The 56,799-nt window shown below is 24.9% G+C and carries 74 protein-coding genes (1 of these 74 only partly in view); 70 read left to right on the forward strand and 4 right to left on the reverse strand.

What is annotated here, in order from left to right; genetic code table 11:
- The 69 genes from AMYT_RS13880 (at position 1) to AMYT_RS15005 (ending at position 54,444) form a co-directional block, all read left to right on the forward strand.
- Positions 1-1,251, forward strand: coding sequence for a PD-(D/E)XK nuclease family protein (locus AMYT_RS13880; RefSeq protein WP_114843210.1), 1,251 nt, complete (start codon positions 1-3; stop codon positions 1,249-1,251).
- Positions 1,252-1,328: 77 nt separating this feature from the next.
- Positions 1,329-2,453, forward strand: a complete 1,125-nt coding sequence (locus AMYT_RS13885) for a recombinase RecT (RefSeq protein ID WP_114843211.1) — start codon at positions 1,329-1,331, stop codon at positions 2,451-2,453.
- A gap of 9 nt (positions 2,454-2,462) precedes the next feature.
- Positions 2,463-2,807: a hypothetical protein gene (locus tag AMYT_RS13890; protein WP_114843212.1), complete on the forward strand. Its 345-nt coding sequence runs from the start codon at positions 2,463-2,465 to the stop codon at positions 2,805-2,807.
- Positions 2,800-3,078, forward strand: a complete 279-nt coding sequence (locus AMYT_RS13895; protein ID WP_114843213.1) for a hypothetical protein — start codon at positions 2,800-2,802, stop codon at positions 3,076-3,078. Before AMYT_RS13890 ends, AMYT_RS13895 begins: the two co-directional genes overlap by 8 nt.
- Before the next feature lie 293 nt (positions 3,079-3,371).
- The gene (locus AMYT_RS13900) at positions 3,372-3,635 is read left to right on the forward strand and encodes a hypothetical protein (protein ID WP_114843214.1); all 264 of its coding nucleotides are present in this window, start codon (positions 3,372-3,374) and stop codon (positions 3,633-3,635) included.
- Between the two features lie 12 nt (positions 3,636-3,647).
- A complete protein-coding gene (locus tag AMYT_RS13905) occupies positions 3,648-3,899 on the forward strand; it encodes a hypothetical protein (protein ID WP_114843215.1) in 252 nt (83 codons plus the stop codon).
- Between the two features lie 14 nt (positions 3,900-3,913).
- Complete coding sequence (locus AMYT_RS13910) at positions 3,914-4,423, forward strand: single-stranded DNA-binding protein (RefSeq protein ID WP_114843216.1); 510 nt, start codon at positions 3,914-3,916, stop codon at positions 4,421-4,423.
- Positions 4,424-4,481: 58 nt separating this feature from the next.
- On the forward strand, positions 4,482-6,191 hold the full coding sequence (locus tag AMYT_RS13915; RefSeq protein WP_114843217.1) for a hypothetical protein: 1,710 nt from the start codon (positions 4,482-4,484) through the stop codon (positions 6,189-6,191).
- A gap of 18 nt (positions 6,192-6,209) precedes the next feature.
- A complete protein-coding gene (locus tag AMYT_RS13920) occupies positions 6,210-6,485 on the forward strand; it encodes a hypothetical protein (RefSeq protein ID WP_114843218.1) in 276 nt (91 codons plus the stop codon).
- 132 nt (positions 6,486-6,617) lie between these two features.
- Positions 6,618-7,670 carry a DNA polymerase III subunit beta gene (locus tag AMYT_RS13925; RefSeq protein ID WP_162919520.1) on the forward strand — a complete coding sequence of 351 codons (1,053 nt, stop codon included), beginning with the start codon at positions 6,618-6,620 and terminating at the stop codon, positions 7,668-7,670.
- Positions 7,671-7,703: 33 nt separating this feature from the next.
- The gene (locus AMYT_RS13930) at positions 7,704-8,147 is read left to right on the forward strand and encodes a hypothetical protein (RefSeq protein ID WP_114843220.1); all 444 of its coding nucleotides are present in this window, start codon (positions 7,704-7,706) and stop codon (positions 8,145-8,147) included.
- A gap of 9 nt (positions 8,148-8,156) precedes the next feature.
- Positions 8,157-8,405, forward strand: a complete 249-nt coding sequence (locus AMYT_RS13935; RefSeq protein WP_114843221.1) for a hypothetical protein — start codon at positions 8,157-8,159, stop codon at positions 8,403-8,405.
- A gap of 106 nt (positions 8,406-8,511) precedes the next feature.
- Positions 8,512-10,878, forward strand: a complete 2,367-nt coding sequence (locus AMYT_RS13940; protein WP_114843222.1) for a DEAD/DEAH box helicase family protein — start codon at positions 8,512-8,514, stop codon at positions 10,876-10,878.
- A gap of 12 nt (positions 10,879-10,890) precedes the next feature.
- Positions 10,891-12,054, forward strand: coding sequence for a hypothetical protein (locus tag AMYT_RS13945; RefSeq protein WP_114843223.1), 1,164 nt, complete (start codon positions 10,891-10,893; stop codon positions 12,052-12,054).
- A gap of 93 nt (positions 12,055-12,147) precedes the next feature.
- Positions 12,148-12,300, forward strand: a complete 153-nt coding sequence (locus AMYT_RS13950) for a hypothetical protein (protein ID WP_162919521.1) — start codon at positions 12,148-12,150, stop codon at positions 12,298-12,300.
- The gene (locus AMYT_RS13955; RefSeq protein ID WP_114843225.1) at positions 12,281-12,931 is read left to right on the forward strand and encodes a hypothetical protein; all 651 of its coding nucleotides are present in this window, start codon (positions 12,281-12,283) and stop codon (positions 12,929-12,931) included. Before AMYT_RS13950 ends, AMYT_RS13955 begins: the two co-directional genes overlap by 20 nt.
- Before the next feature lie 24 nt (positions 12,932-12,955).
- Entirely contained in the window at positions 12,956-13,306 is a 351-nt protein-coding gene (locus tag AMYT_RS13960; protein ID WP_114843226.1) for a hypothetical protein, read from the forward strand.
- A gap of 1 nt (position 13,307) precedes the next feature.
- Positions 13,308-14,339 carry a DUF6094 domain-containing protein gene (locus tag AMYT_RS13965; protein ID WP_114843227.1) on the forward strand — a complete coding sequence of 344 codons (1,032 nt, stop codon included), beginning with the start codon at positions 13,308-13,310 and terminating at the stop codon, positions 14,337-14,339.
- 9 nt (positions 14,340-14,348) lie between these two features.
- Complete coding sequence (locus AMYT_RS13970; protein ID WP_114843228.1) at positions 14,349-14,825, forward strand: hypothetical protein; 477 nt, start codon at positions 14,349-14,351, stop codon at positions 14,823-14,825.
- A gap of 525 nt (positions 14,826-15,350) precedes the next feature.
- Entirely contained in the window at positions 15,351-16,760 is a 1,410-nt protein-coding gene (locus tag AMYT_RS13975; protein ID WP_114843229.1) for a DNA cytosine methyltransferase, read from the forward strand.
- Between the two features lie 103 nt (positions 16,761-16,863).
- The gene (locus AMYT_RS13980; RefSeq protein ID WP_114843230.1) at positions 16,864-17,304 is read left to right on the forward strand and encodes a hypothetical protein; all 441 of its coding nucleotides are present in this window, start codon (positions 16,864-16,866) and stop codon (positions 17,302-17,304) included.
- 149 nt (positions 17,305-17,453) lie between these two features.
- Positions 17,454-19,271: a hypothetical protein gene (locus AMYT_RS13985; RefSeq protein ID WP_114843231.1), complete on the forward strand. Its 1,818-nt coding sequence runs from the start codon at positions 17,454-17,456 to the stop codon at positions 19,269-19,271.
- 107 nt (positions 19,272-19,378) lie between these two features.
- Positions 19,379-19,672: a hypothetical protein gene (locus tag AMYT_RS13990; protein WP_114843232.1), complete on the forward strand. Its 294-nt coding sequence runs from the start codon at positions 19,379-19,381 to the stop codon at positions 19,670-19,672.
- A gap of 135 nt (positions 19,673-19,807) precedes the next feature.
- The gene (locus tag AMYT_RS13995; RefSeq protein WP_114843233.1) at positions 19,808-20,107 is read left to right on the forward strand and encodes a hypothetical protein; all 300 of its coding nucleotides are present in this window, start codon (positions 19,808-19,810) and stop codon (positions 20,105-20,107) included.
- A complete protein-coding gene (locus AMYT_RS14000; protein WP_114843234.1) occupies positions 20,108-20,497 on the forward strand; it encodes a hypothetical protein in 390 nt (129 codons plus the stop codon). It begins immediately after the preceding gene.
- Positions 20,498-20,745: 248 nt separating this feature from the next.
- Entirely contained in the window at positions 20,746-21,354 is a 609-nt protein-coding gene (locus tag AMYT_RS14005) for a hypothetical protein (RefSeq protein ID WP_114843235.1), read from the forward strand.
- Positions 21,355-21,376: 22 nt separating this feature from the next.
- Positions 21,377-21,745 carry a hypothetical protein gene (locus AMYT_RS14010; RefSeq protein WP_114843236.1) on the forward strand — a complete coding sequence of 123 codons (369 nt, stop codon included), beginning with the start codon at positions 21,377-21,379 and terminating at the stop codon, positions 21,743-21,745.
- 504 nt (positions 21,746-22,249) lie between these two features.
- Positions 22,250-22,864, forward strand: a complete 615-nt coding sequence (locus AMYT_RS14015) for a hypothetical protein (RefSeq protein ID WP_114843237.1) — start codon at positions 22,250-22,252, stop codon at positions 22,862-22,864.
- On the forward strand, positions 22,857-24,257 hold the full coding sequence (locus tag AMYT_RS14020) for a DNA cytosine methyltransferase (RefSeq protein WP_114843238.1): 1,401 nt from the start codon (positions 22,857-22,859) through the stop codon (positions 24,255-24,257). Before AMYT_RS14015 ends, AMYT_RS14020 begins: the two co-directional genes overlap by 8 nt.
- Before the next feature lie 12 nt (positions 24,258-24,269).
- Positions 24,270-24,827: a hypothetical protein gene (locus AMYT_RS14025; RefSeq protein ID WP_114843239.1), complete on the forward strand. Its 558-nt coding sequence runs from the start codon at positions 24,270-24,272 to the stop codon at positions 24,825-24,827.
- A 137-nt stretch (positions 24,828-24,964) separates the two neighbouring features.
- Complete coding sequence (locus AMYT_RS14030) at positions 24,965-26,413, forward strand: hypothetical protein (protein WP_114843240.1); 1,449 nt, start codon at positions 24,965-24,967, stop codon at positions 26,411-26,413.
- Between the two features lie 9 nt (positions 26,414-26,422).
- On the forward strand, positions 26,423-27,850 hold the full coding sequence (locus tag AMYT_RS14035; protein ID WP_114843241.1) for a hypothetical protein: 1,428 nt from the start codon (positions 26,423-26,425) through the stop codon (positions 27,848-27,850).
- Between the two features lie 119 nt (positions 27,851-27,969).
- The gene (locus AMYT_RS14040; protein ID WP_114843242.1) at positions 27,970-29,559 is read left to right on the forward strand and encodes a class I SAM-dependent methyltransferase; all 1,590 of its coding nucleotides are present in this window, start codon (positions 27,970-27,972) and stop codon (positions 29,557-29,559) included.
- Between the two features lie 17 nt (positions 29,560-29,576).
- Entirely contained in the window at positions 29,577-30,011 is a 435-nt protein-coding gene (locus tag AMYT_RS14045) for a hypothetical protein (protein ID WP_114843243.1), read from the forward strand.
- The gene (locus tag AMYT_RS14050; protein ID WP_114843244.1) at positions 30,001-30,822 is read left to right on the forward strand and encodes a hypothetical protein; all 822 of its coding nucleotides are present in this window, start codon (positions 30,001-30,003) and stop codon (positions 30,820-30,822) included. The genes AMYT_RS14045 and AMYT_RS14050 overlap by 11 nt, the downstream gene beginning before the upstream one ends.
- Positions 30,823-30,941: 119 nt before the next feature.
- On the forward strand, positions 30,942-31,940 hold the full coding sequence (locus AMYT_RS14055; RefSeq protein ID WP_114843245.1) for a hypothetical protein: 999 nt from the start codon (positions 30,942-30,944) through the stop codon (positions 31,938-31,940).
- A 14-nt stretch (positions 31,941-31,954) separates the two neighbouring features.
- On the forward strand, positions 31,955-32,836 hold the full coding sequence (locus AMYT_RS14060; protein ID WP_114843246.1) for a hypothetical protein: 882 nt from the start codon (positions 31,955-31,957) through the stop codon (positions 32,834-32,836).
- Positions 32,826-33,074, forward strand: a complete 249-nt coding sequence (locus AMYT_RS14065; RefSeq protein ID WP_114843247.1) for a hypothetical protein — start codon at positions 32,826-32,828, stop codon at positions 33,072-33,074. Before AMYT_RS14060 ends, AMYT_RS14065 begins: the two co-directional genes overlap by 11 nt.
- A 95-nt stretch (positions 33,075-33,169) precedes the next feature.
- A complete protein-coding gene (locus tag AMYT_RS14070; RefSeq protein WP_114843248.1) occupies positions 33,170-34,684 on the forward strand; it encodes a hypothetical protein in 1,515 nt (504 codons plus the stop codon).
- Between the two features lie 10 nt (positions 34,685-34,694).
- On the forward strand, positions 34,695-35,069 hold the full coding sequence (locus AMYT_RS14075) for a hypothetical protein (protein ID WP_114843249.1): 375 nt from the start codon (positions 34,695-34,697) through the stop codon (positions 35,067-35,069).
- Entirely contained in the window at positions 35,062-35,442 is a 381-nt protein-coding gene (locus tag AMYT_RS14080; protein WP_114843250.1) for a YopX family protein, read from the forward strand. Before AMYT_RS14075 ends, AMYT_RS14080 begins: the two co-directional genes overlap by 8 nt.
- A gap of 504 nt (positions 35,443-35,946) precedes the next feature.
- Positions 35,947-37,776 carry a phosphoadenosine phosphosulfate reductase domain-containing protein gene (locus tag AMYT_RS14085; RefSeq protein ID WP_114843251.1) on the forward strand — a complete coding sequence of 610 codons (1,830 nt, stop codon included), beginning with the start codon at positions 35,947-35,949 and terminating at the stop codon, positions 37,774-37,776.
- 104 nt (positions 37,777-37,880) lie between these two features.
- The gene (locus AMYT_RS14090; protein ID WP_114843252.1) at positions 37,881-38,441 is read left to right on the forward strand and encodes a hypothetical protein; all 561 of its coding nucleotides are present in this window, start codon (positions 37,881-37,883) and stop codon (positions 38,439-38,441) included.
- 53 nt (positions 38,442-38,494) lie between these two features.
- Positions 38,495-39,157, forward strand: coding sequence for a hypothetical protein (locus tag AMYT_RS14095; RefSeq protein WP_114843253.1), 663 nt, complete (start codon positions 38,495-38,497; stop codon positions 39,155-39,157).
- A 9-nt stretch (positions 39,158-39,166) separates the two neighbouring features.
- Positions 39,167-39,406: a hypothetical protein gene (locus AMYT_RS14100; RefSeq protein ID WP_114843254.1), complete on the forward strand. Its 240-nt coding sequence runs from the start codon at positions 39,167-39,169 to the stop codon at positions 39,404-39,406.
- Position 39,407: 1 nt separating this feature from the next.
- Positions 39,408-39,623: a hypothetical protein gene (locus tag AMYT_RS14105; RefSeq protein ID WP_114843255.1), complete on the forward strand. Its 216-nt coding sequence runs from the start codon at positions 39,408-39,410 to the stop codon at positions 39,621-39,623.
- A gap of 96 nt (positions 39,624-39,719) precedes the next feature.
- The gene (locus AMYT_RS14110) at positions 39,720-39,986 is read left to right on the forward strand and encodes a hypothetical protein (protein ID WP_114843256.1); all 267 of its coding nucleotides are present in this window, start codon (positions 39,720-39,722) and stop codon (positions 39,984-39,986) included.
- A gap of 319 nt (positions 39,987-40,305) precedes the next feature.
- Positions 40,306-41,028, forward strand: a complete 723-nt coding sequence (locus AMYT_RS14115; RefSeq protein ID WP_114843257.1) for a hypothetical protein — start codon at positions 40,306-40,308, stop codon at positions 41,026-41,028.
- Between the two features lie 102 nt (positions 41,029-41,130).
- Positions 41,131-42,477 carry a DNA cytosine methyltransferase gene (locus AMYT_RS14120; RefSeq protein ID WP_114843258.1) on the forward strand — a complete coding sequence of 449 codons (1,347 nt, stop codon included), beginning with the start codon at positions 41,131-41,133 and terminating at the stop codon, positions 42,475-42,477.
- 1 nt (position 42,478) lies between these two features.
- Positions 42,479-43,198 (forward strand): hypothetical protein, encoded by a 720-nt coding sequence (locus tag AMYT_RS14125; RefSeq protein WP_114843259.1) that lies wholly within the window; start codon positions 42,479-42,481, stop codon positions 43,196-43,198.
- 33 nt (positions 43,199-43,231) lie between these two features.
- Positions 43,232-43,960: a hypothetical protein gene (locus tag AMYT_RS14130; RefSeq protein ID WP_114843260.1), complete on the forward strand. Its 729-nt coding sequence runs from the start codon at positions 43,232-43,234 to the stop codon at positions 43,958-43,960.
- 65 nt (positions 43,961-44,025) lie between these two features.
- Positions 44,026-44,313 carry a hypothetical protein gene (locus tag AMYT_RS14135; RefSeq protein WP_114843261.1) on the forward strand — a complete coding sequence of 96 codons (288 nt, stop codon included), beginning with the start codon at positions 44,026-44,028 and terminating at the stop codon, positions 44,311-44,313.
- A gap of 55 nt (positions 44,314-44,368) precedes the next feature.
- Positions 44,369-44,590, forward strand: coding sequence for a hypothetical protein (locus tag AMYT_RS14140; protein ID WP_129085782.1), 222 nt, complete (start codon positions 44,369-44,371; stop codon positions 44,588-44,590).
- A 65-nt stretch (positions 44,591-44,655) separates the two neighbouring features.
- Complete coding sequence (locus AMYT_RS14145; protein WP_114843263.1) at positions 44,656-45,225, forward strand: hypothetical protein; 570 nt, start codon at positions 44,656-44,658, stop codon at positions 45,223-45,225.
- On the forward strand, positions 45,216-45,557 hold the full coding sequence (locus AMYT_RS14150; RefSeq protein ID WP_114843264.1) for a hypothetical protein: 342 nt from the start codon (positions 45,216-45,218) through the stop codon (positions 45,555-45,557). Before AMYT_RS14145 ends, AMYT_RS14150 begins: the two co-directional genes overlap by 10 nt.
- A 742-nt stretch (positions 45,558-46,299) precedes the next feature.
- Positions 46,300-46,476 carry a hypothetical protein gene (locus tag AMYT_RS14995; protein ID WP_162919522.1) on the forward strand — a complete coding sequence of 59 codons (177 nt, stop codon included), beginning with the start codon at positions 46,300-46,302 and terminating at the stop codon, positions 46,474-46,476.
- Positions 46,473-47,795: a hypothetical protein gene (locus AMYT_RS14155; RefSeq protein WP_114843265.1), complete on the forward strand. Its 1,323-nt coding sequence runs from the start codon at positions 46,473-46,475 to the stop codon at positions 47,793-47,795. The genes AMYT_RS14995 and AMYT_RS14155 overlap by 4 nt, the downstream gene beginning before the upstream one ends.
- 2 nt (positions 47,796-47,797) lie before the next feature.
- On the forward strand, positions 47,798-48,094 hold the full coding sequence (locus AMYT_RS14160) for a GNAT family N-acetyltransferase (RefSeq protein ID WP_162919523.1): 297 nt from the start codon (positions 47,798-47,800) through the stop codon (positions 48,092-48,094).
- 77 nt (positions 48,095-48,171) lie between these two features.
- Complete coding sequence (locus tag AMYT_RS14165) at positions 48,172-48,645, forward strand: hypothetical protein (protein WP_114843267.1); 474 nt, start codon at positions 48,172-48,174, stop codon at positions 48,643-48,645.
- A gap of 11 nt (positions 48,646-48,656) precedes the next feature.
- Positions 48,657-49,592: a site-specific DNA-methyltransferase gene (locus tag AMYT_RS15105; RefSeq protein WP_196779633.1), complete on the forward strand. Its 936-nt coding sequence runs from the start codon at positions 48,657-48,659 to the stop codon at positions 49,590-49,592.
- Between the two features lie 273 nt (positions 49,593-49,865).
- Positions 49,866-50,156 (forward strand): hypothetical protein, encoded by a 291-nt coding sequence (locus AMYT_RS14175; protein ID WP_114843268.1) that lies wholly within the window; start codon positions 49,866-49,868, stop codon positions 50,154-50,156.
- Between the two features lie 124 nt (positions 50,157-50,280).
- A complete protein-coding gene (locus AMYT_RS14180) occupies positions 50,281-51,066 on the forward strand; it encodes a hypothetical protein (protein WP_114843269.1) in 786 nt (261 codons plus the stop codon).
- A gap of 184 nt (positions 51,067-51,250) precedes the next feature.
- Positions 51,251-51,400, forward strand: a complete 150-nt coding sequence (locus AMYT_RS15000) for a hypothetical protein (RefSeq protein ID WP_162919524.1) — start codon at positions 51,251-51,253, stop codon at positions 51,398-51,400.
- Between the two features lie 130 nt (positions 51,401-51,530).
- Complete coding sequence (locus AMYT_RS14185) at positions 51,531-52,427, forward strand: hypothetical protein (protein ID WP_114843270.1); 897 nt, start codon at positions 51,531-51,533, stop codon at positions 52,425-52,427.
- Positions 52,428-52,534: 107 nt separating this feature from the next.
- Positions 52,535-52,795 (forward strand): hypothetical protein, encoded by a 261-nt coding sequence (locus AMYT_RS14190; RefSeq protein ID WP_114843271.1) that lies wholly within the window; start codon positions 52,535-52,537, stop codon positions 52,793-52,795.
- Between the two features lie 5 nt (positions 52,796-52,800).
- Positions 52,801-53,322, forward strand: a complete 522-nt coding sequence (locus AMYT_RS14195) for a hypothetical protein (protein WP_191287701.1) — start codon at positions 52,801-52,803, stop codon at positions 53,320-53,322.
- A 64-nt stretch (positions 53,323-53,386) separates the two neighbouring features.
- A complete protein-coding gene (locus tag AMYT_RS14200) occupies positions 53,387-53,818 on the forward strand; it encodes a hypothetical protein (protein ID WP_129085755.1) in 432 nt (143 codons plus the stop codon).
- A 26-nt stretch (positions 53,819-53,844) separates the two neighbouring features.
- Positions 53,845-54,108, forward strand: coding sequence for a hypothetical protein (locus AMYT_RS14205; RefSeq protein ID WP_114843273.1), 264 nt, complete (start codon positions 53,845-53,847; stop codon positions 54,106-54,108).
- 168 nt (positions 54,109-54,276) lie between these two features.
- A complete protein-coding gene (locus tag AMYT_RS15005) occupies positions 54,277-54,444 on the forward strand; it encodes a hypothetical protein (RefSeq protein ID WP_162919525.1) in 168 nt (55 codons plus the stop codon).
- A gap of 37 nt (positions 54,445-54,481) precedes the next feature.
- On the opposite strand, the gene AMYT_RS14210 is transcribed toward AMYT_RS15005, so the two are convergent.
- On the reverse strand, positions 54,482-54,706 hold the full coding sequence (locus tag AMYT_RS14210) for a helix-turn-helix domain-containing protein (RefSeq protein ID WP_114843274.1): 225 nt from the start codon (positions 54,704-54,706) through the stop codon (positions 54,482-54,484).
- A gap of 123 nt (positions 54,707-54,829) precedes the next feature.
- On the opposite strand from AMYT_RS14210, the gene AMYT_RS14215 reads away from it, so the two are divergent.
- Positions 54,830-55,219 (forward strand): hypothetical protein, encoded by a 390-nt coding sequence (locus AMYT_RS14215; RefSeq protein ID WP_114843275.1) that lies wholly within the window; start codon positions 54,830-54,832, stop codon positions 55,217-55,219.
- Between the two features lie 27 nt (positions 55,220-55,246).
- Here the strand turns inward: AMYT_RS14215 and AMYT_RS14220 are convergent, their stop codons facing one another.
- The 3 genes in view from AMYT_RS14220 to AMYT_RS14230 are tightly spaced (each overlapping or abutting the next) and all read right to left on the reverse strand, a layout consistent with a single transcriptional unit that may run on beyond the window.
- Positions 55,247-55,903: a hypothetical protein gene (locus tag AMYT_RS14220; RefSeq protein ID WP_114843276.1), complete on the reverse strand. Its 657-nt coding sequence runs from the start codon at positions 55,901-55,903 to the stop codon at positions 55,247-55,249.
- Positions 55,903-56,421 carry a hypothetical protein gene (locus AMYT_RS14225; protein WP_114843277.1) on the reverse strand — a complete coding sequence of 173 codons (519 nt, stop codon included), beginning with the start codon at positions 56,419-56,421 and terminating at the stop codon, positions 55,903-55,905. Before AMYT_RS14225 ends, AMYT_RS14220 begins: the two co-directional genes overlap by 1 nt.
- Positions 56,414-56,799, reverse strand: partial view of a hypothetical protein gene (locus AMYT_RS14230; RefSeq protein ID WP_114843278.1) — the 3' portion only. It continues 367 nt past the right edge of the window; the window shows 386 of its 753 coding nt (coding positions 368-753); its start codon lies beyond the right edge, outside the window; the stop codon is at positions 56,414-56,416. The genes AMYT_RS14225 and AMYT_RS14230 overlap by 8 nt, the downstream gene beginning before the upstream one ends.

Raw genomic sequence — 56,799 nt, forward strand, 5'->3', positions numbered from 1 at the left:
ATGAGTGCAAATCCTAAATTATTAGAGTTCAAATCAAAAATAACTTCAATAGAAGATATTTATGAATTTCTAAATAATTTAAAAAACATAAAAGTTTGGGAGCATAGAGCTTCCAGTACTGCTACTTTTTTAGCAAATCCACTTGCATATGCATTAAGTCAATTAGGTATTTCTTTTACTTTTAACGAAGATATATTATTTGGTACATTAGTACATGAAGCAGTAGATTTTGCTTATAAAAATCCTAATTTACCAATTAGAAAAGCAATTAAAGCTTTAATCTTAAAAGCAGGAGAAGAATACAAATATTTATCAGATGAAAGTAAATTAGAATTTGATAATTTAATTGTTGAAGCTATAAAAGCTTTTAAATTATATTACAGAAATGTAATGCCTTTTAATAAGCTAGTTTGTAGTGAAGAATATCTTGAATTAGAAATTCCTGCTGAATATTTTAGTAATTCTAGAAATATAGGAAGAATAAAATTCAAAGGAACTCTTGATAGAATCTATCAAAAAGATGGTGTTCTAATCTTGTCTGATTTAAAAACAACTAGAAAAAAACTATCAACTGGTTTAAAATGGTCTGATGAATTAACAAATTTATATAATGAAAAAAAAGAAGCAATGAATGAAGTTTCAAAAATTGATGCTCTTATAAAAAAGCATATCAATAGTGAAAGTGAACTTGTAGAACTTGAAAATGAACATCATAAATTGGTTGAAGAATATAATTTGGCAATTCAAAATAAGAAAGCATTTAAATTGATCTCAAAAAAGATTGAGAAAATTGAAAAGCAAATTACAACTTGTAAAGAAAACATAGCAAATATAGAAATCTGGCAAGAAACATTAAAAAATCTTAATCTCAAAATAAGTGATTTAACTAAAAAAATAAATCCATTACTACGAATATATAATGAAGAATTATATAATGCAGAAATTAAAGAGTGCAAAAATAGATATATGTTGCAATTAGCATTATATTCTATGATGTATTCATTTAATTATGGAAAATTAATTAATAAATTTAGAATAGAATTACTTATAAGAGGTAAAGATGGTCCAGAGATTAAAATTTATGAATGGGATTTAATACAAGAAGATTTAATAAAAGCTGAGTCAGTATTAATTCAATTAATAGAGACGATAGAAGCTGTGTTTGATGGAGTTAATCCAAAAATACTTTTTAGACAGAATCCGTATACTTATTATGGTTCTGAATTAAATGATTATTTAAAAAGTTTATAATAACCCCAAAAGGGAGTAGTTGACTCCCTTGGGAGAAATAACTATTCCCTTTAATTAAATATAAAAAGGAAAAAGTTATGGGAAGTTTATCACAATATGCAACAAAAGTTGTTGCTGATAGAAAAGAAAACAGTATTAGTACAATAAGAAAATTATTGGAAATAAAAAAAGAAGAAATAGTTTCATTTGGAGTTGAATTTGAAAGATTTAAATCAACACTAATTAGATTATTTGCAAATAGTGACCTAAATGAGTGTTCTCCAATGTCTGTTGTTGATGCAGCTATGAAAGTTGCTAGTTTAAATCTAGATTTAGATCCTACTCTTGCACAAGCTTATGTAATTGCTAGATACAACAATAAAGAAAAATGTAAAATTGCAACATTTATGATTGGTTATCAAGGTTTATTAGAACTTGCACGTAGAAGTGGAGATGTAAAGAAAATTGAAACTCATATTGTTTGGGAAAATGAAAGATATCAATATTATGTTGGAGAAAATGGTACTGTTATAGAGCACTATCCTTTACGTCCATCAAAACGTGGAAAAGAAAGAATTGCAGTTTATGTTTTAGCATATTTAGTCAATGGTGAAATTTACAAAGAATGGGTATGGGATGAAGAAGTAATTGAAATAAAAAACATGTCTTTAAGTTCAATTAAACCTGACAAACAAAGATATTCACCTTGGGCTGCAAATGTCATATCAGAAGATGGAATGTGGAAGAAAACAGCCATTAGAAGATGTATGAAATATTTGCCAAAATCAAAAGAATTAATTAAATTTTTAGAAGAAGAAGACAATTACAATAGTGATAACTCTACTCTTATTGATGTAAATATAGAAAATAATGAAAACAAGCCAAATGTGCAAAACACAGTTGTAAAACCTCAAACAGTTGAAAGACAACAAGTGCAAAACACAGTTGTAAAACCTCAAACAGTTGAAAGACAACAAGTGCAAAACACAGTTGTAAAACCTCAAACAGTTGAAAGACAACAAGTGCAAAACACAGTTGTAAAACCTCAAACAGTTGAAAGACAACAAGTGCAAAACACAGTTGTAAAACCTCAAACAGTTGAAAGACAACAAGTGCAAAACACAGTTGTAAAACCTCAAACAGTTGAAAGACAACAAGTGCAAAACATTGATCCATTTGCAAATGTTATCGAAGAAAATTTTGATGAACTTTCAATTTTTTAGGAGTAAATGATGTTAAATATATTAGGAACTGTATTATTAGGAATAGTTATTTTTAGTTTATTACTTTATTATTTAATTAAAAAAGCTAGAAATGATAGAGCAGTAAGAAACGACTTACTTGCATTTTCTTACTTAATTATTAATTTAGGACCAAATATTTCAGCTTTTGGAATAATTGAATTAATAACTGCAAATGAACTAAAAGAGAAGTTATTTTTATGTATGTTTATCATACTTGGAATTTTAATTATGCTACTTGGTAGAAAAATTAGAAATATTCTTTATGAGATAACAAAAAATAAAAAGAAAAGAAATCTAATGACAAATGTTGCACTAGGAGTAAAAGATGATTAAAGCACCAAAAACAAAAAGTCAGGTGTTTAAACTTATTTTAAACTTATTGCTACCAACAAATACTGATATTAAAAAAATCAGTAATGGGTATTCGACAATCCGTCATTTGAAAGAGTGTGGAAGTGAAGCCATATATGATGTCAAATCAGATATTGTTAGAATTACAAAACTTAGTAAAGAATATGTAGGTAGTACCTATGAAGACACTACTGAATCAAAGCGGTATAAAGTCATTAGTACAAAAGAAAAAATGATTTTAAAACCACTTTAATAAAAAATATCTTATTTTCGGATCATCCTTATACTTATTAATAATTAGTAAAAAAAATGCTAAACCAAAACCAATTATAGATATGTAGTATAAACTACTGTCTTTTGTTGAGATTATATAAGAAGAAGGGATAATGAAAATTAAGAAAACGTAAAAGTAAATCATATATGCAATCCTTTAAATTTGCATATTTTACAAATAGTTTGCTTTAAATAAGCTAACCCAATTGGGATATTAATTTGTCCCAAATTGGGACAGAGTATATCCATTAAAAATCAAGTAAGGGAATACTTATGATAACAATATTTAAAACAAATCCATTTTTAAAAGGAACAATAATTGCAATGTTAACATTTGCAAGTTTTTTTGTTCATCCCGTAGTAGGAATCTTCGTATCAGCAACAGTATTTGCACTTTATGAAGTTATACAAATAAAAGGTTTAGAAAATAAATATAGTGGAAAAAAATATTTTTACGGAGTACTGTTTTTGATACTATTTATATTTTTTATAAAAGTAACTGTTTTTACAAAAGAAATTTATTATATATTTAATTAATAAGGAAAGAAAATGAAAAAAATTTTAATAGGACACTATGTAGGTTCACAAATGGAACCTTGTGTTGAGGAGTTTAATCTTCAACAAGTAGAAGCTGCATTTAAATATGCAGAAGAAAACCACAATCCAAAGTCAATGTGGTCGTTAGAAGATTGTGCTTATGCACACTTAGGGATTAATGTAGATAAGATCTACATAATAAGAGAAAGTAATAAATCTTCGATTAAAGAAGATAAAGAAGATTTATTAAATGAATTAAGATAAGGAAGGAAAGAAAGATGTATAATAAAGTATTAATGGTAGGAAATCTTACTAGGAATATTGAGCTTAGATATTTACCAAGTGGTTCTGCGGTAGCAAAATCTGCAATTGCAACAAGTTATAAATATAAAACTGCAACAGGTGAGCAAAAAGAAGAAGTTTGCTTTATGGATTTTACTATTTTTGGAAGGTCTGCTGAAGTTGCTAATCAATATTTAAAAAAAGGCTCTAAAGTCTTACTTGAAGGAAGATTGATATTTGAACAGTGGGCTGCACAAGATGGTTCTAATAGAAGTAAACACTCATTAAGAGTTGACAATATGAAGATGCTTGATACAAAGAGTGAGAATTCAGAAGAACAAAATAGACCAAAAAATCAGTATCCGCAAAATACACAATATCAACAGAATACACAACAATATCAATCAAAACAGAATATGAATTATAATTCAGTCTCAGAAAATAACTTTAGTTATGTAGAGAATATTCCTGAAATTGATATAAATGAAGATGAGATTCCTTTCTAATAGGAACAACAGTTGCCAATGGGCTAATAAATAGCCCATTAGGGCAAAAGGATAAAAAATGTTAAATTTAAAATATTATGCAAACACTTATTTAAGTGATAAAGAATCTGAAATATTTTTAAAATATTTTGCAAAGACTAAAATTAAGAATTTAGAAACATTTGTTTTTATGCTTAATAAAGTTGAGCAGAATATTGCTTGGATTAATAATGAAGAAGATAAAAATAAATTAAGAATCATCTTTCCTCGTTTAGAGGCAAGTTTAAAAGATATAACACCATCTTTTAATAAGTTATTAGAGTTCCTATTAGAAAAAGTAGATACAGTTGAAATGTTTACTGAATTTAATTGGAAAAAAGATAATCATGGTGGAATCTGCCCAAATTGTGGGGAAAGAGAGTTATTTGCAACTAATCATGGTAAGGGTGGCTTTATAAAATGTAATAGAGCCAATAACTGTGGGTATGTAGGTAATGTCTTTGGTTATTTAACTAAAACAAAAGGTATGTCAACAAAAGATGCTTTAAATGAAATATCAAATAGAGTTGGTATTGACTTAGATGCATATAAAAAGTCTTTTGAAGTTCATTGTGATGGAAATAGTCAAATAAACTATAATACAAAACCAAAAATTGTTAAAATTGATAGAACAATTGTAGCAAATAAAGAAATTGCTTATGAAAAATTAGAACCTTCAAAAGGTGTAAAAGAATATAACTTTTATGAGTTAATAAATAGTTATAATGATTTAACAGAAAAAGATAAGTTTTGTGTAGTTGTTTCAAGTATATATCATTATAGTTTGAAAACTAACCAAAATGCAAAAAATAATTATTATGTAGGTAGAAATATTTCAGGTAAATACGAGCCTATGTTAAAAAGTAAAATAATTAAAATAGTCAAACAAATTGGTTATTTAAGTATGTCAAATGATGTACCTAATTTAATTTCTTATTTGACTTCAAAATTTCCTTTAGCTGATTTAGTAAAGTTTGGAATTTTGAATGATGCAAATCATAAAGTGCCCTACTCTTTTAAGCATTTTAGTGAGGAAGGTTTTATAGTTATTCCAAATTTTGATTTATACTCAAATTTAATTTTAGGATTAAAATTAAGAAATACAAAATTAGCTGAATGGCAAAATAGTTCAATGAAAGAGCCTGAGCTTTCTTATGGAAGAATTGCAAGTCCATATCCATATGGATTAAACATTGATGCACTAAAAGAGAATTATGACTTCAGATTTTTTGAAGGCCAAATAGATATGTTTTCAATTCCTGAAAAAGATAATGTTTGTGATCTTGCTATTCCAGGTGTTTATGGATTAAAACAAGAGCAATTAGGTCTTTTTAAAGGTAAAAAAATTGAACTGTGGTACGATCAAGATGATGCAGGACAAAAAGTTGCAAATGGAAGTTTGATTATTAGGATAGAACAATCATTTGATTTAACTTCTTTAAAAGATAAAGGTTTCATTGAAGAGTTAAAAAGAACAAAATACTCAATTAATTTCGAGTTCAATGAAAATATTATAAAAGTAAAAGATATTGAATTTCCAAAAAATAGAAACGGTTTAGAAAAATTTAGAATGATTGAAGTCATTACTAAAAGAAGAAATATTCCATATCAAACTAGACAAATAAAAGGTCTAAAAGATAAATTGATTGAAGCAGGAGTACTAGAAGTAACTGTTAAACAATGGGATACTAAATTAGGTTCTGATGTAAATGATGTCCTAAAAAGAGGGAATATTAGATACTTAATATAACAATGAAAGGAATTTGTTATGGGTAAAATTATAGATATTAATGCCCTACTCCATAATCTAGGAGCAAAAAATATTGATGATTTAGAAAAAGTTATTAATATATCTGCCCCAAGTATGGTGGAGTATTTAATTAGACAGTTATCTGATGATAAAAAATATACATCAGATTTAAATTTATCAAATGTAGAAAAAACAATTAATATTGGTGAAATTGATATACACTTTGATTATGAAAAAAATTGTCACATCATAGACAATTATAAAAAAGATGATACTTTAAATTTAGATTTTTAATATTTTGTCCCAAATTGGGACAGTATAAAAAATAGTTGCATTTTAATGCTAACCCCAAAAAGGGATATTTATCTATCCCTTGCGGGGATAGTGTATTCCTTAATATTAAATAATAATTATAAGGATAATAAAATGAAAACTACTATTCATACAAAACAATTCAAAAATAGAGTAACAATTGCAAGTAACTATGTTCCAAAAGGAAAAGATGATAAGCAAGTTATTTCTTTCTATTATATTTCAAAAGAATTTTTACAAATTAAAGCTACTGATTTTATTGAAACAATTGAATTTAAAATCAATTGTATTGATTTGGATCAGTTCGAACCATTTTCAGTAAATGGAAAACAATTAGCACAAATTCTTAAAGTGATTAAAAGTGATACTTTCAGTTTAGAAGTAGATGATTCTTTTCTTCATATTAAAGATGGAAGAAATAAAGCAAAAATAGAAAAATATGCAGATGTTGTAGATTTTGAAATTGAAGATAAAGTAATAAACACTTTTGAATTAACTCAAACTATTATTGCAGCATTAAGAAATTCACAACATTCAATAGACTTAAATTGTCCTAAGATTGAATTAACTGGTGCTCTTATTGATGCAAAAAATGGTTACTTAAATGTAGTATCATCTGATACTAGAAGATTAACCGTTCAAAATGTTTCTACATCTGACAAAAACTATGAATTCATCTTACCATTACAAGCAATTAATACAATTTCAAAGTATTTCAGTTCAAGTTCCGTAACTGTAAATATTACTGAAAGTAGAATTTTTGTGGCAAATGATACAAACAGGTATTCTTGCAAAAAAATAAATGGTATTTATGTAGATTATAATCGTGTTATCCCAAAAACTTTCAAACTTACTGTTGATGTAGATAAAGCATTATTTTATAGTTTAATAAATGATGCTTCTGTTATTGATAAACAAGTAATTGTTGATATTTCAAATAACACTATAAAAGCAAGTGCAGTTGATAAAAGTGTGACTTGTGAAGAACCATTGGAAAACATTGAAGGTATCAATATGATTATGGTATTTAATTCTAGATATTTACTGGAATTTCTTGATATTTGTCACGATGGAGATATCACAATTAATTTTAATGATGCAAAGTTACCAATATTATTAACTCAGGGTAATTTAACTGAAGTGATAATGCCAATTGTTTTAGAATAAAAAATACTAAATTTAAAAAATAAGGGAATGAAAATGAAAAAAATAGAATTATTAAAGTCGTTATTAGAAGAATTAAAAGACAGTATTGATATTTCTTTATTAATTGAAAATGTTAATAAAGATTTAGAAATAAAAAATTTTGATATTCACAACAATAATTTAAGTATTGATTTAAAAGTTAAAAATGATAATCCAGTTTTAACTAAATACAATACAGTAATGCCTTGCGTTGAGGTTGATTTTTATAAATTGCCATCAGAAATAAGACCTATTTTAGAGGAAATTGGTGCAGATGCAACACCTTCTGATCCATCATGGGTTAATGTATATTTGTATGCGACATATCAATTAGAAAGACCTGCAAATAAACCATCAGTCTATTTTGATGCAAATAAATACAGTGATGAAACATTGCAATTATTTAAAGATTTTTACAATTCTGTAAAAGATTTTAAATATATAATAGTTAAATACTAGGACTATATTGTGAAAAATATCAGTGAAATTTACAATGATAACGGTCCTTTTGAAGTATTTGTTTTTTATTCATTTTTATTAATTGATAAAGATACTAATAAAATTACAATTAGCTCTAAAAAAGAGTTAAGAGAAGTATTTTTAAAACAATTAAAACTTAATAATAAGAAATATAAACACTTACCAAAAGAAGTAAAAAGAGATTTAAAAAATGATTTAATTAGAAGTTATGTACATATAAAAAATACATATTTTTAATTATTAATTGAGCAGTGCTCTGCGAGCTAACCCAATTGGGATATTAATTTGTCCCAAATTGGGACAAATCATATTTCATTTAGTTTATAACTTATAAGGAAAACTTATGCGAACAATAAGCATAGAAAATATTATTAAAGACAATATTGAAGTTTTTAATAAAAAACTAGGTGATGTACTTAAACCTAGATTTGATATATACAATCCTAAAAAATATGATGCAATAATTAGTAGGATTTTAGATTCAGAAAGAAAATCTTTTCCAATGCAGGCACAAAAAATAGCAGCTATTGCAGATGAATTGAATAGAAAAAAACAAAAAGCTGTTATTCTAAGTGCAGAAATGGGTTCTGGGAAAACAGATATGGCTTCAAAAATTGCTGTTACGATAGCAAAAAATAAAAGAGTTAATTTTATTATGTGCCCTCCTCATTTAGTTGATAAATGGGAAAGTGAATTAAGGAAAACAGAAACAAGTTATGATAAGTTTAAAATTATAAAAGTTTCAAAATGGGAAGAACTAATTCCTTATACAAATAGAGATATGAGAAAAGAAAAGGTTAGATACTTTTTTATTGTATCAAGAGAAGGGGCAAAACTTGGATATAAGAAAGAGATGGTATTTAATCTAAAAAAGAAAATAATTTATTCAGAAGAATTAATTGATGGGGAAAAAGAGTTAGTAAAAAAGTCAATCTTTTCATTAAGATGCCCTGATTGTTCAACAGAAATATCTGAACTAACAAATTTTGATTTTTCTAAAATTGAAAATTTTCCAGTTAATGAACAAAAACAAATAATAAAAGAAAATTTAAGTAATGATTTCCCTAGAAAATGTCCTCATTGTAATACTATACTAAGACAAATAAGTTCAGAATATCAAAAAAAAGATAATAGAATTAGGCTTAGTATTGCAGAGTATGTAAAAAGAACTTGGACAAAAGGTAAAATTGAATTATTAATCATTGATGAAATTCATGAATATAAAAGTTCAAATTCTGGACAAGGTAATGCAATGGCACAACTTGCTTCAGTAAGTAAAAAAATTCTCGGTTTAACGGGAACATTACTCAATGGATATGCTTCTAGTTTATTTTATATATTATTTAGAATAAATCCTTATTTAATGAGTAATAAATTAGGTTATTCATATAAAGATGTCAGAATGTTTATCGAACATTTTGGAGCTTTTGAAAAACAATTTACTGCAGAAGAAGTAAAAGAAGGGAAAGTTACTAAAAAAGGTAAACAAATCAATATTAAAGAAAAACCTAAGATATCGCCAAATCTATTAACTGTTTTATTAGATATGGTAGTTTTTCTAAGACTTGATGAAATTAAAATGGAGGAAGGAGAGGGATTGCCTCCATACAACGAAGAAGTCTTATTAGTAGAAAAAGATGAAAAGATTTTTGAAAAAACAGATAGTTATATTGATGTTCTAGCAGGAAAAGTAAAAAAGAATCCAAAATTACTTGGGAACTTAGCTAATGATTCAATAGGTATATATGATATGCCTTTTAATGAATTTAATGCACAAAATGAGGTTATTTATAATCCTGAAATTTCAAGAGAAGAATTTGGACTATTAAATAAAGAAAAAGCACTGATAAAGTTAGTAGAACAAGAGTTTAACTTAAATAGAAAAGTTCTTGTATATGTCTACTTTTCTAATAAATCTATTGCACAAGACTTAATAAAAATACTTCAAAATAAATTTCCAAATAAAAAGATTTTATTTTTGCCACCATCTGTTAGTGCTAATAAAAGAGAAGAATGGATTAAAAACAATCCTTGTGATCTTTTACTTGCAAATCCTGAATTGGTAAAAACTGGATTGGATTTATTAGATTTTACTACTATCATTTTTTACGAAAGTACTTACAATATATTTACTTTAAGACAAGCTAGTAGAAGAAGTTGGAGATTAGGGCAAAAAGAAAATATCAAAGTTATCTTTATGGCTTATAAAAGTACACCACAACATTTAGCATTAGACTTAATAAGTTCTAAAGTAAATGCTGCAAGTTCTTTGGAAGGTAGATTAAGTGGTGATGATGATTTAAGTGCTATGGCTGATGATGACTCAATTCAATCAGCACTTGCAAAATCAATTTTAAAAGGTTATATAGCAAAAGATAATATAAATATGGAATCCTTTGAAAACTTTGGTTCAAATAGGGAATGGAACCCATTTGAAAAATATTATCTTGATAGAAAAAATAAACATTTAACTTGTGAAATACTATCAAACAATGATAAAGAAATAAGAAACAACAACAATAATAATGTTTTAGAAAAAACATTAATTATTGAAAATGAGATTGTAAATAATCATAATGATACAAATACTTATAAATATGTATATTATGAAAAAGTAAAAGGTAAAAAAGAATTTAAAAGAATGGAAATTGATATTGATGATAGAGATACATTAAATAGTATTGGTTCAATTCAATTAGCACTTTTTTAAAAAAGGAAAATAATGCAAAAAGATAAATTAAGTAAACTAACAACTAAAGATAGAGTTCTTTATGATGGAATGTTAAGAGAAGTAATAAAAAGAGGTTCAAAACCTTTTTTATATATTGATAATCAATTGATATCAATAAATGATATTTCTGATAAGATAGAGTACATAGAACTCTATGAACCAAAAATTTATTATGATGGGAGTAAAGGATATCTTGAAAAATATATTCTAAATTCTAAAGATGAATTGGTTTTACTAGAGATATCAGGACAAGAAACTCAAATAAAAGCAATTAGCTCATTAGTTCTTTTAGGAAAGAAAAATAAGAAGAATGAACTTAGTATTGATGAAATAAAAAGAGTTGATTTTTTTCAGAATGGATATCGAAGAAAAATACAAACATTAGAAGATGGAATTTCTAATTGTTTAATTTATCATAGTAATTCAATTTCGGGGAAAGAGCAAAATATCATTTTTGGTAAAACAGAAGATGAAGTTTACACGAGATTTTTATCGTGGCTTAAAGATTCTGTACCTTATCCAACACATAAGGATTATAATAAAACATTATTTGAAGAATTAAAAAATAATAAGCATTTAGTAGAAATGCGTTCAAGAAATTTAATTGCATTTGAAATAAGTGTAGAGTTAATTTCTGATGAATATAAATTATTCAAAGAAATAGTAATTAATCTTCTAAAAAAACTTAATGTTTTAGAAGATAAGATAGAGCAAAAGCAGAAAACTACAAATAAAGAGAAAATAAATTATCCAAAATCAACATATTTAACTGAAAAGCAAGTTAAAAATATTTACAAAAAGTTAGAAACATTACCTAATATTTATGAATATGATGGAGTTAAATATAAACCAGTTGGAATTAAATTATTTAGTCCTAATATGACTTATTATGTAGTTGAAGTAAATAAGAACGGGGATGAATGGTTTGAACCATATGAAAGATGCTTTGGATATGTTAAAAATGAATCAAATCCATCACTTTCTGAATGGGGATATTTTAGTATTCCTGAGCTTTTAGAGGTGCAAATACCTGTAAGATTTATAAACAATAGTGGACCAACAAATTTTCATGTTGGTTTTGAAATGGATTTATATTTTGAAGATAAATATATTGATATTAGAGGCAAAATATATAATAAAGATGAAATAGCATAGTATTGTTTTCTCCCAAAAGGAGTTCGGTCAAATAAATTGACTTGGGACTCCTTTGGAGCTCCTAAGTTTAATATAGTATTAGGAGAAATACTTATGATAAAAATAGTAAAAAAAAGAAAAGAAGTACTTGAAGAAAGATTTCTAGAATTATTAAAATATGGAGTTGTAATTAATCCTGAAGTTTTAACAGATAAAGTTTTTAAAATAGTTAAAGAGGGAGTTAAGGATGAAAAACTTCAAGCTTAAACCTAGAATTTTAGAATTTACTTCAGTTGAATTTTTAACAAGTTCTGAAAAAGAAAAGATATACAAAGACTTCGTAAAATTTTTGAACAATCATTTTAAAAAATCTTGTTTTTCTAAAAGATTATATAATCATTTTCATTTACATTGTGGTTTTATAGCTCATTATAATATTAATGGATTTTATGGTGAATATTTCTCAATAGCAGCAAAGTTTCATAAATTATATAGTGGTTACTCTAATCTATCTGAATACGAAAAGTGCATCACATTAAAACCAAACGATACTGCGAGTGAGTGTTTTGTGGATATTTTTAAATCTTTAATTAATAAAAATGAACCATTGGGATTTTTTTTCCAAATGATTATGCAAAAAGATTCTTTTTATGGGGATAATAATTATAAAGATATAAATGATGCAATTAAAAGTGCGTTTTTAGAGTATATAGAAACTTTCAATGAATATATAAATAAATCATTAGATAAATATGAGAATGATAATAAGAAAGAAAAGTTCAAAAAGAAGAAAGAAAAAATAATAGAAAAAACACTAATTGTAGAAGAAGTTGAAGAAAATAATGTTGTTCCTGTTATATATACAAGCAGTAAACAATTAACATTATTTGAATTTTAAATATAAAAATTAAAGGAAATTATGATGAAAAAAATTATATTAGATGGATATGAAGATATGGAATTATACTTAGAAATTGTTGAATATGAATCAAATAATACAAAAGCTGTATTTATAAACTCTTTAGAGAGTTATGAAGATAGTTCTTGTTTGGAGACTTTTTTGGAAATTACAACAAATCATGAAGATGCTGAAAAATACCTAGGTGCTGATGAGATTTTGGTTAAAACTTGGTCTGAAAATGAACCTTTCGTGAAATCATTATTATCTAGTGGTTTTTTTGAAGATACAGGACGAAGAATAGAAGTATCTCAATGGTGCGAAGCTGCTATATGGAAACTAACAAATATATCAAATAGTTCTCAAGGATTATAAAATGGCTAGATTGGAAAGTGATTTAAAGAAAGGATATTATCCTACAAGTACATTAACTGTAAAAAAGATATTTGATAAATTCTTAATCTTTAATACAGAAAAAAAGACAATAGCATTAGATAGTTGTGCAGGTGAGGGTGATGTTATAGAATATATTTCAAATAACTATAACTGTAAATCATATGCAGTAGAACTTGATATTGTAAGAGCACAAAAAGCAATGACTAAAAATATCTATAAGGTTTTAAATCAAGATGCAATTTTTGAGATTAAAAAAAGTAATTGGTTTGCAGGTTTAAATTTTTTAAATCCTCCTTATGGAATTAATAGTATGAAAAAAAGACTTGAACTTGCATTTCTTCAATCTTGGGGAACTGCTACTATAAAAAATGGTGTATTAATTCTAGTAATAAATCCATCATCTTTTGATGAAGAATTTGTTAGAGTAATTCATCGGCAAGGATATAAATTAATTGCTTCTGTATATGATGATACAAATGATGATTATAAAAATTATAAACAATTTTTCTTAATCTTACAAAGAATAGGAAGTTCTTATAGAGATCCTTTAAGCAAATTAATGAGTGCTTATAATGATAAAAGAAATATCAATGATATAAAAGATGATGAGATTAATAAAATAAATGTTGCAACAGGTGTTGAACCGAATACTTTTATTGAAATTGAAATTCCTAGATGGAAAATGAAAAGAATACTTGAAAAATCAACATTATATGATGATTTTATAAAAGATATTAATTCACAAACATTTTTGAAGGAAGCAATTGAACATCCAAATGAAGGTCAAGCAGCTCTATTAATTGCATCAGGTATCATTGAAGATATCATTGAGGTTAATATAGATGGACAATTAGAAAAAATTATTACAAAAGGAACTGTTTATAAATATCAAAAAACAAGTGATGTTTGTAATAATGATGGAAAAATAGATAAAGTTAAAGAAGTAGATGCATATAAGACAGAAATATACGCATTAAGTCTTACAAAAGGTGATTATATAAAATGTACATAAGGAATAAATATGTGTAAAAATTTTTTTAGAAAAAAAGATACAGCATTAAAACACTTTACAATTGCTGCAAAAGTATTTGTTAAAGTAATTAAGTATTCATACCTAATGAATAGTATATTAAAAGCATATACTTTAAAAAGTTATTCATTCGATGAAAAGAATGATATTACAATCGACAATTGTATTTTTTACTTTGAAGAAATTAATGAAGAACTTTTACATTTAAAAGATATCAAAATAATTAAAATTGAAGATAAAAAAGAAAAATTTGTGTTTAACTTAACATTGCACTTTTTAGAAAGAGTATTTGAAAGAAACTTAAAATATTTTGATTGGAGTATTTTATGTAATATTTATAAAGAGGCTCTTAAAAGTAATCATATTAAAAGTTTTAAATATGAAATTTGCAATAGTCGTTCAACTTGTGAGTATGCGATTGATAATAATACTATCTCTATTATTACTGGTTGGAATGGAATAAGATAATAGTCATATGACTTATAAAATTTACTGTCCCAAAATGGGACAGTAAATAAGGGAGAGAATTAAAACGATAAGTTTTTCCTTGAAAGAGGTTTTTTTTATATATATAAACAGACTAAAAAACAGACAAAGAACAATAAATATAATACTCAAATCTCAAAAGAAACACTAAGTAATATTTAACAAATAATTAGCTATATTAATAGTATTCATTTTTTGAATTATCTATAATAATAATAGATATAAGTTTGTTGCGAGAGCAATAAGCTGTGCCAAAAAGGCAAATGGAGTAGAGATACATCCAAAAGGGCAAAAGTTTGTAAACTATAAGATAGAAGTCTTGTAGCCCAGGTGAGAAACCAAAAGAAGTTTGCGAAGGTATAGTCTATAATCTAAATAATTAGATTGTAGAGTGTTTCAGAGTAGTTGCTCAAAAGAGCTAACCCGTAAAGGGATACAAAAGATTGTATTCCTTACGGGATACTACTATTTGTATCCTTTTAGTTTTTAACTTATAAAAGGATAAAAATGAGTGCAAATAACTTAATAAAAACTTATTCTTCAAAAATTGGTGATAAAGACGGTACAAAAAGAGTTTGGATTGAATCACAAAAAATTCATGAAACATTAATGGCTGAACATTTAAAGTATGAACCAGAGTATGATTTTGAAAATAAAAAAATTATACTTAGACCAGGTTTTACACATTCAATTATAGTAAGACAAAAAAATAATATGCCTGTAATTGATATTGTTAATAGGAATATTAATAAAATTTTTGATGGTTATAATCATATTGTTATAAAATTATATAATGATGAAATCATTATTGAACCATTAAAAGAAGAAACAGAACAAAAAAGAGCAAAAGAAAAATCAAACAATAAAACTCCAACAATGATTGAAATATTTGCAGGTGGTGGAACTTTAGTTAAATCTTTAAAAGATGCAGGTATAAAACCAATTGCAGCAATTGAGCTTGAAGATAAATATCTTCAAAATACAGAGTTAAATAATCCAAATATTATTACTTATTGTGGAGATTTAGCAAAATTAGATATTTCATTATTGCCTGATGCAGATATTATAAGTGCAGGAATTCCTTGTGAAGGTTATAGTCAAGCACAAACTAAAGCAGAAAAGTTTGAAGCTCATCCTACGGGTTCATTAGGTTTTTATGTGTTGAAAATTATAGATGCTATAAGACCTGCAGTTGTATTGATAGAAGAGGTACCAAATTTTAAAAATTCAGCGATAGCTACAATGGCAAGATATGTTCTTACTTCAATGGGATACAATATTTCAGAAACAGAATTGATTGGTTCTGATTATGGTTCTCTTACAAAAAGAAAAAGATATTGTATGGTTGCTTCAATTAAAAAAGGTTTCAAATTTCTTGATTCTTACAAAATAGAGTGTAATAAAACAGTTAAGGATATCTTAGAAATTCCTATTGATGATAGAGAATGGCATTCAATACATAATTCAAGGCTTGCAAGTTTTTATTTAAAAAAAGAAGCAGAACATATTGCAAAAGGTAATGGATTTAGAATAGCTAGAACATCAATTAATGATAATATTACTGCTACTATAACAAAAGGTCATTATTTGCAAAGAATAACTGAACCAATACTGGTTCATCCTGAAGATTCAAATTGTTTTTCTATTTTTACACCTAGAGAAATTGCAAGAATTAATAGTCTTCCTGATGATTTTAAATTGCCTGAAGCAAAGACTACAAGTGGAGAAATTATAGGTCAAGGTGTTTGCTATAATGCTTTTAATGCAGTAGGTAAAATGATTGTTCAACACTTTAATAGTATTGAATATGATGAAGAAAAAGAGAAACTATTAGCTTTTAAAGAAAAAATAAATACAACTAATGTTGATTATACAAATGATCAAATTAGTTGCTTTTTTAATGGAACACTTTTTTAAACAACTTAAAAAAATAATTTAATGTTGCCAATAAGAAATAATTGAACCTTGTTTTAATTTATAACTTTAAGGCTAATACTAATATGAAAGAAAAAGAGAAAAAATGAAAAAGATTAAAAAAATAATCAAAAAACTTTTAAGATATACTAAAGATAAAAATATTGAAGAGTTAATTGGCTATTCTAAAAAATATAATGCAATTATAACAATTGCTTGTAAAGATTATCCTTTTAATTTCGAAATACAAGATATGCTAAATAACCTAGATAAAATTCAATGGGATAAACTTCTAAAGTATTTTGAAAATGGTCTGTCTTATCTTAAAGAACTTGAGATTTTTGAAGAAAAAATTATTCTTCAAAATATAGAAAGAGCTAATGAAGATAATTCATTAGTTGTTGAATTAAAATATAAGGGAATGAGTATTCATAACCCATATTATGATGAATCAGGTATTGAAAGTGTAGAACCTTTTAAATATTATAAGAAATATTATGTTTATTGGTTAAAAAGAATAGAAGTTTTATATTTAGAAAGTATTTAAAAAAATTAGATACTTAAAAAATGTAAATGTTGTCAATTGAAGTATTGAACTTTTTTTGAGAATTTTATAAATTAACACCTAATGAGGGTATATTTTTACCCTCATGGGTACTAATATATCTCTCATTTATTATAAAAAAAGGAAAATAAATGAAAGAATTAAAGATAAATCAAAAATTGTTATGTATTAAAGTAGAAGAGAACTCACCTTTCGAAATTGATAGAATTTATCCAATTACTAAAATTATTAATGAAAATAAAATTGAATTGGCAAATAAAGTATGTTCTCACTATTCTAATTCAGAAATTTTTGAGTATTTCAAAGTTTTAGAAATAGAAGATATTAAGGATATTAATAACAAAGCATTAAAAATTAAAGAAGCTTTTGAAGCACAAAAAGAAATAGATGACAATTTATCTACAGATAGTGATTTCACTTCAGATAATATCTTACTTGAACAAGCAATAGAATTTTTAATTGAAGATGATACTTCTTTAATTGAAGAAGAATTAAGATTTATAGTAGATACATTAGATATTACAATGGTTGAAGTTTGTAGTTGTTGCAAAACAATTATACTACCTGATGATGAGTGCTATATGGATTCTAAAAATAATAATGTACCGTTATGTGATAGTTGCTCTGTATATAATGAAGAAACTGACCTTTATGAAAGAGTATTAAGTGAAAAAATCTTAATAGAAAATACAAATTGTGAATTTTCTAATAGTTTACGAAGAGATAAAAAAGAATTTTTTTTAATGAACTTAAATAAGTATCTTTATTCAAATAAACACAATAACATTTTAACTTTTAATGAAAGTGATTTAGATGGATTCTTAGAAGAAGAGCAAATGCCATTTAAAATATGCGATAATTGTAAAAAGATTGAAGAGAATGTCAACTCTTATGATTTTAGTAATTATTCATTTAGTGATTATAATTTGTATGATGCTGAAGAATATTATAAAATAGATACATTATCAAGGCAAAATGTTATTTGTCAAGATTGCTATGATTTATACTCTAAAGTTAAATATTTAAGTTTAGAAGAACTTACAAATAGATTTAATGAAAACAAAATGTTTTATAGAGTAGGGGAAACAGTTATTATTAAAAAGAATAAAGATAATAAAAATCATGTAAGAAAAATTATTGCTATTGACGAAAAAAATCATACTTATACTTTAGAAGGAAATTTAGTCATTGAATATAATTTACTACATTGTCCTCTTAATGAAGCAATTGTAAGAGAATACAATGAATTCTTAATAGACAAAGATGATATTGATATTGATGAAGTTGATGAGTACATACAATATAATTGGGAAGGTTTTCCTGAAATTGAATATGCCTTTGAAAAGTTTGGGTATAGAAATGAATTTATTGAATACCTAAAATCAAAAAAATTATTAACTATTGGATTATATTTAGAAGACAATGGTTTGGATGAAATTAATATTGTACGAAATAGTATAATTGAGACAATTTTTTGTATGAATGAAGAAACACAAAAAATTCCATCTTATGATGAATTATATAATACAGATATTTTAGATGAAAGTTGGATTCTTAGTGAAGACTATGAAAATTACACATTGGCATCTATTTTGAGTATCATTAATGATAGGGTTTATTCATTCTATGATACATTAAAGCAGCTAAATGAGTATAAAAAAAGCTTATTATATTCTTATAAAGAAATACCTGAGCACTTTACTTCTAAAGAACTTATATCTAAAATAAAAGAAGTTAATGATACTTGTAAAATTAAGATTACTAATGTACTGGATACTGAGAATATTGTTTCTATAAATATATCATTTGACAATAAAGTAAATTTAAGTACATTTGAAATGCACTTAAAAGTTAAAATGGATAAAGAATTTAATAGAATTGATAATCTTATTACTGCAATAAGACAAGCAATAAAATATAATGTTGTAGAACTTTGTCTTCATAACTAAGATTTGATTGTTCATTTGTTTTACCCTTCTATACGGGGTTGTAAATATTCCCGTATAGATATTGGGAATATTGATTTTTTTTAAAATTAATTACTGAGGTAAAAAAGATGAATACTGTATATATTGTTTATATTTTACTGACCATTACTTTTCTTTATATAACTCCACTATGGAATATTATTATTGACAAAATAGAAAATAATTCTACTGTTATTAGTATTTTAACAATAGTTGGAGATTCTTTATATATGATTGGTGGGGGAATAGTTGCTTCTGATGCATTTACTAATGGATTAAAATTATGGATTTTAATTAATAATAGTGGTATAATCCTTATCATATTAGGAGCAATAATGAGAGAGTATTTTAAAAAAATAAACTCTTTTAATGATAAAAAGTAAAAAGGGAAATGTATGGAACTACTAATTGCAATAGGTTTATTTGGTGCATTAGTTGGTTATAGCTTATATAAAAGAAAAAAGTACAAATAAGTTGCTTTAAAGTTTAGACTACAAAAATTATAAAGGAAAAAAATAATGATAAAGTTATTAGAAGATGGAGATTGGAAACTAATTTCTAGGGAAAAACTTGAAAATGAATTATATTTAAAAAATAGGGCATTGGTTAAAGATGAGGTATCAAATAAGATAATCAGAATTATTATAGATTATGATAATGACTTACACTATTATATTTATGATAGTTCAATAAAAATCAATTATCAAAAAGATGCAATAAGTGAAAATTGTGAAGATAATTATTTGATTAATGACATGATAGAAGATTTACCTTTAGATTCTCTTGATAGAGTATTTAAAGCTGCTATGGAGTCATAAATGAAAATTTCATCTAATATTAATGAAGTATTTTTTGAGGAAGAAAATAGAGTTATCGTATGTCCTTTAACAAAAGAGATTATTGCAGACAATTCATTAACAGTTTATGAAGGAGATAAAGAGAGCTCTTTAATAGGATATATAGATGGCGAAGTTTATTTAATTTTTAATAGGGAGTTCAAGAGAGAACTACAAGAAAATGGTATCTTTGGTGAACATGAAGAAACGCTAAAGCTTGCAGAAAAGAAATATGTTGTAATAGAGTTCGAAGATGATACATATTGCCCAACATTTTTTTTAGAAGATAAAGAGGGAAAGATTGCAGATTTAATTAAAAAATATGCAACAGTTGATGAATTCATCAAAAAAGAAATGACAGAAAAATCTTAGTTCTTCTATTACAGTAATTAAAACACAACAATAAAGTGAGACTTTTACTTAAAAGGATATGTAATATCTAAAAATAACTATAGAAGAGTTATATAGGTATAATTTTTTACTTTCCAATAGTATATAAATTAAATATTCTAATATTTACTAAAAATGTAAATAAAAAAGTCGCTTATTAAAGCTAACCCACAAGGGAATATTCTTATCCCTTGTGGATAAATATATTCCTTTTAATATAAAGGAAAACAATGATTAGTACATACAAAAACCACAAAAACCTCCTGAAAATATTGTACCCAAAAGGTGAATGTGAAGAAACAAATAAAGCTTGCTATATTGAATACTGGGAAAGGTTTAAGAAACATCAAAAACTAAACTTAGTATTCAATAGCTTAATTGAGGACTATATGACTTTTGAAGGTTACAGTCACATTGAAGAAGTTCCTGTAATTTATTATGAAATACCTAATGTAATTTATGAATTTGCAGCAAATAACTTTAGTGAAGAAAATTTAGAAGAGATTTCTTTTTATACAGGAGAATATGAAGGTATAAAATTTATTCAATATAAGGGTTGGGATTTTATAAACAGTCTATTTATTGAGAGAGTACTAAAAAATATTCGTAGTAAAAATGAAACATCATTTATAGTTCATACTTCACCACTTTTTATTGGCTCTGAGTCTGATTATGCAACTGTTGTTGAAATTGAAACAATTGACTTTTTTAAGATACCTGCATTTGAATGTTTCAAAATTAATGACACATTATGGGGGATTAAAGAGTCTCAAGAAAAAACATTCTCAAAATACAGTTGTGAATACGATATGAGAAGTTACGGTACACATTGGATGTAAAAAATAAATAAAAAGGCAAAAAATGATTAGTTTTATAGATATAGAAGATGGATTAAAGAAAATAAAAGAAATTTATTTTACTAATTCTAAAGAAGTCGAAGATAAATTTGCAGATTATTTAGTGGAAAATATTAATATGTATTTTGATACTAAACAAATGAAAATTGCAACAATAATGCAAGTAATTCAAAAATTTAGAAGTTGGATACATGAGAAAGAAGAATTAGAAACTCTAGAATATAAAGAAACTTTTAATAACTTAAAGAATGAAGAATATAATTTTATTGATGGTTCGCCTGTTCCATATGGTACAAGAATTGGTGTTAAAAGAAAAGATTTTATAAATAATATAAATTATCTAGAATTAGATAATGGAATATTATATGCATAAGTACTGTCCCAAAATGGGACAGTAAATAAGGGAGAGAATTAAAACGATAAGTTTTTCCTTGAAAGAGGTTTTTTTTATATATATAAACAGACTAAAAAACAGACAAAGAACAATAAATATAATACTCAAATCTCAAAAGAAACACTAAGTAACATTTAACAAATAATTAGCTATATTAATAGTATTCATTTTTTGAATTATCTATAATAATAATAGATATAAGTTTGTTGCGAGAGCAATAAGCTGTGCCAAAAAGGCAAATGGAGTAGAGATACATCCAAAAGGGCAAAAGTTTGTAAACTATAAGATAGAAGTCTTGTAGCCCAGGTGAGAAACCAAAAGAAGTTTGCGAAGGTATAGTCTATAATCTAAATAATTAGATTGTAGAGTGTTTCAGAGTAGTTGCTCAAAAGAGCTAACCCGTAAAGGGATACAAAAGATTGTATTCCTTACGGGATACTACTATTTGTATCCTTTTAGTTTTTAACTTATAAAAGGATAAAAATGAGTGCAAATCTTAAAATTAATCAAGATATGTCTTCAAAGAACTATGAAATTGTTGAAATAAATCAACATAGACTTACAGTTTTTGAAATGTTCGAAAATAGGAATTCTGCCAATACATATATTGAAAACTTAAATAGTAAATCATCAATACAAAAATTAATTAAAGAAAAAAAATATAATCTTTGGATTGGTGGTATATGTTTAGATTGTAAAAATCTAAGTTTTCGTGAAATGTATAAGCTCTCAAAACAATATGAACAAGATGATTATGATGTACTAATTTTAAATGATAATAATCATCTAATCAATAAAGAAGTGATTACTTTAAATTTAACAAATTTAGAAGTTTATCTATATGTAAACTTTTATGTACAGAAGAAATCTAAATTAAAAGATTTAAAACCTATTATAAAAGATGGTATTGTTACAGCAAAATTTAATTTAATCAATAATCAAATTTTCTATAATATAGAGAATACAAAGAATTTTAGAACAGAATTGAAAGCTTTAAAAATAGGTAGCGTCAAATTTGATTTAACATTAAATAAATTGAAAGAAGATGATTTAGCTATATTAAGAAGCATGATTATAAAAGGAGAATTACATGTGTAATATTCCTAATATAATTACAAAACAGTTAAAATTACAACCTTCGCAAAATGGCAAAAAATTAGTTATTTCAACAAATTGGTTACCTTTATTTGGCTTCGAGTATGGAGTTAAAATTGTTGAAGAATTAATAGGTCCTGGTAAAGGTTTATTAATAAGACTTGCAAATGAAAATGATAGTAAAATTAAAAAAGTTTATCAAAGAGAGTATAAAACAAGGAAAAATAATCCTTTAGAAACTTTACTTGATATAAGAAGTCAAAAGTTAATAAATCAAGCCTTCCCTGAAGAAACAAAAAATGTCCATATTACTTTTAAAAAAGGATTAATTGAAATTAAACCTATTGCAAATAAAGTATATGGTGTTATTCAAAAGTTTAAGAAATTAAAAAATCCTCTAACTGCTACTCTTGCTTGTAGTTCTGGTATTGATGGTTTTTCACTACAAGAGAATAAATTTCAAATAGATACATTAATTGAGTATAGACCTCATGAAAAAAGAGATAAAAAAGATTTAAGTGAAACTGGAGCATTAAATGCTTTAGACAATTTAAATATAAATACTTTAATAAATGAAGATATTATGACTTTAGACCTTGATAGAATAGAAAAATTAACAAATATTAGTAAAAACACACTTTATCATGTATCGTTACAATGTGATGATTTTTCGAATGTTAAAGCTTCTTCTTTAAAAAATAAATCATTAGATGAAGGAAGTTCAACATTAGATATGGTATTTGATGCATTAACTTTTGCTAATAAATTTTTACCTCCAACAATATTAATAGAAAATGTAAAAGGATTTAAGAATTCAGATGCAGGAAAAATTCTTGTGTCAAGATTAAAAAGATTAGGTTATGAAATAAAACATGAAATATTTGATAGTAGAGATTTTGGTGGACTTACATCAAGAGTTAGATACTATTTAATAGCTACATTGTTGCCATTTGATTATAATTTGCCAAAAGTAACTTTTAGAAATACTAATGAAATTTGGGATACATATATTGAACCTTATATTGTATCAGGTGAAGCAAGAGAAGTAACATTTAGTAAATCTTTACAGGATGGATTAAAGACAAATAGAATTAGACTTATTAAAAGAGATTCTTTATATAGTCCTACTTTTCTAAAATCACAAGATAGAATGGCTAAAGATTCAGTGGTTATACAAGATGAGAAAAGAGAAAATAAACTTTTTTTTCCTTCAAATGAAATGATGGCTAGATTAATGTCTATACCAAATGAATTTACTTTTAAAACTTGTAGCAAAACTATAGAGTCAGAAATAATAGGGCAATCAATTGATTATTTACTTCATAATGTTCTCATAAAATCAATTAAAGATTATTTACTTTTTGCACATGCAAAATTAAATAATAGATTATTTTAAAGAAGGGTTAAAATGGAAAAAGAAACAAATATAACATTACAAGTGGATGTTATTCAAAATAATGGAATAAGTATTAAAGTAGATTGGTCCAAAAAGAATTTAAGTACAAATTCACTATTGAGAATGGAAAATGCTTTTATTGATGAAAATAATCAAATAAAGTTAGATTCCTCTTTAATAAGAATATTAGAAGAATTTTACTTTATCGAACCAAACTGTATTTTAGATTGTTTACTTAATAGTAAATCATATAATATAAAACCTATTGATGGATGGAATGAAAAGTGTAAAAATTTTAGTAATTGGAATTATCGTATATTCTTAGCAAATACAAGAAATAATTTACTATTAAAATTAAAAAATCCAAATTCTATGAAAAATCTTTCAGATTTAATAGACTTTATGGATAATAAATATAATTTTAAAGATTGGATTATCCATCATAGAGTAGAGTTTAATGATTATGTGATTTTAAATGAAAAAGATGATATTTACAATGGTAGAGGATATTCAAAAAAAGAAGCCATAAAAAATATTATTCCAAATTCAAGAATAGTAAAAGTTCTGTGAATTAATGAAAAAATAGAACTAAGAAAAATTAAGTAACTTGTTGCAAAAAAATGCTAACCCACTAGGGATAAAAACTATCCCTATTAAAGGGAAGTGTTTATCCTTTAATTAATGAAAAATTATTATAAAGGTAAAAAATGCAATTAAATAAAGAATTAAAAAAATATTATCAACCAAATGTTGAAGACTTTTCAGAATTAGGTTATGAAACTTGTAATATATGGCTTTCTAAAAAAGTTTTACGTAATGAGTTAAATAACAATGGTTATAATAATATTGAAATAAAAGAATTTGAATCTGAAAAAATAGATTTTAATCCGATAATCATTGATACAGATGATTATGAATTCTCAAAAGAAGATGGAATCTTTTATATTAAAAGAGTTTCATTGCTTAAAAATATTATAACTGAAAATGCTCAATTAATAATATCAAATCCATTAACATTATTAGAATTCTTATTTGGTAAAGAGAATGTTTCTTTTGATAATAAAGTTAATAAAGGGAAAATCTTTGATAAAGATATGCTAATTGTTAAACATAGTTATATTATTAAATATGAAGAAAATGAGTTTATTCTTGAAATTATAAATTATAAGTCAATTGAATTGTATATGAGAGAAGATTTAAAAAAATTGCTATATGTAGATATTAAACCAAACTTTCATAAATTCATTTTTCCAGATAATAAAAAAGAGTATATAGTGAATATTTGTCAAGATTTATACGAAAAATACTTTAATCAAGTACATGCAGCAATTGCATATTCAGAAGGGAAAAATAAGGATTTTATTCAATTTACAAATGATAATACTTATGGACTTTGCTTAGAAGGTTATAAGCTTGAATTTTGTTGGAATGAATGCATTGAAAAGTTAATAGAAATAGATAATAAAAGATATAAAGTATTTGGACAAATTAATGAAGAAGATATTTTTTATTATTATGTAGATTGTAAATTTATAAAAAATATTTTTTTTAACAAACTTGCATCAATTGGTATTTTAATTACAAAAGAGAGTAAAACTAGTTTTGTAATTGATACAAAAGAAATAAAAAGAGATTCAGCTTGGAGAGAAACAGGTATAAATAATTCTTTAGTTAAAAAAATTGGCAACAGTCTATTTATTAAAGAAAATAATACATCTGTGGAAAACAAGTTGATTTACTTACCTAAAAATTCAGAAATGGAGTTTTTAAATAAATTAAATGAAATGTATGATCTTAATTTAGAGGTAACTGATTTTGAGAATGATGTAAAAACTTTTGAGAAAAAAATATTATTAAACTTAAAAGAGGGTAATGATGATGAATATGGTGTAAGTTACATAATATCAAATCTTATTACAGATAAAACTTTAAAAAGAATAATAGAGATTACTGACAAAATCTATAATTATGAACAATATCATAATATTTCATTAGATGATTATGAAAATGATATATTTGAATTTTTTCAAGTTCAACTTAAAGAAATTATAGATGAACCAATTAATACAAGTTCTTGGTATGAAATTTTTGAAAAAGTACTTAAATACTTTAAGATCAAATTTTATAATGTAGAACAAAAAACATTAATTATATAAGGATATAAAATGTCTGTTTACTATATTGATAATCAAGCAGCAATACAAACTAAAGACAATAAGATAATAATCTTTAATAAAGGTGGAGATAATAATCTTATAAGTTGTGAAACAAATAAAAGATATTCAAAATGGAGCATTGAAGCAATAATAAATTATGAAAAATTTGATGATTATGTGGAATATATTATTCTAAATGAGTATCAAGGGGGTTGCACTCAATATGAAGCTTATAAAAATACTTGTTTTGAGCACCCACTAGAATTAGATTATAAAATCTATAAAAGATATGAAAAAATATTTCAAAAAAGAATGTTTAGTGATTTTGAATTAAATGCTCTTAATGAACATAATATCAATGATTTCATTAAGAATGTACATAATTTATTTTTGGATAATAAATACAAATTATCTGAATATGGTTATGATACATTAGGTATTAAACCAAAATGTCCTACAAGGGATATGACTGAAGAGCAAGCTGCTATAGATAGGATTAAATCATATAAAACAAACTTAGAGTATTCAAATCTAAAATATAATGAATTTCTTAAAAAATATCATAACTTCTCAAAAGAAGAATTAATAAATGATGTCTTTTTTTGCAGTCAACATGCTATATATAAGAAACAATATAATCATTCAATTGATATTTTAGCTAGTATTGCTTGCCAAAAATCTTATTTTGAATTTGATTATGCTTGTTTTAATTTGATACTAAGTAATGATTTTAATCTATATAAATTGTTAACTAGTTATGCTGTAAAAGATTTAATAAAATATTTTGCACCCCATTTTGAAACTATTATAATTTATGATAGTTTCAAAGAAAGACTTGACAATTTAATAAATAATGAAACTTGTGAATATAATAAAAAAACAATGCTTGAAAATAAAGAATTAATATTAACTAGTGACTATAGAACACTAGTAAAAGAAACAAAACAATTATTGGAAGAAGAACGGAAAATGGCTAAAACTAATTTCATTAACTCATTCAATTCAATTGTTAAAAAATGCTGGTATAAGCAAACAAATACATTGATTCCTAATCTTATAAAAGAAATGAATAAACTATTATCTTTTGAAACTTTTACTATAGAAGATTGTTTAAGAGAAAATGTAAAAGTAGATGAAAATATATTTCTTTTATTTAAGGATTTAGAAGAAATTACAAAACACCATAAAAATCAATTAACAAAAAATAAAAAAGCTATTGTAGAAGTTGCAAATTATATAGTTGAAAAATTTCATCAACATATAGATGAAAAAATAATTAATAATATTTGTAATCACTTCAATATAAAAAAACCTATAGTTGAGAAAAAAGAAGAACAAATGAGCCTTTCACAAATAACTGAAGTTGCTTTTGATAATAAGTTAGATTTGTATGATGACAGTGTTTTAGAAAATTTCAGAAAAGGGTGTTTATTTTAATTAAAGATATACAGATTAATTAAATTGTATTTTGCCGATGAGGTATTTATTTACCTCATAGGTAATAAGTACTTCATTTTGGCTAATTTTAATATTAGTATTATAAGGGAGTACTTATTATGAATTTAAAAGAAATACTACAAAATAGTATTATTATAGATGAAGAATTATTTGAAGTATCAATAAAAATTGAACTTAAAAGAGAATATTATCTAACACTTAAAGCATATTTAAAATTGATAGGTGGAAAATATAATTCTAGTGGAAAGAAATTTTGTTTTTTAACTAATCCAAAACCATTTATTAATAATTATATTGAAACTGAGATAATGCCTAAAAAAAACCCTACTGCATTTTTCCCAACACCAAAAAACTTAGTTGATGATATGTTTAGAATTGCAAATTTTGATTATTTTGATGATGAATTTCAAAAAAATCTAAAAATACTTGAACCAAGTGCTGGAGTAGGGGGAATAAGTGATAGTATTAGAAAAATTACACCATATTCAACACTTGATATAGTTGAAATTTTAGATATAAATCAAGAGGTATTAAAGAAAAAGGGTTATGATCCAATTTGTATGGATTTTATGGAATATAATAAAGATTATATTATCAAATATGATTATATATTTATGAATCCTCCTTATCAAGGTACAACATATATAAAACATATTAAACATGCTTTCAAAATGTTAAAAGATAATGGAACTTTATGTGCAATTATTCCATCAAGTTTTATTTCAAACAAAGATAAACTTTCAAATTGGATGTATGAAAAAGCTACTCAATTAGGAAATATTTATCATAATCAAGAAGGTTCATTTAAAGAGCAAGGCACAAATGTAGAAACTTGCATAGTACATTTAGATAAATCTACTATTAAATGGAAATTAAATGAGTATCAAGAGTGTAAAAACTTTTTTACATGGCAAGTATGGATATCACTATATACAAATAGCAATTTTTACAGTTACTTAGAAAAACTAAAGTATAGTGATGATATTAAAGAACATATCAAAACGAAAATACTTAAAGAACTAGATAACTACAAAAAAGAATATAGCTATTTTTCATATGAATTTATTGATGATTATGTTGAAAAAATGTTTGAATATTGGTGTTATATAAATGATAGAGAAGAACTACTTAAAGATAATACAGAAGTAGTAAAAGATATTTCCGTAATATCTGAACTTGATAGAAATAAGCAAATGTTTAAGCAAATGGCTAAGTGTATATATGAGGCAATAGAAGATAATACTTTCAATGGTAAAAAAATTACTTATAAAACAAGTAGTAAGAAATACAATACAAGTACTTCATATTTTGGTTCTCAATCTTGTTTCGAAGCTGATGAAGCTTATAATAATAATGAATATAATGGTTATATGATTTCAGCAAAAAGAAAAAATAATATGAGTGATTTTGTTGGAATTGAAATAACCCAAAGAATGTATACACAAAATGCACCTTTTGAATTAGTAAAAAATTCAGAAGTTCTTATAACAAAAGAAACATTAGATGAGATTCTATTTAGTGCAAATAATGATGTTATTAAACTTGCTAACTTACTTAAAGATTATTATGACAATAATAATAAGCTAAACAAATATTTAAAAATAAATGAAAATAATAATGCATTAGATATTAAAAGTATATATAACATTGAACAATTAAATACTTTTGCATCTGGCTTACTATTTTAAAATGAAAAGGGAAAATTATGTTATTAGTAGAGGTATTAAAAGAAAACATAGAAAATAGATATCTAAATGAAGAATATCTAGATATAAATATTATTGAAGAGTATGTTGATTCAATGAATAGTGAATTTCAATATTTATTATTAAAACTACAATTTAATAGTATTAAAAATTACTTAACAAAAGAGTTAGAAGAAAAAGTAAATGAATTAGTTAAATTAATTAATTATGACGAATTTTTTTGTTTTGAAGATGCTGAAGAAATGGCATTGGTTTTAAGAACAGGTGTAAAACTATTAGATGAAGAGGGGAAAATTTATAGATATGAATTTGGTCTTTTAAATCCATATAGAGTAACTTATGACAATATAGATATTCCAATTGATGATGATTGGTATAAATGTGATGGTGAAACACCTTTTAAAATTATTATAGGAGAACAAAATGAATTTTAAAAATGAAATTGATTCATTAAAAGAATTAAAAGAAAGTTTTATAGCAAATTGGCAAAAAATGCTAGATGAGGGTTATGAGTTAGGTCTGGTAATAGAACAAAATTTATATAAAGATAAATTGTTAACAATTTTATATGATACATTAAATATTAGAGAAGAATTAATAGAAAATCATAGTGATATTTTTATTGATGGCTTACCTAAAATTGAAAATGAACTTGATTTTAGTGATACACTTGATAAAATTGAGAAGCAATTTGATACTCTAATTGAAGAAATAAGTAATGCACACAAAATTAACTTAAAATTTGTTGCAATAAATATCTTTAATAAATTCCAATATTCTCTTATCTTAGAAAGAAATGAAAAAAAACCTGCAACTGAACAAACATATGCAATTGAATTTTTGAGAGTTCCAAAATATGGAAAAAACTTTGAAAATATCCCAAGTTGCATTGAAGGTGCTAGAGATAGAAATAATATTTATTGGAGTGATTTCACTTTTATTGATACTAATGGAAATGAGTACCAAACATTTGAACATATAAACATTCATAAGATGGAAGATTATAATAAAGTTATGGAGATTAAAAGGTCAACAAAACTTAAAGATTCAAATGATGTTTTGCTTGCTGCTTGTGTAGTTACATTATGGGAAGAACATAGAAATACTAAATCAAAATATTTATATTTCTTCTCAAAATTATACACTCCTAATGATATCAATACATTAAGAAAAAATTTCTTTAATAAAGTTAATGAAGAAAAAATAAATAAAAATATCTCATTAATTGAGACTATTTGGAAATAATTTTGTAAGTTGCCTTTGAGGGTAAATAATTTACCCTCTAGGGTATATTTACTCTCTGGTTAATAAATTAAAAGCATTAATGCTTAATATAACGAATAATTAGAAAGAGAGAAAATAAAATGGAAAATTACAAAGTAGGGCAAAAAGTTAGAATTGTTACACTTGATGAGGTAGATGGAGTTTCAAGTTCAGATATAATTCTTAAACATTTAGGAGAAGTAGTAACAATAAAAACAGTTACAGATGATTGTGGTTTAACTATATATACTGTTGAAGAAATAGATGGAGTTGATTTTATTGATGTTGATTTTTCAGGGCATTATCATAATTTACAGAAATGGCAAGAGGAAACTATTTGTCCTTGTTGTGGCTCTAAAAATTTTTCAAATTATGAAGATTATCAATCTGAAGAAATATTTAGAATATATACTTGTGATGATTGCGATGAAAGCTGGACTGAAAGATATAATCTAACAAAGATTTCTTCATTTGGAAATGAACTTGAAATACCTTCAGAAAAGGAAAACAGACTTGAAAAAGAAAATCAAGTTTTAAGAAGCACAATTAATAAATTGAGGATAGAACCTAAATTTTGTATTATAGATGAAAATGATGTTATAGTAAATTGTAATATTAAAGATTATCCAATTGGTAATGTTGAATATAAAAAATTAGATTTTGTTAATGAAGATCCAAGAGTAGATTATCCATATGGGATTGAGTTTAATAAATATAATTACAATGGAGAATTACTTGAAAATATTGATATAGTTTGGTTTTCTACTGAAGCAGAAAGACTAAATCATATTCTTAAAGAAGATTTGATTAGTTATTGCAAAGATATAAATCAAGATGATTTAAAACATAATTTAAGATTATATGAAGAAGATTCATTATTTATAATTGAAAATGAAATAGGTGAAATATCTATAACATTAAAATATAAATTATGGCAAGCAATTCAAGTTTCTGATTTTATATATTATATAAGATTTGAAAAACTTGATAGTGGAGAAATACTATTTCACAAAAGAATTTTCTTAAATGAAAAAGATAATTTTATTACTACAAGAACTCTAAGTAATAACGAACTATTTGTGCCAATAGCACAATTATAATTAGGAGTTTAATTATGAGTAATAATATAGATATTAGTAGTAACATAATTAATGAAATAAATAATGTTTTAACTAAAAATCATTTAAAAAATGTTTTTTTAAGAAAAAGTAGTTGTTTTGGAATAAAAGGTACTTCAAAATATGATGATAAAGATTTGATAAGGTCTTTGAAAAATTTTGTTTTAGAAGCACCTTATAATAAGTCTTTATATGAAGACTTTGTAGATATTGGACTATTACCTAAATTTTTTATTGGTGATTTAGTTCATTGGTATAAAGAATACCCTCCAAAAGATAATTTTGAAGTAAATTCTAACAGAGTAGATGTAATTGAGAATATTGGAACTCATTTATTGGGTGGTTTCAGCTATTTTACAAGAGAATACAATATCTCATCTAATATAGAACCACGAATTGGAAAAGCTTCAGAATCTTACATTGTAAAATGCGGAATAGATAAAAATATAAAATTTGAGATTCTTGGAAAAAATAAAGATACTTTATCTCAAATAGATGCTACAAGATACAATGAACTTGCAAAACAAGAATTAAAGGAATTAATAATTCCAAAAAACCATAAGATAACACAAACTCAAACAAATTGGTTTTGTGGTTATTCATTAGGAAATTTATCTACCTATATTACTTATGATAGGAGTGTCACAGAAAGGTGTAGTTTTGAATTATCTGTAGAAATTAGATTCCATATTAGAGATTTAGCTAATGATAATTTTAATGCAACTTTGTGGCTTGATTGTAAAAAAGAGAATAAAAAAATAGATTTATTAGAAAATAATAAAGATAGATTTGTTTATGCGTCAAATTTTGATGAAATGTTCTCAAAAATAATCAGTGTATTAAACCCTTTAATTGAAAAGGAATGTAATGCAAATTAGTAGTTTAAATTGTAGAAAAGCAAATAAAGAAGAAGAAAAAAATATTTTAAAAGCTTTGTGTACTAAAGTAAATGAATATTTTTTTAATGGTAAAAAATTTGGCTCAATTTATGAAGTTTATAAATATTGTAAAAAAAACAAAATATGTAATGGAACTATAAAACATAAGTATGGTAATTGGGGTACTGTTAAAAGTTTAATATTAATGAAAGAAAAAGAAGTAATTAAATATTTCTAGTTGCTCTTAGAGCTGCTTAAATCCCAATTGGGAGTTTAGGAAATTTCTAACTCCCAATTATGGGAGTTATTTTCCTTATATAAAAAGGAATTTACATGCAAACTTATTTTAATTTTGATGAAATAAAAGAATTTTCTAAGATACTTAGTTCAAATTTAATAGAAAGAAAAAAAAGCTTAGAAGAAGGAAGAGATTTCCATACAGTTAATGGAAAAATTGTAAGGAGAAAAAATAAAACTTATGAAACTTACTCATATGATAGCTATGCTAAAGATAATGCAAAACTAAATATCAGTTATGCTTTAAACTATTTAGGGTGGACTATATATGGTTTTAAAGAGGATAGAAGTGATTCAATGACTGATTACTTTGATTTTGAAAGTTGGAAAGGGATAGCAGTTAAAAATGGTTATATCCTTGTAATTGAAAATTCAAGTGGGGGTATTATTTCAGGCAATTGTGTAATGAGTAGTTATTCAGAAGATGCAATGTATCAAGTTAATAAACTAACTAAAAAAATAGAAAAACTTGAAAATTTAGCAAATAATGTTGCAGCAAGTATTGGAGAAGTAAAAAACTCTTGTGCATTAATCGAAAAGTATAAACAAGATATTATTAAATTTCAAAATGAATATTATCTTTGTTATGATAATAAATCTAACCCATATCCAAAGGATTTACCTCCTGTAGAATATCAAAAAAATCCAAAAGGAAGTAATTGGCATATCGAAAAGAATGGAAGAATAATTGCAAAAGGTAATGGTTATATAAAATTTGCAAATGTAAAAGGCTTCTCATACAGAAGTAGAAATATATGTAATTTATTTTTCAAGAAAAAAAGTAGTAATAATATTGAGATCATCGAAAAACATACCACAAAATCTTGGAAAATTGCATATAACAATATACTTAAAAAACAAGATGGTCAAGAGGGGCTTCTAGATGATTTTATGAAGTTCTTAAATAAATTAAATGACATTGTAAAATTAAAAATAGGAGATAGTGAAGAAGAAACTTTAACAAAAAAAATAAAAACTATTCAAGAAGTGTATTTTACTGCGGAAAAAACAAACGAAAAAACTGAATATATTAAAGTTTCTAAGAAGTATTCAAGTGTTTCAGGACTTATTGCAGGTAGAGTTTATAAAATTATCGGAGATAATGAAGTAGTAAAGGTTACAAAAAGTTTTGTGAAAATAGATGATAAGTACATAACTACATTTAAAAAAGAACCAAATAAATCTACAAAAAGTCAAATAGCTTTTAATCTAAAAGAAAAAATCAATGATGGGAAACTAATATATATCAAATTAGTTGAGAATATACATACTTTTGAAAAAGAAGATTATGTTAAGCAAAAACCATCTAAAAGAAAAGCAAAAACTTCTTCAAAAAATTATGATTTCGAAAAAATGTTTATTTCAGGTGAAGTTATTGAAGTAAATAATGAAAAAACAAATAAGAAATATAAAGTAATAAAACTTAATGAAAAGCTAGAATTAACTACTTTTAAAAAGCTTTGTGATTATTTAAAAGATAATCAATTAGGTTTTTATGTAAAAGGTAAAGGAGTTTATTTAAACTCTTTAAATAATGAAAATGTAGCATAAGGATAATAAAATGGCAACTACAATAGTAACAAAAAAAATCAATAATGTATTAATATCTTTTGAAGATGAAATTGTATCAAAACACTTTGAACCAATTGTAATGGAAATAGTTGATGCGTTTAATAAGAGATTAGAAATTACATTGGATTGTTTATGGATAGATGTTGGTAAAAACATTTATAATATTCATATTGAAATTAATTCAAGAAAAGATAATGTTGATTTTGAAGATATTTATTTAGATATTTCACAAGATAAAACAAATCTTATAGGTTGTGCAATTTCAAAAGGGATAGATTTAAAGAAAAATTTTAATACAGAAATAGTTACAAAAATGATTAATGCAATAAACTCTGTAAATAAAGAAAGAGGTTCAAATGTTTGAAAATTTACCTAAATTTAAAACTATTCTAAAAAGAGAAAAGTGCTTGAGAAAAGTAAAAGCAATTGATTATATGAATTTAAAAGTTTGTGTAGAAATTTCTTCTTGTTTTGAATGGCATATTCCAAAATATATCTTTGAGTCAACATACTATAAAGATAAAGAAGAAAATGAAATATATGAAGGAGATATAATTGATTGGGGAAAACATTCAAGAGGAATAGTTATGAAAGAAAAAGGACAATGGGTTATATCAAATAGTAATGGTTTTTTTCCTTTACATGGATATTGTAATGATGGAAAAATTGTAGGAAATAAAATATTAAATAAAGATATGTTAAAACATCCAAATTTAATATATTTTAAAATTGCGTAGAATTTACTGTCCCAAAATGGGACAGTAAATAAGAGAGAGAATTAAAACGATAAGTTTTTCCTTGAAAGAGGTTTTTTTTATATATATAAACAGACTAAAAAACAGACAAAGAACAATAATTATAATACTCAAATCTCAAAAGAAACACTAAGTAATATTTAACAAACAATTAGCTATATTAATAGTATTCATTTTTTGAATTATCTATAATAATAGATATAAGTTTGTTGCGAGAGCAATAAGCTGTGCCAAAAAGGCAAATGGAGTAGAGATACATCCAAAAGGGCAAAAGTTTGTAAACTATAAGATAGAAGTCTTGTAGCCCAGGTGAGAAACCAAAAGAAGTTTGCGAAGGTATAGTCTATAATCTAAATAATTAGATTGTAGAGTGTTTCAGAGTAGTTGCTCAAAAGAGCTAACCCGTAAAGGGATACAAAAGATTGTATTCCTTACGGGATACTACTATTTGTATCCTTTTAGTTTTTAACTTATAAAAGGATAAAAATGAGTGCAAATCCTAATAAAAAATTCAATACAGTACTTGTACAAACTATTAAAAATGATATAGAAAATTTCTTAGAAAATATATCAAGTTTTAATATAATAGGCTTTAATGCACCAATTATCTTAAAACATATAGATACTTATGCTCAATTGATATACTTGTATAATTATGATGATAGACCTTTCTCCGTTGCTTATAGTGGCGGTAAAGATTCTACTGTTACATTGGATGTTGTTTTTAAATCACTTCTTTTACATAAATTTATTTATAAAAAGATTAATCAAAAAAAAACTTATATTGTTTTTTCAGATACATTATTAGAAATGGATCCAATAATAATAGGTATATTAAATTCAATTGAAGAATTGAAGGAATTTTCAAAAAAATACGATTTGAATGTAGAAGTCTTAAAAGTTGCTCCTATTATAAAAAATACATTTTTTTCATTGTTGATTGGGAAAGGCTATTTGGCCCCAAGAAAAGATAATCGCTGGTGTACAGACCGCATGAAAATTTTGCCTCAAAAAAAAGCAATATTATCAATACTAAAAAATAATAAAAATGGTTTTATTGCAATCACAGGACAAAGGCAAGATGAATCAATTGATAGAAAAAAAAGAATGGAACAACTTACAATAGATGGCTCATTTAAAGAACATGAATTCAAAAATTGTAATTTATATGCACCAATAGAATATTGGAATTCTAATGATGTTTGGAATCATATATATAATCATAGATTAGATTGGGTAAATGCAAATGAATTAGGTAGAATTTATGCTGAAGCTGCAAATGATGGGGATGAATGTAAAAGTCTTTTAGAAGGTTTTGAAACTGGTTTAACTCCTGGTTGTGGTAAGTCTGCAAGATATGGTTGTTGGGTGTGTTTATTATTTGAAAAAGATAAAACACTTAATAATTTAACACATCATTATGACTATTTAAAATATATGGAAGACTTTCGTAATTGGTTAGCACAATTTAGATATGCTGAATGGAATGATAACAGAGATATTTTTATTCATGGGAAACATAGGATGAAAAAATATGATATGAATAATCATAGAAAAGGTATGCAAATTCCAGGTGGATATAATCTTAATTTTAGAAAACAAGTATTAATAAGATTGTTAGAAACTGAAGAAAAAGTAATATCTGAAAGAAAAATTCCATTAATAACTGATGAAGAATTAGCTTATATCCAAGAAATTTGGATTGAAGATGGTGATTTAGAATTATCAGTTTTAAAAATTGCAAAAAATAGAAAATTTAAACACTTAATTAATCCAATGTATTTTAAAGTTCTTAAATCTGTTGAACAGATGAAAGACTATTCTAAACCTCATCCATACCATATAGTAAATTATACTTGGAAATGGATTTACGATTTAGATAATAAACTTGCATTTGATACCTCAAAATTTTGTGAAAGATATTTTTGTCAAATGGCAATTCAATTAGAAAGAAACAATTTTGATTCTTTCAATATAATGAAAACATTAATTGATAATAACTATAAATTTTCAAGATATTTAGCAATAAAGTTAATTAAAAAGTTGCCACTAGAGACAAAAATGCATTTTGTTGATAAAGCTAAGGAAAACTACATTAGAGAAGAATGGAAAGAAGATAAAATAGGTTTTCTAACTTTTCTAGGTATGTTTTATCAAGGAGAAATCAAAATACCAAAAGAGAAAAATCTTTTCGGCTTTAATAGTGAATACTATGAACATTTTGAAGCATTAAAGGAGTTTAAAAAGAAAGAAGACATTATTCTTTGTGAAAAAATATCGCTAAAAGACAAAATGAGATATTTTGATAATTGGTAAAAAAAGTTAAAAAATTGTTGCTCATAGAGTTAACCCATAAGGGGAAATATATTTTTCCTCTTATAGAGGTTAATATATTCCTAAAAGTATTCAAAGGAGTAATTATGAGTACTTATAAAAAACTAGAAAAAATAATCTTACCTCAACTACAAAACTTTCAAGAAGATTTAACAGTAATTGATAAAAAAACACTTTCAACATATAAAGGAAAATTTCTTTATGGTGTTAGACCAAATGGAACAAATCTGTTAATGTTAGATTCTAAAAGAATTGATTATAAAGATTTGCCATTAAGTAAATTAGAAAATTTACTTAGCTCAAATCTGTGTATATTAAAGTATGCAAATAAAAAGTTCTATTATTATGATGGTGAGACAATAAGTGAAATAGACTTTGAACAATTACATACAATATATGGAATGTATTGTAAAGAAGTATATTCTATACATAAGAACTTAGAGAGACTAAATATAAAAAAATTATCATATGTTCTTTGGGAACTTATGTCAAATAATAGAAAATGGAAATCAGAAATTAAATCTTCAATGAATCAAGAGTTAAGAAAAATCAGAAATAATTTTAATTTTTTTTCAATTAAAAGGAGTAATTTAATAAGTGAGGTGGAAGAACAATTATTTTCAAAATGTAATATTTTAGATATATAAGTTCATAACTAAGTATTAAATTATAAAAAATTAAAAAAAAGAAAGAGAAAAAAATGAGTAATATTGAAAATTTAAATAAAGTAGATTCGTTATCAAAAGAACAAATAAGAGAGTTCTTTATTAATTGTGCAAAACAATTATATAAAAATGAAGAGGTAGAGTTTATATTTAAAGATAAGCTTTATAATGGATTTGTTTCTTCTAATGGTGGATATGAAATAAATAGTTATGAAATGTCTGCTCAAAAAGATGAAGATGATTGTTACAATGATGAAGATATATTAGATGGTGGATTAAATGAAGGTACTGCATATGATGCTATTTTTTCTTTATTATCAAGTGAAGATATTGAAAAGTATTATGAAAAGAATTACTTTGTAATTAATGCACAAAGAGATAGTTCAGTATCAACTGAAAATTGTTATATAGTTGAAATAGGGCAAGAGAACTTTTTAAATAGTTTAATAGAATGGTATGAAAATATTATTCTTGTTGAGGAATATCCAACAGAAGACCTAGCAATTGCAAGGTGTATGGAGGTAAATGATATAACAACAAATAATTGGAAAGATATAGTATCAAAAGAGAATGTATATACTGTTTTTGTTGGTGGAACAGAAATAAATGATACCTATTTATCTTTTGATGAAGCTTTAAAACTTCTTAATTCATATAAAGAAGACAATTATGATGATGTTTATATCATGAAAAAATAAAGGTTAAAAATGAAAGAAATAGAAAATAATAGTTTATTAAAGAAACTAGAAAAAGAGGCTAGTGAACTAGGTAATAAAGCTTTTAATAATGGAATACCAAGAACTCCAATATATGATGATAAATTACTTCAGTTATTTAAAAAGTATGAACTTAAAGTTTCTGAAGGAGCAACAATTTTTAAAGCATGGTTAGATAGTTGGGATACATCAAATTTAAAAGAAATTACTATGAATGAAATAAAGGATTAAGATGGCAACAGTACAAGATATAAAAAAATTAAAAGAAGAATATCAGAACAGAAGAGTTTATTTTGAAGGGAATGAAGATATTGAAGGTTTCTATGGAGAAGTTGATAACTTCAGGTTAGACACTGATAATTCAATAATTGTCATCTTAAGAGATATGGAAGATCAATGTTTTGACATTGACTGGAAAGAGATAGAAGATTTAGAGTTTGAATCTTAATAAATATAATTAGTTGCTCACAAAGAGCTAACCCATAAGGGATAATCTTATCCCGAAGGGATAGCATTATCTTATATTTTGAGAAAGTGAGAAATTATGAAAATTATACTAATAGAGATATTCATTATTTTTATGCTCCTTCTACGAGAATTAGGTATACCAAAATTAATTTATGAAGAGTTATATACAAATCCTAAATTAAGAACATTAATAAAAGTATTTGGTGATGTTCTATATATGGTTGGTGGTTCTATCGTAGGTGCTGCAATATATGCTTATTTTGTTGAGGTAAAACTTTACTTGACAGTTTTAATAATAGGTATTATATTTATAGTAATTGGATCATATTTAAAAAGGGAATAGTATGGAAACAAGTTATTTAGAAATAGCTTCATTTGTAATTTTGTTTATTGCAATTGTATTAGCTATTGGGAAATACGATAGTAGGAAGCAATATAATTAATGATTTTGTTTTTCAAAGTCATATTTACCTATTGCTAAAAAAATAGCTATTGCTAAAATAGATAGAGTTGTGATTTCAAATATAGTCATAGTTTTATCCTTTTAGATAATTATAGCAAATATATAAAATAATATCAATGCTAATAAAAGCATAACCCAAAAGGGATAAATTATTCCATTTTGGGATAATTATCCTTAATAAAAAAATAAGGAAAAGAAAATGACTATTTTAGGGCACGAGATTACTATAAAAACTTATGAAAATGATAACTTAATTGATTTTGAAAATATAGACTCTTCTTTAAAAGATACTATCATTATGTCAATTAATGATTCTATATTGGAAGGTTCAACTGCTTCTTATGGAGAAATAGAAGAATATTCAATTTATTTTGAGTGGGAAATAGAAGAATATATACCATCATTTGATGAGTTAAAAAATTTAATTTCTTCATTTGAGGGTAAATTAGATGTATCTCAAATCAATCAATTAAGTGATGAAATAGAAAAACTACATAAAAAAAGAATAGAGCTTAAATGTGAAGAAATATTCAATGAGTATATTTTAAAATCCAATAATAATTTACTTCAACTTTTAATAAAATATTTTAATTTAAAAACAATTAGTTTTATTAATGCAGAAGAAGATTGTTCTTGGGTTAATGTGGTTGAATTAAGTTCAATAGAGAAAAATATATCTTTTTTTACAAATTCATCAGACTATGGTGAAATATTCGGAATTAAACATTTTGATAATTTCATTAATGGTTATGAAACTTTTATTGATATATTAGAGAATGTAGAATTTGATAGTGATGAGGAATTAGAAAATTTTGAAACAATTATAAGTTTAATTACAAAAGATGAATATAGTGAATTATTCAATTTTATAAAAGAAATGGATAATGAAGCTAGAAAGTTTCAATTATACATAACAAACTAATTTATATATAGTTGCTCATATAGAGCTAACCCATAAGGGATAAATTATCCCTTGTGGATAGTTCTATTCCTTTAAAGTAAAACTTATAAAAAAAGGAATTATATGTCAGCAAATATAATATTAGAAGATAAAGTAAATAATAAAATAGAACCATTTAAAAAAATTATTAAACCTTTGAGGGATTTACCAGGTGGAAATAAGGGTTTATGGTTAAATAATCTTAGTTTAAAAAAGAGTATGGAAGCAGGAGACACTGTAAATATTTCTTATGACTATGATAAAAAAATCGTAGTTGTTGAAAAAACTGAATTATTAGGTAATCATATAATATCTTATAGAAAAAGTGATATAAAAAAAACTCCAATATTAGATATTAAAAATAAAAGTATTACTGAACTTTTTAAAAATGTAGAAAAAGTAGAAATTCAGTTATTTAAAAATAAATTGATTATAAAAACTGCTACTACTGAAGAGTTAAGAAATCAAAGAAAACAAATAGGATTTAAGACATTCGAACTGTTTTGTGGAGGTGGTACATTAACTCAAATGTTTAAACAAGCAGGTTTTACTCCAATTGGTGGATTAGATATTGAGAATAAATTTTTAAATATGTTTGAACATAATCATAAAGAATCAAAATATACTATTTTAAGTTCATTGGAAGATATTGTTCCAAGTGATTATCCAAAAAATGTAGATATTGCTTTAATTGGTATACCTTGTGTACCTTATACTAAAGCAAATATAAATTTAACAAAAGCATTAATAAATTATGAAAATGGAATTGCAACTGAAAAAGAAATGAAACTTGTTAGGCAAAAAGAAGATGCTGAAACAATGACATTCTTTGTCCTTGAAGCAATTAGAGCAATGAATGTAAATACGGTAATCATTGAAGAAGTTGTTGAATATTCAAAAACAGAAGCTTGTCAATGGTTAAGAGTTATGCTTAAAAAATTTGGATATCACATTAGTGAAACTATTGCGACTGGTTCTCATTCAAAGAGAAAAAGATGGGCTCTTGTTGCAAATATGAATAAAAAAATTAACCTTGAAAATTTAATTCCAAATTCTAATAAAACAATTGAAGACTTGTTAGAAACTCCAATTGATAAAAGAGAATGGAAAACAATTGATGAGGTCCCTAGAGTATTAGCTGCTAGTAAAAAAGATAAAGTAGGTATTAGAACAGTATCTCCAAGTGATATAAAATCTAATACATTTACTACTCATGGAACAAGATCTACAGAACCAATTTTAAAACATCCTACTAAAGAGTTATATTCAGAATTTACAAATAAAGAAATTGCAAATATTCATGGTTTAAATAACTATGAACTTTCAAATGTAAAAACTTTAAATAGAAAAATCTTAGGGCAGGGTGTTACTGATATGTTCTATCATATTGCATTAAGACTAAAAAATAGTATAGAAAAGTATGGAGCATAAAATGAAAATCTATTTTGCGTGCCCAACTGGTAAAAGAAGAGATAATATTTTGAAAGAGTACGGTTATGAATTTGGAGCTTGTTTAACAAGAGATACTTTTAATCATATTACTGCAAGAACAATGCATTGGTTCTTCGATAATGGTGCATTTTCTGATTGGCAAAATAAAAGACCTTTTAATGCCCAAAAGTTTATAGACCAAATGTGGAGAATTGAATCAGAAATAAGATTTGGAAAACCAATATCAAATGATTTAGATTTTTCTTCTATGGAAAGAGGTGAACCTAAAAAATACAAATTAGTTTGCCCTGAATTTGTAGTATGTCCTGACTTGCCTGCAAGAGGTAATGAATCCTTGGAGTTTTCAAGAAAATGGATAGATTACTTAGAAGATACCTTCCCTTACTATGATTATTTTTTAGCAGTTCAAAATGAAATGAGTTTTGAATTAGTAGAAGATGATTTGAAAAATAATAGGTTTAGTGGTCTTTTTGTTGGTGGAACTAAAGAATGGAAATACAAAGAAGCATCAATATGGGTGGAATTAGCACATAAATATGGTATTCCTTGTCATATTGGTGGAATTGGAAATAGAAAATCAATACTTTGGGCTAAATCAATTGGTGCTGATAGTGTTGATAGTGGAGTGGCAATGATACATCCTAAACATTTAGCTGAGATATTAAATATCAAAGATGACATGTTTTGGAATGTAGCATAATTAATTATTTAAAAAAATATAAAAGGAAAAAATATGTCAAATGAAGCAAAAGAATTAATATATGTATTAGAACAAAATGGTTTTATCCCTTTTGGATTAAATATGCCAATTAGTATGGTTATTGAAGATATTAGAGCTTGCAACTATAATTATTATGGTAATAAATATGCATCTTCAAATGAATTATTTGAAAATTCTGCTCTTTCAATTAAATTTAAACACAATCAAGTAGAAAATCCATTTTGGATAACTATTTTTAAAGGTGCAAATTATAGAGAAAAAGAAACTTTATTTGTTGCTGCAACTTTTAATGAAATTATTGATGAAAATAATAATTTCTGCAATTCAGAAAATACTTTTTATGCTAAAGATTGTATATCAAAAAGCAATGAACTCTTTGAAGGTATTGAGTCAATTAAAGAAGTATTAGCAGCATTTGAAACTACATTATTCTCTGGAAGTGAAGACAGTACTCCTATCTTTGAAGATAATTCTGATGCATTGTATGATGTTATCGAAGAATTAAGAAGTTTATTAAAAGAAGAAACTTTAGATGCAGATGAAATTGAAAACCTTATTTATGAAAATAAAAAAATGGGTGATTTCTTAGAACTTCTTGGATTTACTCCAGATGATATAACTACAAACATTATAAATGGTAGTGAAGATGAGTTAAAACAATTAGTTAAAGATATGAAACTTTCAAAAGATTGTCTTAAACAAGTTAATTGTAGACAAAAAAGTTATGATACTTCTATGTGAAATTATTAAACTAGTTAGTATCTTTAAACAAGTTTCAGAAGATGGTATAGATAATTTATTTATCTATGCTGAATAATCTGATAGGGGTAAATAATGATATTTATAAAAAAACATTTTCTGAAAATCAGATTATTAGAACAGGTGTTTCGCATCAATTTGTAACTTCAATAAATGGCATAAAAGCAGAAGAATTGGCAAAGCAAATTGCTTTTAGAGAACATAAAAAAGTTTCTCAAATAAAAAAAATAACTGTTTGCTATGCAGGTAATGTTACATACAATGACAATCTAAGTGTAGGATGTATTGAAGAGTATTTTGCAACACTTGAAGATTATAAGAAAAATTTACAATAAAGTTAAAAGGACTAATATGAATTTTAATGAAACTATATGCAGTAAAGGATTAAAAGTGGAATATATAAGAGGAAAAGAAAATATACAAAAAGTTTTAAAGTCTGGAACAAAACTTACTTCGGATGATTTTAAAAATCCGACAATAGAACACTTTGCTTATGATAAAGAAAATATTGGAACAACTTTTTCGCCTTATGTTGTAATAAATGGCAATACTTTTGTTAGATGTATGGACGATATTGACTACGAATGTAAAATGTTGAGAATTATACAATAAAGGACTTATCATAGATAATTTAATTATCTATGTTGAAGAATAAATTTAAATTTTTGGAGAAAAAAATGAGATTTTTATATGAATTAAATAGTGAAGAAATTAAAAAAGTATTCTATGAAAATAGAAATAATTATATTGCTACAGCAATATTAAAACATAAAAATACACCAACGGAATTATTATTGAAAAATACTAATAATTATAATATTGTTCAAAATATATATCTAAAAGATGAGGTATATGAAAAAATATTAAAAGAAAAATATGAATGTATTGTTAGTATGGCTTGTAGAGTCTCACATACACCAATCTGGTTTTTAGAAAAAGCGTTAGAAATATTTCCTAATAACTATGATGTAGAATATTCAATAGCAAGACTTTTAGATAGGAAATTAACAGATAATCTTTATAAGAAGCTTTCATTATCTTCTCGTTGGGAAGTAAGAAGCTGTATTGCAAAAAATAAATGTGTACCTAAAAAATATCTTAGTGAACTTCAAAACGACATAGATTCAAGAGTTTTAATAAGTGTAAAAGATAGATTAAATGAATCTGATTACAATATGGGAATAAAAAATTGGCGGGATGTTCCACAATTAAAAATTAATATTGAAAGAGATGTATTATGTTCTTAGGTAATACACAAAAGAAGCAGCTTATAAATGAATTGAAGTTAAATAATAGAGAAGATATAGTAAATAATATATTAGGGGATGAAACTAAATTTAAACATATCAAATTTACAGATGAAGATTCTCAACAAGTTGCAATTATGCTAGATGAAGATACATATATTTATTCACAACAAGTAAGTGATGACTATGATTGGCATTTAGATAATAAAAAAGACGGGAAGTATTATCTTACGGATACTATTAATTTAAACAATTATACAGAAGTTGAACAAAATAATGAAGTTTCTTCATATTATGGCTCACTAGAAAGATTAAAAAATGATAGTTGCTGAATGTATATTTGAAAATATGTTGTAAGATAATTTGGATTTACTGTCCCAAAATGGGACAGTAAATAAGGGAGAGAATTAAAACGATAAGTTTTTCCTTGAAAGAGGTTTTTTTTATATATATAAACAGACTAAAAAACAGACAAAGAACAATAAATATAATACTCAAATCTCAAAAGAAACACTAAGTAATATTTAACAAACAATTAGCTATATTAATAGTATTCATTTTTTGAATTATCTATAATAATAATAGATATAAGTTTGTTGCGAGAGCAATAAGCTGTGCCAAAAAGGCAAATGGAGTAGAGATACATCCAAAAGGGCAAAAGTTTGTAAACTATAAGATAGAAGTCTTGTAGCCCAGGTGAGAAACCAAAAGAAGTTTGCGAAGGTATAGTCTATAATCTAAATAATTAGATTGTAGAGTGTTTCAGAGTAGTTGCTCAAAAGAGCTAACCCGTAAAGGGATACAAAAGATTGTATTCCTTACGGGATACTACTATTTGTATCCTTTTAGTTTTTAACTTATAAAAGGATAAAAATGAGTGCAAATCCTAAATCAATTTTATACTAAATTATATAGTATTTTTAATATTAAAAAATAATATTATTAAACTATGAAGAGAATGTATAAATATTTCTATTTTGATATTTTTGGTGCTTCTTAAAGTAAACCCATTAGGGATAGTAATTATCCTTAATAGGGATACTACTATCCTTTTTTTAATAAAAGGAATTTAAAATGGAATATATATTAGGTTTATTTAAAATTAATAAAAAATTTAATCCTTTAAAAGTAATAGAAAATATTGAAAGTAATGATTATTTAAATCAGAGAACAATTGAGAATATTGAGTTTGAAATGAATAAAATCAATACTTTCCAAAAATTACTATATGCTGCAAAGGGTAATAAGTGAAACAAATTAATATAAATCAAATAAAAGGTATTGAAAAGTTATATAAAGCTTTTGATAATGTTATTCATGAGCAGTATGAAAATTATCAAACTTTAGAACTTTCAAATAACGTAAAAAGAGGAATAATAGAGAAAGAAGTTTATTTAAAATTATCAATTGCACAATACACTGCAAATAGAAATGCTATTGAGTGTTTAGAAGGTGCAATTAATTCTCTATTGCCTTGGTTAGAATTACTTATAAATTGTGATGAAAAACCAAATAATGAGCAATTATGTTTATTTGGTTCAAGTGTAGATGATGAATTAGAAAAAGAACCAGAAACTCCAACAAGTTCTGATGATAATTCTTGGAGTAGATATTTCCGTAAAGTAGAAAATGTAAGAATTTCTAATATGAAAAAAAAATATAAATTTTTCGAGTTATTTAATCCTATTTGTTGGTGGTGGGCTTATCATACTTTAAACTATAAAAAATTTATTCCTTCAAATGAAGAGTTAGAAAATCATATTAAATTAAAAATATTAGAATATAAAGACAAACCAGGTAGATATAAAGAAGTTTGGTTTGATACTTATAGAGATATTTTTAATAAATCTATGTCAGATATAGAATTATATAATTGTGTATTAGGAGCATTTAGATTTTATTTAGTGCCTTTTAAAGAAAAGCATGGAGTATTCTTTGATAACAGCTATACTATTCATAGTGAGCCATCAGAAGAGATTACTTATATGTTTTATTTTTCTATGAATAAATTAAATATATATTATTCACCAATACATAATATTCATAATTCAGAGGACTTTAAAGAGTATGATTTTTATAATCCTTCATTCATTTCTTTTCTTAGAGAAACATTTAATGTAAAAGAGTGTGAACCGTTAAATGATGATATTGTTAGAGAAAGAGTATTTAAAATTATATTTGATGAAATAACAATTAAGTGGAAAGAAATATTAAATAATTCATCTTCATATAAAGTATTTAAAAAAGCTTTAATGAAAAAGCTAAAAAATAAGATATCAAAAGTAGGTCATTTTACAGAAGAGTACTCATTTGAGTGTAATATATGTACTAAACAACAACAACTTATAATCACTCAAAGAAAAAAAACAAGGGAACTATTAAGTTATGATATTAGCAATGATGATGAGACATCTTGGAAATATATAGTTCTAAATCTGCAAAATGATGAATTATTCAAAAATGCTTTTGAAAGCTTTAAAAAAACTAATACATCGAATATGTATATTGTAGATAATGAATATAAAAATGCAGTTCAATTATGCTTATTTGATTTAAATATTGGAGCATGATAATGGAAATTTTTGAACAACAAAAACAATATAAGTTCTATGCATCAATAAAAGATGGTATAGGTAAAATTTCTTATATTGAAACAAAAAAGAGATTTAGAAATCAAGGCATAGCAAAAAAAGTCGTTACAGATTTTATAGTGCTATGTAAAAAAGAAAATATAAGTATTATAAAAATAAATGCTTATACGAAGTGTTTGATATTTTGGGAAAAACTTGGTTTTAAAGTAAGCAAAAATCCACAAATTATTGATGGACAAAAACAAATTTTCCATAACGGAGTTTATATTTTAAAATAGTTGCCTTAATGGCTAATTAACCTACGGGTATTTCACTAACCCGTAGAGGGGTTAGTTATTATAAAAAGGTAAAACTTATGAAAAAAGAAATAAAAAAAGCTAATAAAGAATTTTACTTTATTTCAAAAGTAACAATTGCAAAAGATGTTGCATTTAAGTATCCAAATTATTGGATAAATAAATTTACACCTTGTACTCTTGCAAAAAGATTAATTTCTGGAAATAGTGAAAGAAATAGCATGAAAAACTATGGTTTTGAATATAAAACAATAGCATCTAAAAAATTAAAAAAAATCTATTTAATACAAGAAGTACAAATTAATGGTGCAAATGTAAAAAATATAAATATTGCTTATGATAAGGAATTTGCTTATTCAATGGCATATCAATATTGTAAACAATACTATAAAAAAGAATTAAAAGTAGATTTTGGAAATTGTGAAAACTATGATGAATTTTATAGTATGGCATTACAAAATCAAGATTTATTAAATTCTATAATTATAGTAAGTGAAATTGATATTTCATCTAAAACAATATTACCTTTTTAAAAGAGGTAAATATGTCATTACTTAGCAAAATAATTAATTTTATAAAACTTCAAGAAAAAGAAGTTCATTTATCTGAAATTTATGAAAAATTTGAAGAAATAAAAAAAACAACTATCAGAGGAAGAATTAATGAAGCAGTTGGAACGAAATTACTAAGAGTTGGGAAAGGCAAATATTTATTAATTAGTGATGATGTTCAAGCAATTGTTGAACAAATGGATAGTAGATTTGCTATTCCAAATATTTTATCTTCACTTCTTTATTATGATATGATATTTTTAGATATACCATATTTTGCAAAAGGTCAAAAAGGTGGTAATAGAAACTTATCTACTTACGATTTGATAATGCCTGAAGAATTTGAAAAAATGACCTTAGAATTACAAAAAATGTTAAGGACAGAAGATTCTCAACTTTATTTTATGATTGCAGGTGGGAAAAGTAGTAAAAAAGATGCTCTTAATTATTTAAGTGCATTTGCACCTACTAACTTAAAAGTAGCAGCGAAAGGTTCGTATACTAAATTAACCTCAAAAGGAACAGTTTGCAATATGGGAAAATATCTTATGCCTCCTGAAGAGATATATGTATATTCTCATAGCGGTAAACTATTGAAACCCGATGAAACAATTTTAGATTTTGAACTACAAAGACCTCCTCTACCAAAACAAGGTGGATATCCAACTCAAAAACCATTTAAATTGCTAGAGCAAATAATCAAACAATCTACAAATGTAGGTGATTTTGTACTTGACTTATTTGGTGGAAGTGGAGTTACTTTAGATGCAGCTTTAAGTTTAAAAAGAAAATGCCATATTTTTGATATTGCAAATGAAGCAATAAATAGAATGAAGAATATATTAAAAACACACGAGACTTTAATTTGTAGTAGTTTACCTGTTAATAATTCATATAGCAGTTACAAACAATTACAACTATTTAGTTAACTATATTATGTAATTTCATTTGGTATCTCAGGTGACTTTACCACTATTGTTTGTTTTTGTACTAAAAAAGAAAAACTTATTTTTCTAAAAATGAGAAAATATTTAAAATATACTGATGATAAATTAGTTCGTCAATATGCACATAAATTTAATATTCCAATGTAACTTAAAGTTTAAAGGAATTTTATTATTTAGATTAGTTGCTTTATCAAGCTTACCCATATGGGCATAAATTGCCCTATGGGCAAGTATGCTCTTTTTAAAGGAGTAAAAATGGTAATAATAATAAAAATTGCTAGATATATTCTATCTATTTTGAAAGTACATCAAAAAACAAAATGTTTTGTAAATGGAGAAGATAAAATTGATTTAGATATGAAATTATTATCTAAATTAGTTAATTCAAATGTAAAGTCATATGGTATCTCAGGTGACTTTACCACTATTGTTTGTTTTTGTACTAAAAAAGAAAAACTTATTTTTCTAAAAATGAGAAAATATTTAAAATATACTGATGATAAATTAATTCATCAATATGCACATAAATTTAATATTCCAATGTAACTTAAAGTTTAAAGGAATTTTATTATTTAGATTAGTTGCTTCATAAGAAGCTTACCCAAAAAGGGCATACGAAAGTCACTGCCTTTAGGGTAGGTATGCTCTTTAATTTACTAAGGAGTGAATTATGACAGTAGAAAATTTAAGCAAAAAAGCTTTATTAGAGATGATTGAAAGTTTTGAGTACTATCCTGCAGTTACAGAAGCAGATGACAGAGCTTATATTTTGGCTTATCTTGATGATGAAGCTTGTGCAATAAGTAAAGATGATATTCAAGAGTATATTGATGCTATTGAAATCACAGAAGATAATATTCATGAATTCTATGAATTTATGAATGATGAAGACTTAATAAAAAATAAAGATTTAATTCATGAAGTTATTTTTGAAAACAAAATGGAAGTCTTTTCAAAACTTTTTGAAAAAGATTTGATAAATGAAAAAGATTTTCCTGAATGTAATAATATATTGTGTTTTCAAGGGTTTGTTTTAAAGTATTCTCTTTTCGGGATAATAGACACTTTAAAACCAATAGATGAATATATTCAAGAGATAAAAAATAGTGAAGCATATCAACAATATATCTCAAACAAAAATGTTGATGCAAACAATATCTCTTGTCCAAAAAACATTAAAGACTTAATTGAAAAATTTATTCCTGAATTTGATTATAACCAGGATAACAATATCTATGGAAAAGATGCACATGCTAACACTAGAGCTGATTTAGAAAGATTTGTTAATGAGCTTCAACAATTAATTGGAATTAAATCAATTCAAATTAATGCAGATGAAGTAAACAATGATGTTTATAATGAGTTAAGAAGCAAAACAAATGCAATAATTCATAGAAGAGACACTAAAGATGAATTCATTATTTTCAATACAATTAAAAATGGTGTACTATTATAAATTTAAATAAAACTTCAATACTTACTTTAATAAAGATATATCCTTTGTAATAATGTATTAAAAGACTTTTATCAAATACGATAAATATTAAATTCTAACTTTATTATATTAGGTTATATACCATTTAGGAAATTAATATTCATTTGAAATAAACAAAAACTCTAAATTAATTTAGGAGAAAACAATGTGTATATTTTCAAAATTAAAAATTATTGCAGGTGGTTTTGTACTTGCAGCAGTTTTAGCAGTTTGTAGCAAAATATATGTAGAAAAATTAGCAAACCAAACACTAGGTTATAAAATCACAAAAGTATTGGTTTCATTGCAAGATTAATAAAATTTACTTTATGTTTGTTATAAAAAAATAATAAGTACCCAATAAGGGCTAAACATCTCGAAAGAGGATTAGTCCTTATGGGACTAACTCTGTTCGTTATAAGTACTGAGGTACGAAAGAGGAGAAAATGAAAATAAAAGTTCCATTTTATTATATGGCTAATGTAATTATGCCAAGAAAGAGAAAATCAGAAAGTGTTATGGTTCAAGATAAGGTTACAATTGAAATAAAAGAGTTTAGGAAAGAAGATATTCCTGTAGCTTTTAGAGTTGAAAATGATGACCTTCCTTTTGAATTAAGAACTCTTGACAAAGAGATTCTTTTTGATGGTAAAAAATTATGGACACTTGATTTTGAAAAAATTAAAAACGAAGATAATAGAACTGTAGGCATAGAAGCTGTATATATTGATACAGTTAAGAAAAAGACTGAAAGTGGTGGTGAAAATCACAAGTGGTCATGTTCTACAGTTGATGCTCCTTTTTATGGATTCTGGCACTCTGCTAAGTGTGCAATGGAGCGTTATGACGAAAAACTTAAAACTAAAAAAGAGCTATTGAAACAATGCAGAAAATGGGTTGATGATAATAGAAAAGAAGTTTTAAAAGAAATCAGAACAAAAGCTAGAAGTATTATAGCAATTGATAATGCAATGTACAAAACAGCATCTGAACCAAGATATGTTGTTATGACTTTTGGATTAGGAAATAATCATGGTGGTACTGGAATGTCTGTAACAAACTATTACAATAGTAATATTTGTAAAAGTAAATATTTTACAGCTTTACAATATGAAGAAGCTTGTAGTCATGCAATAAATGTTGCTAAAAACAGAGGTGATTCAGAGTCAATAGAAAGAATAGGAGATGATAAGATTGTAGTATTAATGCCAGAGGCAGTTAAACTTAATCCAAATAAAGACCATAGAAATGGAAATGAGTTTTTAAATAGTATTGAAACTGGTATTCAAGCTGCAGGTCCTCTAGGTGGATTAGTGGTAGCATTATCAGCTATTACACAATAATAATTTAAAACAAAATCAATTAGTTGCTTCATAATTGAAGCTTATCCATATGGATACACAATATCCTTGATGGATAAGTGTATTTTTTTAGTATATAAGGATAAAAAATGGCAACAGTACCACAATTTATTAAAGAAGTGGCATTAGAATTAGAATTAAGTGCTGAAACTGCATTTATTAAAAATGATAAATATGTCCATATTTATTATGATACTGAAAAGGAAGGTTTTATTTATAATATATATCCATTTAATCAAGAATTGATTTTTGACAAAGATGGGAAAATAAAACCTCAACATATTATAAAAAGTAATTTTTGTAAGACTGATGAATTTGTTACAGTAGAAAATGCATATTTTAATGCATAGAAAAAATGAATTTTGGAGAAATAAAAATGACTTATGAAAATTTATGTGATGAAATAAATAGTGACAAAACTGGTTTAGCTAAAGGATATGCAATTAAATTTTTGCAAGATATGATTTGTTATGTAAGAAATAGTAAAAATAAATTTGATGATTTGATTAATAATGATTTGAAATTATTTAAGTCTATTGAAGCTGAAATACTTGAAAGAAAAAAACCACAAGATGGTGATTTTGTTGAATATTCAGAAGGTAAGTTTGCAAGAATTTCAAGAATTCATCAAGATGGGAATATTCAACTTTCTAATAAGATTGGGGTATATGTTTCAGAAGGTGGTTATTCTGAAGCTAGCGGTTGTACTTATGATTCAGAAATTGTTGATATTGAACGAACAAGATTGGTATTAAAAAACCTAACCCCTACTTCAAAAACAATGATAGGTTGTTGTTGGACTTTTAGTGAAGGTATTTCTGGAGCTAATAGGGGGGTTAATTACAATATCAAATTTAAAGTTTGGTTACTTGGTTAAAAAAAGAGAAAATGTTGTATTAAATAATTATACAACTAAACAAAAAGATAAAAAGGATATAAAAATGAAATATGTAATAATAGTAAATGCAGAGGCAATTGACAAAAATGAACTTAATAGTTTTGAGGGGAGAACTTTCAACACAAAAGAGTCTTTTTACGAGGAAGTAAGAAAATTAATTGATAGTAATGACATAAATTTATATAGCTTAGAGGACTTTATGAATTCTTATAATAATAAAGAAATCAACTTTGTTGACACTTGGATGTGTTATATTGATATTACAAACAATATTGAGCTAGTTCATGTAAAAGATGATGATGGTACAGTATTCTTTGCATATACAGATATGAGTGAAGATGAAATTAAACAAGCTATTATGGACGAGGAATTAGATGCAAAAAATATGGACTTTGAAGAAAAAACAATTGAACATGCTAAAAGGTTGAATAAGTCTTTTGAGTGTGCTGAATATGATATTTTCAACATTTTTTAATAACTTAAATAAAGTAGGAAGTGAAAATGAAGAGATATATAAGTATATTAATAATATCACTATTAATATTTGTATTAAATGGATGTGCAGTTAAGAAAACTGATAGTATTCCAACAAAAGTTGTTAAACATACAATTAATACACCTGCATATGTAGTAATAGCGATTGATGTTACTACAGATTTATTGCTTATGGGGACTATTATTGGTGGAGCAAAATTGTTAGGTATTGAACCTAAAAAGGATGAAAAAAAGAATATTTCAATTACTGATGAGGTAATTAAAAAATAAAGATACTTTCCTCTTTTTTTAGAGGTTGGACTTTTGGTGGATTATAAATAATCTAAGTCTGTAAAACTCACCACCACAACTTACTTTGATGTAGGCATAAGCTTCTTGAATATTTAAAAATAAATGTTCAAGTAGCTTATGCTAAAAAACTACATCAAAGGAAACAAAATGAAAATCAAACAAAATCCAATAAAAATGACATTTATAAAAAAATACGGTTATAGAACATATAGGGAAATATATTTTCTATGTAAGTTTTTTGATATAGAGGTTACTGAAGCTTTAAATAAGGCTGCAGAGGATTTAAATAAATTAGTTAATAAAAAAACCCGATAGGGTTTTTTCCCTTTGAAAAAAGGTTTTTTTTCACATATTATTCAATTTCAATAGTTTCATTTAGTATATTTTTTATAGCTTCATATTTTTTACTGTTGTAGTAATGCTCTAAAAAAGGCTTAACCCAATAAGGAATATTTTTTTGACTATTAACCCAATTATAAACAGTTCTAGGCTCAATCTCAAAAATATTCGCAAATTCTTTTTTTGTTAATTTACACTTATTAAGAAGTATATCGAATTCTTCAGTAGTTAATGGCATAAATAATATCCTTTAATTTATAGAACATATTTTAACAAAAAAATACAACTTTATAAACAAAACTCTTGACAATGTAACCAAAAGGTTATATAATACACTTATAAATTAACCTAAAGGGTAACTATGAAAACAAATTTTTTTGAAATCAAACCATTTAAAGCAATAATTAAAAGCAGAAAAGAGTTAATTAAACTTGGTTGTATTGATAGTGATGATAAAAATGAATTTATAAATAAGTTCTCAAGTAGATTAGTAACTATTAATATTGAAAGAGAGGATGGAAAAACTTTTGTATGTGTTGAAGAGCCAGAGTATGAAATTTATGACATATTTATTGAAAAAGTAATTCCTGTATATTTAGATTGTACAAGTGATTTTGATGTTACACTTTCAGCATTAAAAGAAGTATTTAATTTTAATTCAGAGCAAGCTGTTTCAGTATTAATAAAAAGAACTTTGAAAAAGATAGCAAAAATAAATAAAAGTAAAGAACTATTTGAGCTATACTGCTAATACACAAATAGTTCTGTATTATATTGGTTAGTAACTTTTATATTTAATTGTATTATATTTGCCAATTATCTTTAAAGAAAGATTTGACATTCTTTTTATCACTGTTTGGTCTTCAATGTCTTTAGAATTTGATTTGTTTTCAAATATTTTAAGTATCGAATCCGTTTTGTGATATATATTTAAAATATCTTCAAAACTGTTCTCTCTTATATAATCAAACTTTGAGAATTTGTAGTTAAATTCTTTCATGTCACTTATTAAATAAATAACTAACATATCAGGTATCCATAAAAACTTTTCTTCTTTTTTTATCATATTTTGAACATGGTTTCTAAATAATGCTGCTAGTTTATTGTATAAGAAGCCATATGGCTCCATTAATCTATTTTTATTCTTAATTAGATTTTCTAATGTTTGATAACTAATAACTTGTTTTTCTAAATACTCTTTTAAGATTGACATATGGTTATTTATAATTTGACGTTGACCTACATCAATAAAATCTGGCAAAAGTTTTTTTTCATTATGTAAATCAGCATTAAAATAACAATCTAATAAGTTTAAACAAAATGTTAATAAAACTTCTTCTTTTAAATTAGAAAAAGTATACTGTTTTTGTTTTAATAACAGTAATAAAAAATCGCTACTTCTATTTATTAATAAATCTCTTCTTGGGTAAGTCATTATTTTTTACTCCTTAGTTGTTTATCAATATATTGTTGATAATTGTAGTGGAAAGTATCAACCTCATCAGCAATTTTTTCAATACATTGTGCAAGGCTAATTATTTCATATTTATCAAACTCAATAAATATACCTGTTGCTCCCTTAACAGCAATATTAATTGAAAAAAGAGTGCTATTCCTAGTAGAAATTGATAGAGTTTTCTTATTCCCACTAGAACTGCTTAATGATGGATCAGTATGTTTAACATATGAAGTTTCTTTTTTTTGAAAAAGCTCTTTTAATGCAACTGCTAATCCTCTTAATTCAAAAGAATTGTATTTCATACTAATTTTGTTTTTAGAATCATATGTTTTTTGAGGAGTCATAGGAAAAAGCTCTATATAAATAACATCTTCTGCATATTTTGCTTTTCCTTTTTCATACTCTAAACAAGCATTAATATTAAGCATAGTTAACTTTTTAAATGCCTTTTGTGCAATTTTTATTCTAACTGTTTTATTTTCTATCTTATTCATTTACATTCTTCTTTTTAATATAAATTCTTCTTCCATATTTTTTAAAACCTCTTTCTAAAAGATATTTAGTCTTCATATCTGGTCTATGATTATCTGCATTTTTAAATTCTCTAAAAATTATGATGTTTGGTATTAATTTGGATAAGTGTTTATTTGATTTACCTTTTTTAATATAAAAACCTTTATCATTTTTTTCTAAATAAGCAAAATTAATTTGTGCATATGAAATTTTATCTGTATATCCTGATATTTCGAATTCATGTTCTTCAGGATTATTAGCTGCAAAATTAATAAAATCTCTTTCTTTTTCTAATTTATTCTTTAATTTATTCATAACTGAATCTTTAAAATCTTGTGAGTAGTTACTCTTTTCAAGTC

The organism is Malaciobacter mytili LMG 24559 (assembly GCF_003346775.1).
Lineage (GTDB): Bacteria > Campylobacterota > Campylobacteria > Campylobacterales > Arcobacteraceae > Malaciobacter > Malaciobacter mytili.

What these genes read in the sequence shown, in the direction of transcription:
- AMYT_RS14120 (WP_114843258.1), top strand. Translation starts at nt 41,131, where the DNA reads ATGTCAGCAAATATAATATTAGAAGATAAAGTAAATAATAAAATAGAA.
- AMYT_RS14045 (WP_114843243.1), top strand. Translation starts at nt 29,577, where the DNA reads ATGTTATTAGTAGAGGTATTAAAAGAAAACATAGAAAATAGATATCTA.
- AMYT_RS13900 (WP_114843214.1), top strand. Translation starts at nt 3,372, where the DNA reads ATGATAACAATATTTAAAACAAATCCATTTTTAAAAGGAACAATAATT.
- AMYT_RS14165 (WP_114843267.1), top strand. Translation starts at nt 48,172, where the DNA reads ATGAAAAAAGAAATAAAAAAAGCTAATAAAGAATTTTACTTTATTTCA.
- AMYT_RS14205 (WP_114843273.1), top strand. Translation starts at nt 53,845, where the DNA reads ATGAAGAGATATATAAGTATATTAATAATATCACTATTAATATTTGTA.
- AMYT_RS14995 (WP_162919522.1), top strand. Translation starts at nt 46,300, where the DNA reads ATGGAATATATATTAGGTTTATTTAAAATTAATAAAAAATTTAATCCT.
- AMYT_RS13895 (WP_114843213.1), top strand. Translation starts at nt 2,800, where the DNA reads ATGATTAAAGCACCAAAAACAAAAAGTCAGGTGTTTAAACTTATTTTA.
- AMYT_RS15000 (WP_162919524.1), top strand. Translation starts at nt 51,251, where the DNA reads ATGTGTATATTTTCAAAATTAAAAATTATTGCAGGTGGTTTTGTACTT.
- AMYT_RS14080 (WP_114843250.1), top strand. Translation starts at nt 35,062, where the DNA reads ATGTTTGAAAATTTACCTAAATTTAAAACTATTCTAAAAAGAGAAAAG.
- AMYT_RS14150 (WP_114843264.1), top strand. Translation starts at nt 45,216, where the DNA reads ATGTTCTTAGGTAATACACAAAAGAAGCAGCTTATAAATGAATTGAAG.
- AMYT_RS13930 (WP_114843220.1), top strand. Translation starts at nt 7,704, where the DNA reads ATGAAAAAAATAGAATTATTAAAGTCGTTATTAGAAGAATTAAAAGAC.
- AMYT_RS14200 (WP_129085755.1), top strand. Translation starts at nt 53,387, where the DNA reads ATGAAATATGTAATAATAGTAAATGCAGAGGCAATTGACAAAAATGAA.
- AMYT_RS14175 (WP_114843268.1), top strand. Translation starts at nt 49,866, where the DNA reads ATGGTAATAATAATAAAAATTGCTAGATATATTCTATCTATTTTGAAA.
- AMYT_RS13960 (WP_114843226.1), top strand. Translation starts at nt 12,956, where the DNA reads ATGAAAAAAATTATATTAGATGGATATGAAGATATGGAATTATACTTA.
- AMYT_RS13965 (WP_114843227.1), top strand. Translation starts at nt 13,308, where the DNA reads ATGGCTAGATTGGAAAGTGATTTAAAGAAAGGATATTATCCTACAAGT.
- AMYT_RS14010 (WP_114843236.1), top strand. Translation starts at nt 21,377, where the DNA reads ATGATTAGTTTTATAGATATAGAAGATGGATTAAAGAAAATAAAAGAA.
- AMYT_RS14145 (WP_114843263.1), top strand. Translation starts at nt 44,656, where the DNA reads ATGAGATTTTTATATGAATTAAATAGTGAAGAAATTAAAAAAGTATTC.
- AMYT_RS14100 (WP_114843254.1), top strand. Translation starts at nt 39,167, where the DNA reads ATGAAAGAAATAGAAAATAATAGTTTATTAAAGAAACTAGAAAAAGAG.
- AMYT_RS14065 (WP_114843247.1), top strand. Translation starts at nt 32,826, where the DNA reads ATGCAAATTAGTAGTTTAAATTGTAGAAAAGCAAATAAAGAAGAAGAA.
- AMYT_RS14040 (WP_114843242.1), top strand. Translation starts at nt 27,970, where the DNA reads ATGAATTTAAAAGAAATACTACAAAATAGTATTATTATAGATGAAGAA.
- AMYT_RS13975 (WP_114843229.1), top strand. Translation starts at nt 15,351, where the DNA reads ATGAGTGCAAATAACTTAATAAAAACTTATTCTTCAAAAATTGGTGAT.
- AMYT_RS14090 (WP_114843252.1), top strand. Translation starts at nt 37,881, where the DNA reads ATGAGTACTTATAAAAAACTAGAAAAAATAATCTTACCTCAACTACAA.
- AMYT_RS14070 (WP_114843248.1), top strand. Translation starts at nt 33,170, where the DNA reads ATGCAAACTTATTTTAATTTTGATGAAATAAAAGAATTTTCTAAGATA.
- AMYT_RS13905 (WP_114843215.1), top strand. Translation starts at nt 3,648, where the DNA reads ATGAAAAAAATTTTAATAGGACACTATGTAGGTTCACAAATGGAACCT.
- AMYT_RS14135 (WP_114843261.1), top strand. Translation starts at nt 44,026, where the DNA reads ATGCTGAATAATCTGATAGGGGTAAATAATGATATTTATAAAAAAACA.
- AMYT_RS13915 (WP_114843217.1), top strand. Translation starts at nt 4,482, where the DNA reads ATGTTAAATTTAAAATATTATGCAAACACTTATTTAAGTGATAAAGAA.
- AMYT_RS13920 (WP_114843218.1), top strand. Translation starts at nt 6,210, where the DNA reads ATGGGTAAAATTATAGATATTAATGCCCTACTCCATAATCTAGGAGCA.
- AMYT_RS14005 (WP_114843235.1), top strand. Translation starts at nt 20,746, where the DNA reads ATGATTAGTACATACAAAAACCACAAAAACCTCCTGAAAATATTGTAC.
- AMYT_RS14190 (WP_114843271.1), top strand. Translation starts at nt 52,535, where the DNA reads ATGGCAACAGTACCACAATTTATTAAAGAAGTGGCATTAGAATTAGAA.
- AMYT_RS14075 (WP_114843249.1), top strand. Translation starts at nt 34,695, where the DNA reads ATGGCAACTACAATAGTAACAAAAAAAATCAATAATGTATTAATATCT.
- AMYT_RS14035 (WP_114843241.1), top strand. Translation starts at nt 26,423, where the DNA reads ATGTCTGTTTACTATATTGATAATCAAGCAGCAATACAAACTAAAGAC.
- AMYT_RS13945 (WP_114843223.1), top strand. Translation starts at nt 10,891, where the DNA reads ATGCAAAAAGATAAATTAAGTAAACTAACAACTAAAGATAGAGTTCTT.
- AMYT_RS14030 (WP_114843240.1), top strand. Translation starts at nt 24,965, where the DNA reads ATGCAATTAAATAAAGAATTAAAAAAATATTATCAACCAAATGTTGAA.
- AMYT_RS14225 (WP_114843277.1), bottom strand. Translation starts at nt 56,421, where the DNA reads ATGAATAAGATAGAAAATAAAACAGTTAGAATAAAAATTGCACAAAAG.
- AMYT_RS14105 (WP_114843255.1), top strand. Translation starts at nt 39,408, where the DNA reads ATGGCAACAGTACAAGATATAAAAAAATTAAAAGAAGAATATCAGAAC.
- AMYT_RS15005 (WP_162919525.1), top strand. Translation starts at nt 54,277, where the DNA reads ATGAAAATCAAACAAAATCCAATAAAAATGACATTTATAAAAAAATAC.
- AMYT_RS13925 (WP_162919520.1), top strand. Translation starts at nt 6,618, where the DNA reads ATGAAAACTACTATTCATACAAAACAATTCAAAAATAGAGTAACAATT.
- AMYT_RS15105 (WP_196779633.1), top strand. Translation starts at nt 48,657, where the DNA reads ATGTCATTACTTAGCAAAATAATTAATTTTATAAAACTTCAAGAAAAA.
- AMYT_RS14215 (WP_114843275.1), top strand. Translation starts at nt 54,830, where the DNA reads ATGAAAACAAATTTTTTTGAAATCAAACCATTTAAAGCAATAATTAAA.
- AMYT_RS14130 (WP_114843260.1), top strand. Translation starts at nt 43,232, where the DNA reads ATGTCAAATGAAGCAAAAGAATTAATATATGTATTAGAACAAAATGGT.
- AMYT_RS14025 (WP_114843239.1), top strand. Translation starts at nt 24,270, where the DNA reads ATGGAAAAAGAAACAAATATAACATTACAAGTGGATGTTATTCAAAAT.
- AMYT_RS14125 (WP_114843259.1), top strand. Translation starts at nt 42,479, where the DNA reads ATGAAAATCTATTTTGCGTGCCCAACTGGTAAAAGAAGAGATAATATT.
- AMYT_RS13890 (WP_114843212.1), top strand. Translation starts at nt 2,463, where the DNA reads ATGTTAAATATATTAGGAACTGTATTATTAGGAATAGTTATTTTTAGT.
- AMYT_RS13940 (WP_114843222.1), top strand. Translation starts at nt 8,512, where the DNA reads ATGCGAACAATAAGCATAGAAAATATTATTAAAGACAATATTGAAGTT.
- AMYT_RS13880 (WP_114843210.1), top strand. Translation starts at nt 1, where the DNA reads ATGAGTGCAAATCCTAAATTATTAGAGTTCAAATCAAAAATAACTTCA.
- AMYT_RS14180 (WP_114843269.1), top strand. Translation starts at nt 50,281, where the DNA reads ATGACAGTAGAAAATTTAAGCAAAAAAGCTTTATTAGAGATGATTGAA.
- AMYT_RS13955 (WP_114843225.1), top strand. Translation starts at nt 12,281, where the DNA reads ATGAAAAACTTCAAGCTTAAACCTAGAATTTTAGAATTTACTTCAGTT.
- AMYT_RS13885 (WP_114843211.1), top strand. Translation starts at nt 1,329, where the DNA reads ATGGGAAGTTTATCACAATATGCAACAAAAGTTGTTGCTGATAGAAAA.
- AMYT_RS14195 (WP_191287701.1), top strand. Translation starts at nt 52,801, where the DNA reads ATGAATTTTGGAGAAATAAAAATGACTTATGAAAATTTATGTGATGAA.
- AMYT_RS14185 (WP_114843270.1), top strand. Translation starts at nt 51,531, where the DNA reads ATGAAAATAAAAGTTCCATTTTATTATATGGCTAATGTAATTATGCCA.
- AMYT_RS14000 (WP_114843234.1), top strand. Translation starts at nt 20,108, where the DNA reads ATGAAAATTTCATCTAATATTAATGAAGTATTTTTTGAGGAAGAAAAT.
- AMYT_RS13970 (WP_114843228.1), top strand. Translation starts at nt 14,349, where the DNA reads ATGTGTAAAAATTTTTTTAGAAAAAAAGATACAGCATTAAAACACTTT.
- AMYT_RS13995 (WP_114843233.1), top strand. Translation starts at nt 19,808, where the DNA reads ATGATAAAGTTATTAGAAGATGGAGATTGGAAACTAATTTCTAGGGAA.
- AMYT_RS14055 (WP_114843245.1), top strand. Translation starts at nt 30,942, where the DNA reads ATGGAAAATTACAAAGTAGGGCAAAAAGTTAGAATTGTTACACTTGAT.
- AMYT_RS13980 (WP_114843230.1), top strand. Translation starts at nt 16,864, where the DNA reads ATGAAAAAGATTAAAAAAATAATCAAAAAACTTTTAAGATATACTAAA.
- AMYT_RS13950 (WP_162919521.1), top strand. Translation starts at nt 12,148, where the DNA reads ATGATAAAAATAGTAAAAAAAAGAAAAGAAGTACTTGAAGAAAGATTT.
- AMYT_RS13990 (WP_114843232.1), top strand. Translation starts at nt 19,379, where the DNA reads ATGAATACTGTATATATTGTTTATATTTTACTGACCATTACTTTTCTT.
- AMYT_RS14015 (WP_114843237.1), top strand. Translation starts at nt 22,250, where the DNA reads ATGAGTGCAAATCTTAAAATTAATCAAGATATGTCTTCAAAGAACTAT.
- AMYT_RS14110 (WP_114843256.1), top strand. Translation starts at nt 39,720, where the DNA reads ATGAAAATTATACTAATAGAGATATTCATTATTTTTATGCTCCTTCTA.
- AMYT_RS14085 (WP_114843251.1), top strand. Translation starts at nt 35,947, where the DNA reads ATGAGTGCAAATCCTAATAAAAAATTCAATACAGTACTTGTACAAACT.
- AMYT_RS14220 (WP_114843276.1), bottom strand. Translation starts at nt 55,903, where the DNA reads ATGACTTACCCAAGAAGAGATTTATTAATAAATAGAAGTAGCGATTTT.
- AMYT_RS14160 (WP_162919523.1), top strand. Translation starts at nt 47,798, where the DNA reads ATGGAAATTTTTGAACAACAAAAACAATATAAGTTCTATGCATCAATA.
- AMYT_RS14095 (WP_114843253.1), top strand. Translation starts at nt 38,495, where the DNA reads ATGAGTAATATTGAAAATTTAAATAAAGTAGATTCGTTATCAAAAGAA.
- AMYT_RS14020 (WP_114843238.1), top strand. Translation starts at nt 22,857, where the DNA reads ATGTGTAATATTCCTAATATAATTACAAAACAGTTAAAATTACAACCT.
- AMYT_RS13910 (WP_114843216.1), top strand. Translation starts at nt 3,914, where the DNA reads ATGTATAATAAAGTATTAATGGTAGGAAATCTTACTAGGAATATTGAG.
- AMYT_RS14210 (WP_114843274.1), bottom strand. Translation starts at nt 54,706, where the DNA reads ATGCCATTAACTACTGAAGAATTCGATATACTTCTTAATAAGTGTAAA.
- AMYT_RS13985 (WP_114843231.1), top strand. Translation starts at nt 17,454, where the DNA reads ATGAAAGAATTAAAGATAAATCAAAAATTGTTATGTATTAAAGTAGAA.
- AMYT_RS14060 (WP_114843246.1), top strand. Translation starts at nt 31,955, where the DNA reads ATGAGTAATAATATAGATATTAGTAGTAACATAATTAATGAAATAAAT.
- AMYT_RS14050 (WP_114843244.1), top strand. Translation starts at nt 30,001, where the DNA reads ATGAATTTTAAAAATGAAATTGATTCATTAAAAGAATTAAAAGAAAGT.
- AMYT_RS14115 (WP_114843257.1), top strand. Translation starts at nt 40,306, where the DNA reads ATGACTATTTTAGGGCACGAGATTACTATAAAAACTTATGAAAATGAT.